The organism is Clostridium sp. AM33-3, from assembly GCF_003480315.1.
Classification (GTDB): domain Bacteria; phylum Bacillota; class Clostridia; order Lachnospirales; family Lachnospiraceae; genus Brotaphodocola.
In genome coordinates this window covers 1-57671 of the sequence record NZ_QUIV01000003.1, presented here as the reverse complement: position 1 = coordinate 57671, position 57671 = coordinate 1, and the positions used below count along the sequence as shown (strand labels likewise).

The window sequence follows — 57671 nt, the reverse complement described above, 5'->3', positions numbered from 1 at the left end:
CGGGAGCAGCCGGGCGTGACTTCCATATTTATCTATGCAGACATGAATGTCCGGATCGCGTGTCTTATGGAAAGACGCAGGATCACCCGGGATGAGGCCATTACGCTGATCAAAAAGACTGACAAGAGTCGTCGGAATTACTATGAATGTTATACCGGGAAACGCTGGGGTGCCGGTGCCAGCTATGATGTCACCTTAAACAGTGCGGAGCTTGGTCTGGACACCTGTGTGGATCTGATCTGCAGTCTTTATGAACGGAAACAGGAAGGAGCCGCAAAAGAGTGATGAAACAGACAACGAAACGGCTTCTGGTAAGCCTGGCCGCTCTCATCTTATCCGTTGGAGCGGTCTGCACCAGCTATGCGGCATCGGATAAGCGTAAGGTCGGTAAAATGGATCTTGTGTTTGATTCCAACCTGGGTATTGGTATAGAGGGCAGTTCCCTTTCCGTCACTGCGGAGGGAGCAAATACGGACCGCTACTATATCAGTGACACAGAGGTTGTAAACGAGGATTCGGATGATTTCAGCGACAGCAATCCGCCGGAGATTGAGGTGACTCTGGTGGTGGCAGATGAAGATCAGTGGTATTTTGCCAGCGCTTCTTCTGATGCGTTCCGCTTAAATCTGGCAGCTTCGTCAAAGAACCGCTACGACAAGGTTCAGTTTGTCAGCGCAAAGCGGTCGGAAAAAAACACAATGTTGACGTTACGGGTAAAGCTAATTTACGATAAGAAGTCAAAGCTTGATAACCGTTCCGCCATTTCTCTGGCGCAGAATGCGGCATCTTCGTCTGCCGGCTTCGGCTGGGACAGCGCTCATCCGGGCACCGCATCCTGGAATGCGGAGGAATCCGCACGCTATTACCAGATCCAGCTGGTCAGAAACGGCATTGATACCGGCATCATGCGTTCGGTATACAAAAACCATTATGATTTTTCATCCCAGATGACAGAGCCGGGGGAGTACTGCTTCCGTGTCCGTACCGTGCGCCAGAGCAGCCACAACAAGAGTGAGTGGGTGACCTCAGAGATATGGACAGTGGCCGCAGTGGAAAACGAGGAAAACAGATCGGATGTGGTCAATGCCGGGACAGAGTAAAACCAGATTGCAAATAGGATATTGAGTTTTGCGTGCGTTTCCTGTATGATGGATGTGCGCAGCGAAGAAAACAGACGGCTGTAGATGTGGCCGTCTGTTTTTTCGATGCAGAAGCAGGAAACGGAAAATATTTTGTCCATGGAACGCGGGAAGATGCGGCATGGACAGGATTTGATACGCTACAGGAGTGAATCATATGAATGAATTAACCATAGAAGAATTTGACGCCCTTTCCACGGACACCTATGTGCTTTATGATATCCGAAGCACGGATGAGATCAATCATGGTGCCATCAAGGGAGCTATCGCCAGTTCCGCGGAAGAACTGGAAGAAAATCCGCCGGAAGAGAAAGGCAAAAAAATCATCATCTGCTGCAGCCGCGGCCGCGTGAGCCGCGATGTGGCAGAGAATCTCTGCGAGCAGGGCTACGACGCAGTCAGCTTAAAGGGCGGCTACATTGCCTGGCTCATGGCCGAGATCAAAAAGCAGGAGGCAGACGAGATCTGCGATTCCGTGGAAAAAAGCCTGCGCAAGAAATTCCACAAGAACATTTTCAGCAAATTCGCGAAAGCCATCAATCAGTACGAACTGGTGAAGGAAGGCGACCGCATTGCGGTCTGCATCTCCGGCGGCAAAGATTCCATGCTGATGGCAAAGCTGTTTCAGGAGTTAAAGAAGCACAACAAATTCCCGTTTGAGGTGAAGTTCCTGGTTATGGATCCGGGCTACAGTCCGGAGAATCGCCAGGTCATCGAGGAGAATGCCAGAAAGTTAAAGATTCCGATTGAGATTTTCGAGTCGGATATCTTCGATGCAGTCTACACCATCGAAAAATCTCCGTGCTATCTGTGCGCTCGTATGCGCCGCGGACACCTTTATACCTTTGCAAAGCAGCTGGGCTGCAATAAGATCGCATTGGGACACCACTACGACGACGTTATTGAGACAATCCTTATGGGAATGCTTTACGGCGCCCAGGTTCAGACCATGATGCCGAAGCTCCACAGTACCAACTTCGAGGGCATGGAGCTCATCCGCCCGCTGTATCTGGTACGCGAGGATGATATCAAGGCGTGGAGAGATTATAACAACCTGCATTTCATCCAGTGTGCCTGCAAGTTCACCGACACCTGCACCACCTGCAATAATGAGGAAAACCAGTCCAAACGCGTGGAAGTCAAGGAATTGATCCGAACCTTAAAAGAGAAGAATCCGTTCGTGGAGAGCAATATCTTTAAAAGCGTGGAGAATGTCAATCTGGATACCGTGGTAGCGTACAAGCAGGGCGGCGTGCGCCATCATTTTCTGGATACCTATGAGCGGGAACCGGAGACTGCAAAACCGTGCTGCTCAGACGCTGCAGACGATTAAACGGTCCTCTTTACTTGCGGTATGACCTGTGTTATACTTGGGATAATTATGAGTGTGGGCAGGTTATTACAAAAGCATTGTGCAGGAAGGTAAAATAAAGAACGGGAGGCGTTTGCAAATGGATATCATGATTTTTCTTGGCTGTATTCTGCTGCTGGTATTGTTTGTTGTTGTAGCAGTGGTAACCAGTATGTTAGGCACCATCGGTGCCATTGTGGCAGAGGAAGATGACGAAGAATAAGCTGTACAGAGAAAAGAATCCGGACTATTTCGGATTCTTTTTTTCTGCCATGACCCAAAGTGATCCTGACAAACTGTCTATCAACGATGGAAGAATGACCGTGACATACGGACAAAAAGAGAAAACGACCGTATCACACGGAAAACATATAAGAAATGATTGGAAATTAAAATTCCCTCTTGCATTTACATAAACACATCGTTATAATGACCATAGCTTTAAGATTTTACTGAATTAATGTGGCAGATGATACAAAAAATTGTCAAACCGGATATTGCAAAAAATCAGGGACGTATTATCGGAGAAAGATTGGTCTCGGTATACGTCCCTTTTTTGTCACGGTGTCCGGACAGCGGTTTCGGCTGGGAAATCTGAAACTCATCATAGAATTCGGTATCACAAAAGAAGCATAAAGCGAAAACGAGGAAGGAAGGAAACAAACATGAAAAAGACACTGGCAGGAATTGTCCTGAGCTGTGTGCTTGCAGCGTCCCTCACTGCATGCGGCGGTTCCGGAAATTCTACAAGCACATCCGCAGCAGAGACTTCTGCAGCAGCTGGCGGCAGCACATCCGCAGCAGCAACCACTGAGAGCGGCGACAAGGTTATACGTGTCGCAGCAGTAGATCCGCAGGTAGCACTGGATCCACAGCAGTTTACCTACAGCATCGTAATGAAAATTACCGATAACATTACCGAGTCCCTGCTGACTACCACATCCGATGGACTGGTTCCGACTCTTCTGGCAGCTATGCCGACCATTTCCGATGACAACATGACCTACAGCTTCGAGCTGCTTCCGGATGTAAAATTCCATGATGGAACGACTCTGAAGGCTTCCGATGTTAAGTATTCTTACGAGCGTCTGATCAAAATGGCAAAGATGGCAACCCTGCTTGAGAATGTGGTTGGTTACGACGAGATGAGCGCAGGTACAGCAGATGAGCTGTCCGGTATCGAGGTTCAGGACGATACCCACTTCACCATTCAGTTAAAGAAACCGTACGCACCGTTCCTTTCCGTTCTGTCTACCGCATACTGCGCAATCTATCCGCAGGAGGCATGTGAGGCAGCTGGCAACAACTGGGGTATGACCACCCTGATCGGTACCGGCGCATTCAAGCTTGACAGCTATCAGACCGGTGTTGGCGCAACCCTTTCCCGTTTCGATGATTACCATGGCGGCGCAGTAGCGCTGTCCGGTCTGGACTACAAGTTCATCGAGGATGTTAACACTCAGGTTCTTGAGTATCAGAAGGGCAATGTAGACTATGTAGATGTTGACCCGTCCATCTACCCGGTATACTCTAGCAATCCGGATCTGAAAGATCAGATGCATGGCTTCCAGCCGACTGGCTGCTACAGCCTGAACGTAAACAGCAAGACCTATTCTGATCCGAAGGTAAGAGAGGCAATTGCTCTTTCCATCGACCGTAAGGCCATCTGCGAGAGCATCCTTCACGGTACCGCAACCGTTCCGAATTCCTATATCCCGGCTGGTATCATCGGTCATGATGACAGCCTTCCGGAGTTTGAGTATAATCCGGAGAAGGCAAAATCCCTTCTTGCTGAGGCAGGATATCCGAATGGCATTGACCTTCGCGTAACCGTAAATACCAAATATCAGGGCAACGTAGCAATCGCAACCGCATTCCAGCAGCAGGCAAAGGCAGCAGGCATCAACGTAGAGGTTGAGCAGGTTGACTCTGCGGCATGGTCCGATATGAAGAAGAACGGCGGCGTTGACTGCGGTATCTCCAACTGGTATGTAGATTACTCTGATCCGGAGAGCATGCTGTACCCGATGACCAAGACCGACACCAATTCCAGCTTCTGGCACAATGCCGAGTTCGATAAACTCATGGATGAGGGTATCGCAACCACCGATGAGGCAGAACGTCAGGAAATCTACAAAAAAGCAGAGCACATCATGACCAGAGAAGACTGGGCAACCACTCCTCTCTACAATGAGACCAAGTTCTATCTGTTAAATCCGCATATCACCGGATTTGAGATGGATGCGACCTTCCGTATGTTCTGGAAGAATGCTGATATTCAGTAATTATTGCGGCAACAATTAAAAATGTTTAGAGAAACAGGGGGGCTGCGCATTTTGGCAGTTCCTCTGTTCGCATGTAGGAGAAAATAAAATGCTTTCATACACAGGAAAACGTTTGCTCCAGACGATCTTTGTTCTTCTGGGCATCAGCTTGATCACGTTTGTTCTGCTTCAGGTAGTACCGGGTGACCCGGTTGCCCTGATGTTAGAGAAACGTGCAGATCCGGAGACTATCGCCAAAGTGCGTAAGGAGCTCGGTCTGGATCTGCCATACTATGTACAGTATCTGAATTTTATAAAAGGCGCCATCCATCTGGATTTCGGTACCTCCTATTTCACCAAGGAGGTTGTTACCGATGCGCTGTTCCGCTGCTTTAAGGTAACCGTAAAGCTGGCATGCATGTCCTTTATCTTCGCTTCTGTTATTGGTATTCCGTGCGGAATCTTTGCAGCAGTCAAGAGAGGAAAAGGCATCGATACCGTTGTTATGGTACTCTCTATCGTCGGTGTATCTGCACCGGCATTCTGGGTAGCGATCATTCTGCAGATCCTTTTCGGCTTAAAGCTGAACGTTCTGCCGATCTCAGGATTCGATACGCCGGCATCTTATATACTTCCGAGTCTTGCGCTGGGTGCGCGTTACGCAGGAAATATTGCGCGAATCACCAGAACCAGTATGCTGGAAGTACTGGGACAGGATTACATCCGTACCGCGAAGGCAAAGGGTGCCATGCGCTGGGCCGTTATCTTGAAGCACGCCCTGAAAAATGCCATGATCCCGATCGTAACTCTCGTAGGTACTGATTTTGGTTACATGCTGACAGGATCCATGCTGATCGAAAAGGTATTCTCCATTCCGGGAATCGGTAAGCTGGCAGTAGATGCCATGTCCAACCGTGATCTCCCGCTTCTGGAGGGCACCGTTATGTACATCGCATTTGTATTCGTTGTCGTAAACCTGATCGTTGATGTTTCCTATGCATTTCTGGATCCGCGAATCCGCTACGGGAAAGGAGCAGCATAAGAGATGGCTAAGAAATTACTTGGATTTTTTAATAAACAGAAACAGTTTGAGCAGGATGTTATGGAAAACGGCATGCAGTATTCCAGCTTCTACGGAGATAGCCTGCGCCGTTTAAAGAAGAACAAAATGGCAATGTTCTGCGCATGTGTACTGATCCTGCTGGCACTGATGGCAATCTTCGCTCCGCTCCTCGCACCGTATGATCCGACCTATCAGGATTACAGCGCTGTGCTTGGCGGACCGTGCAAGGCACATCCGTTCGGAACCGATGAATTCGGCCGTGACATCTTATCCCGTATCATCTACGGTTCCAGAGTATCCATCAGTATCGGTATCGTGGCACAGATCATCGCTTCTATCGTAGGCGTAACCTTAGGTTCCCTGGCCGGTTACTACGGCGGCTGGATCGACAGCCTGATCTCCCGTGTCATGGAGATCTTCCAGGCATTCCCGGATCTGATCTTCGCCATGGCGATCATGACCTTCATGGGTAAGGGTGTCCTGAACCTGTTTATCGCCCTGGGCCTTCTGACCTGGGTCCGCACCGCGCGTATGATCCGCGGTTCTGTCATGCAGTTAAAAGAAAAAGAATACGTAGAGGCAGCCCGCGCCTGCGGAGCATCTACCTACTGGATCATCATGAAGGAACTGGTTCCGAACTGCCTGTCCACCATTATCGTCCTGGTTACCCTTGGTATCCCGAACGCAATCATGTACGAGGCATCCTTAAGCTTTTTGGGCATCGGTATCCAGCCGCCGACTCCGTCATGGGGCAATATGATCAGTGCGGCACAGACCTTTATCAGCTACCGCCCGGTATACAGCATCATGCCTGGTGTGGCGATCATGATCACAGTTATCGCATTCAATATCTTCGGTGACGGTTTACGAGATGCACTGGATCCGAAGCTGAGAAGTTAGGAGGTATGAGAGATGGCAGAGAATATTTTACAGGTAAAAAATTTAAAAACCTACTTTCATACTGAGGCCGGACTTGTGAAAGCGGTTAACGATGTTTCCTTCAATGTGGAAAAGGGTAAGACCCTCGGCATTGTAGGTGAGTCCGGCTGCGGAAAAAGTATCACTTCCTTATCGATCATGGGTCTGGTAGAGCGTCCTGGTAAGATCGAGGGCGGTGAGATCCTGTTTGAGGGGGAAGACCTCTTAAAGATGACGGAGGCTCAGATGCGCAACATCCGCGGCAAGAAGATTGCCATGATCTTCCAGGAGCCGATGACATCCTTGAATCCGGTTTATACCATCGGACAGCAGCTGATCGAGGCCCTGCTCCTTCATGAGAAAATGACCAAGCAGGAAGCAAAAGCCCGCGCCATCGAGATGTTAAAGCTGGTTAAGATCCCGCTTGCGGAGCGCCGTTTCGACGAGTACCCGCATCAGCTTTCCGGCGGTATGCGTCAGCGTGTCATGATTGCCATGGCACTCTGCTGTAATCCGGCTATGCTGATCTGTGATGAGCCGACTACTGCGCTGGACGTAACCATTCAGGCGCAGATCCTGGACCTCATCAATGAGTTAAAAGAAAAGACCGGAACCTCCGTTATGATGATTACCCACGACCTGGGTGTCATCGCAGAGGTTGCGGATGATGTTATGGTTATGTACGCAGGCAAGGTCGTTGAGCACGCAAGCTGCGACCAGATCTTTGACAAGCCGATGCATCCGTATACGGACGGACTGATGAAGTGCATTCCGAAGCTGGATGATGACGACACCAAAGAGCTGAGCGTTATCAAGGGCATGGTGCCAAGCTTTGATGATATGCCGGCAGGCTGCGCGTTCTGCCCGAGATGTCCGCAGGCCCGCGAGATCTGCCGTCAGAAGATGCCGGAGTTAGTCGAAGCCGAGGGCCGCAAAGTGCGCTGCTTTAAATATACGAAGGAGTGGGAGGAGAACATCTGATGAGTGAAGTAAATGAAAAGACCCCGCTTCTGGAGGTCCGGAACCTGCGGAAACTGTTCGCGGGAAAATCTTCCTTCTTCCAGAAAGATAAGTCATGGATCAAGGCGGTGGACGATGTATCCTTTACCCTGAATCCGAAAGAAACCCTGGGTGTGGTTGGTGAGTCCGGCTGCGGTAAATCTACCATGGGCCGCTCTGTGCTTCGTCTGATCGAGCCGACCTCCGGCGAGATCTTCTACAAGGGAAAGGATTTCACCAAGGCAAGCGGCCAGGAGCTGCGGAAAATGCGCGCAGATATGCAGATCATTTTCCAGGATCCGTACGCATCCTTAAATCCGAGAATGACCATCGGCGAGATCATTGCCGAGCCGTTAAATATTCAGAAACGCTATAAGACCCAGGAGGAGACCCGGGCACAGGTGTTAAAGGTGATGGAGGTCGTAGGACTGAACACCAAATACTACAACCGCTATCCTCACGAGTTCTCTGGCGGACAGCGTCAGAGAATCGGTATTGCCCGCGCGATCGTGCTTAACCCGTCTCTGGTAGTCTGCGATGAGCCGGTATCCGCACTGGATGTTTCCATCCAGTCTCAGGTACTGAATCTGCTGCGCCAGCTGCAGGAATCCATGGGAATGGCATATATCTTCATTTCCCACAACTTAAGCGTTATCAAGCATATTTCAGACCGTGTCATGGTTATGTATCTGGGACATGTGGTAGAGCTGGCGGACAAGAAAGAGCTGTTTGCGAACCCGTCCCATCCGTACACCCAGGCGCTGCTGTCCGCAATTCCGGTACCGGAGCGCCATTCCAAGAGGAAGAAGATCATTCTCCAGGGCGATCTGCCGAGCCCGGCAAACCCGCCGTCCGGATGTATCTTCCACACCCGCTGCTTCATGGCTCAGGAAATCTGTTCCACACAGAAGCCGGAGCTTAGAGATATTGGAGGAGGTCATCTGTGCGCCTGTCATTTCTGCAATGGAGCCTGCGCGCAGAACGAAACGACAGAAGAAAAATAATTGGGGAGGTATAGAAGTATCATGAAAATTACCAACATTAAGACCTACAGAATGCAGGTGCCGCTGGTGCGCCCGTTCCGCATTGCACTGGGTCTCATCACTCACGCAGTCAGCTGCCTGGTTGAGGTTGAGACTGATGCCGGCATCACCGGTTATGGTGAGGGCTCTCCGGGACCGCTGATCACTGGGGAAAATCTGGATGGTACTATCGCAACGGTAGAGCGTCTGAAAGAAAAACTGATCGGCATGGATCCGCGTGACATGGAGGCAATCTATACCGTGATGAACCGTACCGTAGCGTATGCAGGTACTGCAAAGGCAGCCATCGACCTGGCATGCCATGACATCATCGGCAAGAGCACAAATCTTCCGCTGTATAAGGTTCTGGGCGGACTTTCCGGCGAGATCGAGACAGATATGACCGTTGGCATCGACGATCCGGCAGTCATGGCAGAGCATGCAAAGGCACATGTGCAGGCAGGCTTTAACGTGATCAAGACCAAGGTCGGCGTAGACTTTGCTTCCGATCTGGCAAGAGTCCGCGCAATCCGTGAGGCAGTCGGTGACCAGGTGAAGATCCGTCTGGACGCAAACCAGGGCTGGAAAGCCAAGGAGGCTGTTGAACTCATCAACCGCCTGAATGAGTACGATATCGAGCTGGTAGAGCAGCCGGTTCCGCGCTTCGATTTTGAGGGACTGAAATTCGTGACCGCCCACAGCTCTGTGCCGATCATGGCAGATGAAAGCTGCTGGGACTCCAAGGATGCCCTGCGGTTAGTATCCCAGCGAGCTGTAGATCTCATCAACATCAAGCTGATGAAGTGCGGCGGCCTGTATGAGGCAAAGAAGATCACTGCGATCGCAGAGGCAGCAGGCGTGGAGGTCATGCTGGGCTGTATGGCAGAGGAGAGCGGTATCGGTGTAACCGCGGCTGCTTCCCTGGGTGCTGCATTAAAGAACATTACACGTGCGGATCTGGACGCAACCTTCTCCTTAAAAGAGCTTCCGTACGAGGGCGGCTTTACCGTAAAAGATACCAGACATCTGATTCTTTCCTCTGATCCGGGCCTTGGCATCAAACGTCTGAAAAAGGAGATGCTGGCATGAACCGTATGACACAGGAGGGCAAGGCAAAGCTGGAAAAGCTGATTGCCCGCGTAATGAAGGATGGCCAGGCCCGCGGTATCGCGGTCGGCATCGTCAATGCAGCCGGAGAAATCCAGTACGAAAATTACTTCGGTTACCGTGATGCGGAGAACAAGCTCCCGATCACCAGAGACACCATCTTCGGTATGGCATCTGTAACCAAATCCTTTACGGCACTGTCCATCATGCAGATGCAGCAGGACGGCCTTTTAAAGGTAGATGATCCGGTTTCCAGATACATTCCGGAGTTCACCAACAAGAATCAGTCTGAGCCGGTTAAGCTGTGGCATTTGATGTGCCACAGCGGCGGCTATTTCCCGCTTCCGCGTATTGTAGTGGATAAGACCGCGCAGGAGATGGGGATTGAGGATTCCCTGGATGCAGAGCTCATTTACCGGGAAGACTTTGCAGAGGAAGGCATCCGCCGTGTGGCAGGCCGCCTGGATTCCCAGACCCGTTTCACCGGACGTCCGGGACAGCGCATGAGCTACTGCAACGACGGTTTTGGCCTGCTTTCTGATATTGTGCGCCGTCATTCCGGTTATGGCTCCTTTGCAGAGTATCTGGATAAGAAGATCCTGAAGCCGATCGGTATGGACCGCAGCAACATCAGCTTTATCCGCAATAGCCAGGACGAGAATGCGGCAATCCTGTATTCTCTGGAGAACGGAACCTGGAGAGCTGACCGCGACTACCAGAACGATGCATTCGTCCTGCACGGCGGCGGCGGTATGAAGTCCACTCTGGGTGATATGCTGAAGTATGCTGTTATGTATCTGAATGAAGGTGTGGCAGGAAACGGAAACCGCATCGTAGAGCGCTATGCTGTTCAGGAAATGGAAAAGCCGAGACAGTTCATGAAGCCGGGCATATACTATGGCTACGGTCTGGAGACGAAGCAGGTAGGTGATCGTGCTGTTTATGAGCACGGCGGAAGCCTTCCGGGCGTATCCTCCAACTTCTCCTTCTGTCCGCAGGAAGAGGTTGGTATTGTGGTGCTGTGCAATACCATGGATGTTTCCGTGGCAGCCATCGCAGACGCAGCCCTGAATGCCTACTGCGGTCTTGAGGTCGAGGAAGAACGGCAGATCCACGCAGAACGCAGCTGGAGCGCCGAAGAACTGGAAGAGTTAGCCGGAAGCTATGTATCCGGTGAGGGTGATGCATTTACGCTGACTGCAGAAAACGGAACTCTGAGCATGAAGGTAAACGGAAATCCGACCGCACTTCAGGCCGTATATCCGTGGCAGGGTATGGTAAGGAAAACCTATTCCGACATTTACCTGACTGCGATCCGTGATGAAGAAGGACACGTATTTGCGGCGCGCTATGGCAGCCGGATCTTCCCGAAGGAAGCATAATCATTTTGAAAAGAGATTCCTGCTTTTTTCAAAAAACAGGAATCTCTTTACTTTTTGAAAAATACGATTTATAATAAACAGTGTTTCCATAGAAAACGCAGGCGTAGTTCATTGGTAGAACATCAGCTTCCCAAGCTGAGGAGGCGGGTTCGATTCCCGTCGCCTGCTTCCTTAAAACCGCGTAGCTACGCGGTTTTTGTATTTTCAGGCATCCATCTCCGCATTCACGGCGTCCTCGCAGGAGCGCATTGCCTCGATGGTCTTTGCAAAGAGCTCATCCAGCTCCCATCCCAGGCGTTCGGCACCGGTGCGGATGATGTCGCGGGAGCAGCCTGCAGCAAATTTTTTATCCTTGAATTTTTTCTTTAAGCTGGAAACCTCCATATCCCTGGTGCTTTTGGATGGGCGCATGCGGGCTGCGGCTCCGATCAGACCGGTCAGCTCATCTGCGGCGAACAGCACCTTCTCCATCTCATGGACCGGCTCTACATCGCAGCAGATGCCGTAGCCATGGGAGCAGATGGCATGGATCATGTCATCGCCGACACCGCCGGCCTTTAACAGCTCCGGCGCTTTTGTGCAGTGCTGTTCCGGGTAAAGCTCAAAATCAATATCGTGGAGCAGTCCGCAGATTCCCCAGAAATCTTCCTCATCTCCATAACCAAGCTCCTTCGCGTACCAGCGCATGACGCCTTCTACGGTGAGACCGTGCAGAATGTGGAACGGCTCCTTGTTGTAGGTTTTCAGTAAGTTCAATGCTTCATCTCGTGTGATCTGACTTATCATTTTGTGTCTCCTCCTGCTGGAAATTTTTTCCATTATACTGCGTCTGATAAAAATTGTTAAGCATTTGTTTTTGAAAGATCAGTGTTGGATTTCGGCAAAAATTTCGCCTGCAAGCTTTCGCGGCAGTAAAATCAGACGGCCGCGCACCCGGAATAAAAAGAGCCGCCTTCGGAGGGAACGGCACACGCAGTGTACGGCTTCATCGGGAACAAAGCCCTGCCGGGCAAGCTTCTCCCGGCGTGCCGGTTCACTGGCGATCCAGATGATGCGGGCATCGGAGGCAGGGGGAATGTGGCTGAGCGGAAGTACCATGGAATCACCTGGTCATGTTTGCGGGGGCCATGTGACAGGCAGAGCGCCGGGTTCACACGGACCGGTGCGTAATTACCATAAGATATGCGCAAATTCCGGGAAAAGAGCTTGCCACCGCAGAATTTGTTAGGTAAAATAGTAGCATTCGCAAAATGCGGTATAGCCGCAGATTTCAACATTTTGCAGAGATTGTTTGTGTCTGAGAGGTTTTGAGAGGAGTTTTCATGAGTATTTTAAATGTAGAGCATTTAAGTCACGGATTTGGTGACCGGGCTATTTTCCAGGATGTTTCGTTCCGTCTGTTAAAGGGTGAGCATATCGGTCTGGTGGGCGCCAACGGCGAGGGTAAATCTACCTTCATGAGCATTATCACCGGAAAACTGCAGCCGGATGAGGGCAAGGTTGAGTGGGCAAAGCATGTGCGCGCCGGTTATCTGGACCAGCACACCGTATTGGAAAAGGGCATGACCATCCGCGATGTGTTAAAGAGCGCGTTCGCGTATCTGTTTGAGATGGAAGAGCAGATGAATGCCATCTGCGATAAGATGGGCGAGGCATCCGAGGACGAGATGAATGCCATGATGGAGGAGCTTGGCACGATTCAGGACCTTCTGATGGCCCATGACTTTTATATCATTGACAGCAAGGTAGAAGAGGTAGGCCGCGCGCTGGGCCTGCAGGAGATTGGCATGGATAAGGATGTTTCCGAACTTTCCGGTGGCCAGCGTACCAAGGTGCTTCTGGGAAAGCTGCTTCTGGAAAAGCCGGACATCCTGCTTTTGGATGAGCCGACCAATTATCTGGATGAGCAGCATATTGAATGGCTGAAGCGTTATCTGCAGGAGTATGAGAATGCCTTTATTCTGATCTCCCATGATATTCCCTTCTTAAACAGCGTCATCAACCTGATCTACCACATGGAGAACCAGAAGCTGGACCGTTATGTGGGCGATTACGATCATTTCCAGGAAGTTTACGCGGTGAAGAAAGCACAGCTTGAGGCCGCTTATAAGCGTCAGCAGCAGGAGATCGCAGAGCTTGAGGATTTTGTGGCCCGCAATAAGGCAAGAGTTTCCACCCGAAATATGGCCATGTCCCGCCAGAAAAAGCTGGATAAGATGGAGGTCATTGAGCTGGCGAAGGAGAAGCCGAAGCCGGAGTTTAATTTTATGGAAGCCCGTGCTGCCGGCAAAATGATCTTTGAGGCGAAGGACCTGGTGATCGGCTACGACGAGCCGCTGACCCGCCCGTTTGACATCAGCATGGAACGCGGTGAGAAGGTCGTCTTAAAGGGCTCCAACGGAATCGGAAAGACTACCCTGTTAAAGAGTATCCTGGGCCTGATCCCGGCACTTTCCGGCAGCGTGGAGTTAGGTGATTATCTGTATCTTGGCTATTTTGAGCAGGAGATGGCACCGGGAAATACCACCACCTGCATTGAGGAAATCTGGAAGGAATTTCCGTCCTACACCCAGTATCAGGTACGTTCTGCCCTGGCAAAATGCGGCCTGACGACCAAACACATCGAGAGCCAGGTACGTGTCTTGTCCGGCGGTGAGCAGGCAAAGGTAAGATTATGTAAACTGATCAACCGCGAGACCAATGTTCTTCTTCTGGATGAGCCGACTAACCATCTGGATGTGGACGCCAAGGAGGAGCTGGCCCGTGCCCTGAAGGCATACAAAGGCAGCATCCTTCTGATCTGCCATGAGCCGGAATTTTACGAGGGCTTTGCCACCCGCGTGGTAGACTGCAGCGAATTCTGCCTGCGCGGTTAAGAGCCGGCTTATGTCGTCTGGTGTCAGCTTTTGTCGATGAACTTTTCTTGTACTGGTATCGTTACTGTGCTATGATGATGGCACAGTAACGATTTATCTGAGATTCTGTTTTTCTGTTATCTTAGTGTTTTATTTTCACATTTCATTTATTTTCACTTTTATATTTATGTTTCTATGTTCCTGTTGGGCTTTATGGCAATGTTTTGCCGCTTCAGCTTGAAACAGGGCAGTTTTTTATTTTTCAGTTTTATCATCAGGCTGTCTGTTACGTGCAGCTCAGGCGCAGTTCGCGCATTTTCACATAGGATCAGAATACAAAAAACAGGATCGCAAAAAGGGAGAGGGGGAATGCGATGCATTCAGAACGAGGACGCAAAGGTCTGCTTCTGATCGTCTGCGCATGGACGATTCTGACAGCGGGACCGGGACTGACGGTTTATGGAGCCGGAACCGGGACGGAGACTCAGATCCGGCACTGGAATATCGGGGATACTGTTATACGGAGTATCGGGGGAACAGCATACCGTTTCCGCTGCATTGATCAGAATTATGCAGACCATATGGATTACCACAGAAAGGGAGCCTTATTTTTGTGTGATGAGGTAATACCGGCCAACACCGGTTCCCATTATCAGTTTGAGACGCCGGAGGACGCTTCTCATGGTTATGTGTATGCTTCGGGACCGATCGTACGCTTTGGAGAAACCGCGGATTATAAATATTCCGCGATACGTGCATGGCTTTCCGGCTCTGCAGAACAATTTTCAGATGCGGAAATGGTGAATATCGGCGTGGAACGAGCTTATCAGGGGCAGACGGGAAGAGAATTGTGGGAGCAGTTTTCCGGAGATGAGCTGACTGCCAGATATCTGGGCAGCCAGAAGCTGGTAGATCAGCTGTTTATTCTTTCAGTGGACGAGGCATATCGCTACCGGAACTGGCTGTGGCGGTTTGGCCCGGTCAGAAAGCGGAATCCGGAGACGCAGATCAGTGAATTCTGTAAAGGATACTGGCTCCGCACACCATGCAAAAGCGCAGAGGGCACTCAGGTCTATATCGTGGATCTGGTGCAGGGCAATATCCGGCCGGAAAAGGTACGGACTGATGTGCAGACGGCAGGAAGCGGTATGCGGACTGACATGCAGGAGGCAGGAAGAAATGTGCGGACAACAGCAGATCAGAAACCGGAAGCGGATGAGGAATTGCGTGTAACAGGAACAACAGGGGTGCGGCCGGCTTTTGTGCTGCCGCAGATGTAGGATAAGGGGGATGTATGAGAACCAGCAAAAAGAAATTTTACAGGAAACGTCAGACAGCGTCTGCGATGGCAGTATTGCTTACCGTGCTTTCACCGGGAGTTTTTCCGGCCGGGATTGCCATGGCGGAAAATGCCGGCGGATGGATTCCGGAAGGAAGAGCCGGTCATGCAAGAGTAACCGAGAGTAATGGGAGTGTAGATTCTTCCGAAATATTGGAGGAAGTGTGGGATGAGGAAGAGCCGGAAGAGGATCTGGCAACAGCCTCTGACGCGATCCTGTGGAGAGAGCCTGCAACGCCATCCGATGCGGTACAGTGGATAGAGCCTGCAACGCCATCCAATCTTTTGCTGCTGGCGGCACAGATTCCGGTAACCGGAGATCTGTGGGAGGACTGGAACGGCAATGTGAATTTTCCGGGAGAAGGAACAAGAGAGTCTCCCTATCAGCTTGAGACGCTTTCTCATCTGATGGGGCTGGCCGAGTCCGTTGCGGCCGGGAATGATTATAAGGGCTGTTATTTCGAACTGACGCAAAGCCTGGATCTTGGAGGAATTGCCATCAACCGCGGGGACTGGAATCCGATCGGCTGGTATCGCAGCCGCGCGGAAATGAGCGGAGAGGTTCCAACGCCATTTCGCGGGTATTTTGACGGATGCGGAAATACCATAACTGGATTGAAAATTGCCGGAGAGCTTGACGGTAAAACAAATCTGGGATTATTTGGCGTGATCGATGGAGGCAGCGTAGAAAATCTGGAAATTCAGTGTGACCAGGTGCGGGGGCTGGATCAGGTCGGAATTCTGGCAGGAGCTGTGAAGAACGGCGCTGTGATCCGGAATGTGAGAGTATCCGGTTATGTGTATTCCAGACACAATGCGGGAGGTATTGCGGCAATGCTCTGCGGAAGCGGAAAAGGCACTTTGGCGGGAACGCAGCTTCAGGAGTCGGATGGATCGGTCATTGTGGAGAATTGCCGGGCAGAGGGGATTTCCATGAATGGCGCAGAGAAGGATGGTGCTGTGGGAGGTATTGCAGGATGTGCAAAGAAGGCTTACCTGATCGATAATGCAGTGATCACCCAGAACGGGGTGTCGGACCGGATCCAGGGGAAAGGATATGTAGGCGGGATCGCAGGAGTCATGACTTTAAGCGGTATTTATAATTCCTACGTGAACGGTACGATCGGTGGAAACGGAAGCCGTGCCGTGGGAGGTATTGTCGGAAAATATGAGAGCGGGAATCTGATACTGGCCCGCATGGCAGGAGCTGTTTCCAGAACCAACAACGGCAGTGCATCCCGGGAGGGAACCTTTGTGGGAACCCGTGACAGCAGCGCACGGTTTACTTACGGAACAGAGCGTGACAGCCGAGTTTCTTATCTGTTTACCAATACACTGGCGAAGGCAAAGCAGGTGTTTGGCAGTACCATTGACGGGGATAACCGGTTTGCGGAGGATGCGCACATCGGTTACTGGTCTGATCTGGAACGCAAGTATAAAACAGTGACGGGACAGATTGAATATGACTGTGGGGACCGATTCTTCTATGAAGAACTGGAAGATGGCATCCGCTATATTGTTACTCAGAAGCTGGGGCGTGAATTTACCATGGAAGGTTATAAAAAGGATCTGCCGTTTACCATGGATCATTTTGCACCGGGCTTTATGGGGGAGCCGACCAGAGGCTATCTGGTCTATATTCCGCGAATTGATGCCAGAAATGCAAACGGTACCTACGATACCGATGTGGCAGTGCTGTCTGCGATCTCATCTACAGGCAGCTCATACTACCGGGATATTGATAAAGATCACCCGTCTGCGATCAGGGCAGGGGGTGTGGTGACAGTGGCTACCGCACCGAAGAATACGGCAGAGGACCGTTACCAGATGGTGGTGGATCTCAATGAGACAGGAGGCGTAAAACCGCCAACTTATCTGGATGAGGACGAACAGGAACGGCCGATGCAGTATGTGAGCGGAGGTGCTTATTCGTTTATCATGCCGGAGTGTGATACAGAGCTTCGCGCGGAATATGAAAAGGTGACGACAAGGCTGACGGCAGATCCGGCCGAAACGCGGATTTCGGTTGTGCAGACTCGCAGCGGAGACCGCAAAAGCCCACAGATCGTGACAGAGGTAAAAAATGCGGAAGGAATCCTGATCGCCCGCTATGTGGACGGAAAACAGGATCACAGCGTAGAAGTGCAGCCGGTCCTGATCCATTCGGAGCATAACGGAAACGGGCAGACGGCGGACCGGACAGTGCGCTGGCTGGTCGATGATACCGATCTTCTGGAAAATCGTTCTGAGGCCGGTTATACCATGAAAGACGGACTGGTCATGCCCAATATGAATTCTGCTTTTATTACGAACATTGTAAACCGTGAAGTGAAGGCACAGGCGCAAAACCAGTACCGGGAGCCAATCCGCGATACGGTGTATACACGATATGGAGTGGTTTCCGCGGTGACCAATCCGGAAACATCGGTGAATCACCAGGCACTTTACGCAAACTGCCGTGTGACTGTAGAGTTTCAGATTGTAGATCTGACAACCGTACGTGTGGAAACTCTGAGCTTAAATCAGGATGAGGTACAGTTCACAGTCACCAGACGGCTGACCGGAAGCTGTTATCAGCCGACAGAATCAATCACGGTTTCAGAGCCGGTGGTGCTGACAGCCGGTCTGGAGCCGGAGCATCCGTTTTATGAGCAGGTAAGCTGGAAGGATACGGAGAGCGGAAAGAACCTTCTTTTAGAACCGTCCGGGGCGAACCGGCAAAACTGCAGGCTTACCCCGGTGTGGGATCCGCAGGGACAGACCAATCCGGCCTGGATCCAGAATCTGATCAACCGGGACCGTACTCTGAAAAAGGAAAAACCGCTGGAAAAGGTAAGTGGAACTGGCATTCTGGAAGAACTTGTTACGGCGGTCAGTGAAGACCAGACACATGGTCATATTCAGGCCATGTGCCGCGTAAAGATCGTATTTGTTACGGTAGATGAGACTGTGCCGAGAGTCAGCACAGGCGGGTCTGGGGGCGGAGGCGGCTCATCCAAAGGCTCCGGGGGCGGTGGAGGCGGTTCTTCCACAGGGATTACTTTCGGCGGGGTAACCAGAGCCGCCAGTCCGTCAATGCCGTCCTATGTTGTGACAGGAACCTGGATGCAGAATGCGGCCGGACAGTGGATGTTTGCGGACAAAGAGCGCACTTACGCGAAGGAATGGGCAGCAGTGCATAATCCGTATGCCAGCACAGCAGACGGGCAGAGTGCGTATGACTGGTTCCGGTTTGATGAAAATGGTTTCCTGGTAACAGGATGGTATCAGGATACCGACGGCAACCGCTATTACCTGAATCCGTCCCCGGACGGAACTCAGGGGCGCATGCTGACGGGATGGAACTGGATCGATGGACAGTGCCTGTATTTTGAGGAGGAATCGAATGGAACACGCGGCGCGCTTCGGTGCAATACAGTTTTGCCGGATGGAAAGCAGACCAATGAACATGGCGCATGGATTGTGAATGGCATCGTGCAGAGACAGGAAACAGGAGTATGAAAAAAGAATGAATCAAAAGAGAAAAACCGTGAGACAGACTGCGGCGTGGATTCTGGCGGTCATTATGATCAGTGGAAAACTGCTTCCAGCCATAACGATGCTGCCGTGGAAGGCGGAAGCGGCCCAGAAAGGAGATACCATCACGGCCTACGGGGCTGGTTTCCATCATTACTGTATTGACGGAGCCGGAGCAAACCGGGCGTTGATCGATGGAGACGAGTATGAGTATATTCTTCCTTCGGAGACATTAAGCCGGGAGGAAACAGCGCTGATATTCTGGGGGATGCTGACGCTGCAGGCCAGTTTTGGTAATGTGCCGCAGATCAATGCAGTAATCCGGAATATCAATGCGGGAGCTGCCGCGCAAGGCGTTCCGGCGATTACCGGCTTTGTTACAGAAGCGGATCTGAAATTGCTGATTCATTCGTCGGCAGTACGCGGAAAATATCCCTGGCTGAAAGCAGTGCTTGCCCGGGAGGAGACGTATCTGCAGATGGCTGGGCTGCTTGGAAGCGGAAATGCTGCATTGGGAGGAGATGTGCCTGCTGTGCTACAGGGGCATACCAATACCGGCAGTCCGGCACTCCTGGCTCCTTCCCAGAGCGTGGAGCGGCCGGGGGAATATATCCTGTCATTTGATCCTTCCGGCGCGGACTCAGAATTTATTCGTAGTGTTCCGCTGAAATTTTCCGCTACCGGTGAAGAAGGGTCATTCAGTGAGCAGATTCCGGGCGGCTGGATTTGCCAGAAGACGGATACGGATATCCGTCTGACCAGCACCGGAGCTGGCGGACTTTTATATCTGATGTTTGATGTGCGGGGCACCAGGTATGGGACCGGGGGCGGAACCTTTGCTTCTCCGGAAGAGGTGTATGAGCAGTGCCTGCAGATTTGGAGGTGCAGCCGCTGCGCGGGGACTCACCGCCAGATGTACAATGGCGCGGCACCGCTGGCGGCTCATCAGAGGCTGGTCTTTGTGGAGGTACAGGCACCGCAGCTTTGCTATTATGCAGGCGTTGGAGGAAGTACGCCAGCCGGGGAAGATGGCAGCATGGCATTTGAAATTTACCGCCATGAAGAGGATTGGACTTCTTCCTATAACGTCCGCCTGAAAAAGCAGGACCATGAAACTGGCGCGCCTCTGGAGAGTGCTGTATTTTCCTTATATGAAAGATTTGATGACAAGGATGAGATTCATACGGACCGGGATGGAGCTGCTTATATTTATGCCGGTGGAGCACCTTATCAGAGTTATCACCGGGATAATCCGGTGCTATGGGATGATTTCCAGTTTGTATCAGCTATGGTGACGGATACGAATGGAGAAGCAGAGAAAACAATAGAACATGGATATCATTATGATAAGACGTTCTGTGACGGGCACCCGGCACCGGTTTTTGTTCCGGTACCGGAGGAGGAAGAGGATGAGGAAACCGGAGAGATTGAGAATCAGGCGGAAATTGATGCGGCAAAAGAAGAAAACCGCCGTCTGGCAGCACTTTGGCTGAACACTTGCGCTTCCTGTGAAACCTGGGCTTCGGGAGAGTTTTCCGGTGTTCATTTTCACTGGTACATGCCGGAAACAGATCCAGGGGAAATCAGGAGCATCGCATCTTCCGGCGGAGAAGAAGGAGAGACGCCTTCGGCGGGCACCACGGTTTCTGCTGAAGCAGACCGGGCGTTTCGCGATTCTGGATGTGGTGAGGATACACAGGAAACGTATGATCATTTTATTGCGCTGCAATACAGCTATGCTATAGCGGAGGATACGGCCAGGGAAGGTTACACCCTTCATGGAAACCACCGGGATGATCTGCCGGTAGAAGTCATTACGACAGACGCTTCCGAGAATGGGGCAAATGCGCATTTTGCCGGGCTGTACAGTCATGAGATCCGGATCAGCGACCAGTTTTTTGCAGAGCCGGCACAAACAGTACGGGAAGCAAGGAAGCAGGGCAGCAGCGGAAGGCTGGTTTCAGAAACTGAAGTGCCCAGTGTGCGAAAAGAGAGGCGTTCTATCTGGCAGAAAATCCGTTCCATTTTTTTTCCGGTGCAGACGGATGAGGAACTGCTGATAGATGATCGAAGCACAGAAGCCGGTCAGGAAGCTTTAACAGAGTGGGCCAGTATGTCGAATGCGCAGGCAACAATGTCGAATGCAGCCCTGGCGAAGCAGGACTATATGGCTGTGTCAGGTCAGCAAGAAGAACACCGGAAGCATACGGCGACAGAATCGGATGCGGAAGAGGAAGGCAGATCTCCGGTACCGTGGATTTTGAGACTGGATTTTTCACGTGGTGGGGAGAAAGATTCCGGAGAGAAGACAGCAAAATCGTTTCATGGAGATTTTAAATCAGACATGAGAAACAGGGACGTGGGCAGTGCGGATCTTTTCACGGATGCCTATCAAGGTGCCTTACATGCGCCAGGAAGCGGTCAGAAGATTACGGCTGGTCCGGCGGACCGCTATAGTCATTGCAGTGACCGGGACGGGGAAGATGACTGGTGGCGGATCTACGATCACAGGACAGAAGGAGAGATCCATATCAATAAACGGGATATGGATCTGAAATCAGGTGAGAATGACCGGTATGATTCCTATGGAGATGCGCAGGGCGATGCAGTTCTGGAGGGTGCGGTTTACGGTTTGTTTGCAGAGGAGAATCTGGTGCACCCGGATGGAAAAACCGGCGTGGTATACCAGAAAAATGATTTGGTGGCAGTGACATCCACCGACAAAAACGGAGATGCTTCGTTTCTGGCCTGTACAGAGGCACCGGGAAGGTTTTATAACTATGAAACCGGACAGATCGAAAACAGACCGGGCGGATGGAACCAGATGGCGCCGTCCAATCTTTATGCGCGGAATCAGAGTTTTGATGATTATACAGAAGACGGGCAGTACATAAGAAGCTATCCGGATTACCGTTTGAAAAATGGAAACTGCTGGATCGGCAGACCGCTTTTTATGGGAAGCTACTATGTAAAAGAACTGAGCAGGTCGGAAGGGTATGAACTGTCTGTAGGAAACAGAAAGGCTCCGTTTACCAATGCAGGACAGGAACTGGAAGCATCGGCAGGAACAGAACGGGAAGGTTATGCGGTGATCACGAAAGGCCTTTATGCGGAGCAGCAGGTGCAGTCTGGTGCCAGCGGCGCTTATGGAGATCCGGCATTTCAGGAACTGTTTTTTCAGGTTTCCAGTGAAAAAAGCGGCGGATTTGATCTGGTATTTTCCGAAATACCGGAGGAAAGCAGGCTGTACCGGCTGGATACTCAGGTGAGGACAGAACCGGCCCAGGTTGGAACAGGGCGTTTTACCGAGTCTGCGGAGACAGATCTGTTTGGCAGGCCGGTTTACGCTGTGACCGAATTTCAAGGCCAGTATCCGCGTTATGATGCGGATGGAACATTGCTCACCAGAGAACGTCCGGTCAGCCGGTCGGTGACGGACGCAGAGTGTGCGGCAGAAAAAGAACTGGACACTTCCCGCTGTGAAGCACTGATGAAGCGGCCCGAAGAGAATTTGAATGAAGATACGGTGCTGGAAATTTTAAGGAAGCCATTTCAGATGGAACAGCAGAACTTTGTCAAACAGAAACTGGAACTGATTCTGCGGGGCAATGGGAAGGGAACACCGAAACTGAGCGGCACTTCAGGTACCGGTACCCGTTATACAACACTGGAACATCCGGTTTATGACACTGGATATCAAAGTGGAAAGGAGGTAAGCTTTGGATCTCCGGTTGTGACGCTTCAGATTCCGCGTGTCCGGGAGAACGGAGAGAAAGTAACAGCAGGAGAATTGCTGGCATCCTTGCTGGATTATTATCAGAATCATGCGTATTACTCTTATGGAGGCCTGGATGGGATCCGGGAATTGGAAGATGCGTGGGAGATTTCAGTTTATGCAGGCCGCATAGGAAATCCGGAATGTTTTTATGTACCGGAGAATGAGAAAAGGAGCGCAGCGTTTTATCTGAGAGTTCCATATGTGCCGGAGGAGACTTCTGAAACACCCAGATATTGCTATGCCGTATATACGGGGGAAGAAGAACCGGAAAGTTTTGGCATTTACACCGGTTTTCGGGCCGGAAATGAGGCGGGTGAAGGATTGGAACGAGTCTCTGCCGTACTGGTTCCGGATGCGCAGGCTGATTCGGATGGAAGTCTGGTGACCCGCTGTATTTCGGAAACTGTTTACTATGAACCGGGAGAAATTCCGCTGGATGCGAATGGAAAGCGTATTCCGAAAATCTGCTATATGGAAGAAACCGTACCCGGTGAGACACAGAAATTGTATGGAAACTGGACTGAAATTCCGATAAACGGCCAGGCCGGAATCTGGCATGTGGAAAGCAGTTATACGGACTTCTATGGATCTTTGCATAATGATGAGCAAGGACAGGAATATCGCTTTAAGCTGGTATTACCGGGGCCGGAACAGGTGGTTCTGACAGCAGAAGAGGCGGCTATGCTTTCCGGAAACTGGGCTGCGGGGGATGTTATGGGCTGTGCTTCGTATTATCAGGCCGTGAAACAGGCGTCAGTGCGTGCGTGCCTGGATTATAAAGATGGAGCCACAGGAGAAGAAAACAGCTTTATAAAACATACTGTTCTGGTATATCCGGGACAGGAGGCGGTATGGCAGGATGGTTCTGGAAAACCGGGAAGCGGAACTCAGGCGGTTCCGGTGGCAGTAGAAGAGCGGAGTATCCGACAGAGAATCCGGGTGAGCAAGACCATTGAGAAAACGTCATACCGGAATACCAGTTCTTATGCGGATGTACACGAAGACTGGTGGACCAGGCAGTATAACGGAAAAACGGCAGTAGAAAACTTCCGCTTTAAGGTATACTTAAAATCCAATCTTCAAAATCTGTACCGGAATGAGCAGGGAAATGTAATCTGGCAAGACCGAAAGGGAACGGAACGCACTTTTGAAGAACAGAAAAAGGCTAATGATGCATTTCCGGAACGGGTAAACCAGATCTATACCAGGGTTTTGCACCGCACCGACCCATTGTACAAAAATGCGGAGGATGCAATAGTCTGCAATACACAGCTTTATGCTTATCAGGATGGCCGGATTCAGGAACAGCAGGAATCTGGTGACACGGCACTGCTGGAAATGACGGAAGCGCTTGTGGAAGATGGAAAGACGGTAAGAACCACAATGCGTCCAAATTATAAAAAATTTTTTGACGCCATAGATACGGCAAATCACGACAAGTGGGATGACGCGGCGCCGACCTACACCAGCTGGCGGCCAGTGGGCAATGCAGTTAACCGCAGCGAGGATACGATCTGGAATACCCGGGCTTCAGATCGGGTACGGCAATTTGCCATTACCTGGTATCTGGATGATGTGGCAGCAAAGTTCATACAGGCAGATGGAAACAGTATCTCTGGTGAGACTGCGTTTTCAGATGAGATTCTGGACCGTGCGATGCGGGAAGCCATTGAGAAAGCGCAGAATTATTTAAAACCGTTTTTTGCCTATGATCTGGACGCGCTGTATGCCATTGCCTGGGATGAAGCACCGGGCGGCGGAGCAGACGGGGATCCGGCTACATTATCGGTGGATGTACCGGATCCGTCTGATGAAGAGATTTCTGAATATTATGGGATCTCAGCAATGCTTCCATACGGAACGTATGTGGTGGTGGAGCAGCAGCCAAAGGATGCCGGGCTTCAGGACTTTAAAAACAGACATTATGAAACAGACCAGCCAAAGGAAATCGAACTTCCAGCAGTTTATGCGGATGAGGCGGGCGCGCAGGCGTCCCCTGGAATTCTGGATCCGTTTTATCGATACCAGGCTTCTTTTAAAGCGTCGGAACTGGAACGGCGCTACCAGATCCGTTTTCTGGAAGAGTCCCGCGTACTTCAGGCTCATGGCAGCCGCGGGGACTTTGAAATTTATCCATATGGTCTGGAGATTGACCGGTTCCGGAATGGCGAGCCGGAAACTCTGGCGGCGGGCGATTTCGCGTCCCTGACCCAGTCGGCGTACCGCCCATTCCAGAACTACTATAATGAGGCGGACGATCGTACGGCGGTAGCTGTTTCGTATTATCTGAGTGAAGGACAGGACGGTCGGAAAGCTGTTTCGGAGGTATATCGTTACAGTTCGGTTTCTGAGCAGGCCTGCACGGCTGACAATGTCAGCTATCCGGGAGGCGAGATGACAGAGGATAATATCCCGGGAGCCTGGTATCGGGACCGGGTGCCGGCCATGCAGGGTTCGCAGACAGCCTATGACGGCAGGTATGCACCGATGCTGGTTCCGCATTCTGTGGTCATGGATGCAGAGAATACTTCCGAAGCTTCAGGATGTGGCAATGTCCGTTTCCGCAACCGGCTTTACACCGCCAGACTGCGCCTGGAAAAACTGGATTCTGAGACTCATGAAAATATCCTGCATGATGGAGCGGTGTTTCGTATTTACGCAGCAAAGCGAGATGATGGATCAGATGGAGAAGGAAGAGTCCTTTTCTATGAAGAGGACACCCAGATCTGCGGTTCAAAAGAATTTCTGACAGCAATGGGAGCAGCAGATATCCGGCCTGTCTTGAGAGATGGCGGTATCTGGAACTGGCTGGCCGGATTTTGGAGCGCGGGAGCAGGACGGATGGACGAAACAGAATCTGTGGCAGCAGCTGTTAACGGAGCGGAAGCGTGTTATACAGGCGTGGTACCGGCCGGAACTCCAGTATGCGATGAGTCGGAGCAGATTCTTCTGGGGGACCGGTTTGGTCTGCAGACGGGAGTTATGAAAGCATTTGCGACCGTATGGGATGGACAGCCGGCAGATGCTTCGGAGCATCAGCTGCAGACAGTTGGATATCTGTATACTCCACAGCCGCTTTCAGCCGGAACCTATGTCCTGTGTGAGACAAAAGCACCGGCAGGTTATGCCCGGTCAAAACCAGTGGCGCTGGAGATTTATTCGGATCAGATTACCTATTATCAGAATGGAGAACGGGACAGCCGGGTGATTTCTGCAATTTATGAAGATGCAGCTGATGAACAGACCACCTATGGGACCAAACCGCAGGATCTGATTGATACAGCGCGCGTTTATCTGGAAAATGAGCCAATCCGTCTGCAGGTAGAAAAGCGCGCCATGCAGACAGAAGCCGGGGAGACTTTTTTGGAACGGGATGCCGGTGAAAAAGATGCCTCTGAATATGCGTCCGGTGCGCTGATGACGCTGTTTGACGCAATGTCTATCACGCCGTCCGGTGACTCGCAGGATTTTGCATATGAGGGACTGGTGATTTGCCGGGATGATGCGGGCCATGTGGAACGCATGTATGTAAAGGAAGGATACGGAGGAACGAAAACAGAATTTCTCCCGGAGCAGGATGAAAACGGACGGCTTTATACGGTATCCTGGCCGGCCGGTGTTGACCGTTATGGCGAGATCATTCAGGCAGATGGAAATGTCTGGGATTCTGTCACGGTCATGCGCCCGGATACGGATATTTTGTACTATGATTTGAGTGATTTGAGCGTGAAAATTACACCTCAAACCGATGGAAAAGATGGACGATATCAGGCTTTTGCCTGGAAAGGAGCCTCAAAATTCCTGGAATTTGATGGTGGGGACCTGACGAAGATTACATATGATGAAAAAGATAAAATACTGACTCTGGATAAGGGAACACACGTGTATCATCTTGGAAGGGATGGAGCCAGGGATGCCCTGGTGGATCCCTATACCGGCATGGCCTATGTGGTCCGGGATTTTGACGGAACCAATGGAAGCTGGGACCAGATCTGCGGCCGGGATGGAACCGGAGCCGGAAAGAAACAGGTGATGGTATGGCCGGTGAACATCCGCCGGGATGAGTATGGAAATGTGATTGCCAGAGATAAGATTACGACCTCTCGCATGGCAATAGTGGGCAGCGGAGAAACTGCGTATCTTACCGGCAGCTGGAAGTCAGATCCCGGAGAGGAAAGTCATCGGAAATCTTCTCTATCCAGAAATATGTACGGACAGAATCTGAATGATGAGATCCTTCTGGATGCTAATAATGGAAGTTTTGAAAAAACGATGAATCCGGTCTATGACCGGCATGGCCTGACAGACTATTATCAGAAAAGTGAAGAGCGCTATGATAAGGCAACAGAACTGTATGACCGCAATGGAGAGTTTGTGCGTTCCCAGCTTTCGGATAATCTGGAAGCGGACAATCATGATGCGTATGCAGTGCAGGAACACAGTATGCTGATTGATGAGGAGCAAACACTTTTTCATCGGAAGGGCGAGGCATATGTGGTGGAAAATACCTGGATTTCATCGGAACAGTATCCCAATGATCCGTTTACATCCGTAAAGACAGGAGGACAGGGGGATATTCTGGAACGGGTACCAGCCGGCTGCTATATCATGGAAGAACTGAGGGCACCGGAGGGCTTTGTCAAGGCACTTCCCATGGGAATTTCTGTGGAGGAAACAGCTGAGACGCAAACAATAACGATGATAGATGAACCCGTCAGAACTGAATTTACCAAGATAAGTGGGGGAAACTCAGCGTTTGATTGTGGATATGTTGAGAATGCGCTGCTTGGATTGTGGAAAGCGGAAGCCGAAAACGGAAAGGGGATGGAAACATCCGATCCGGTGATGGTCTGGACAACGGATGGAACACCGCATTGTATCACGCATCTTCCCGTCGGAACATACATCTGGAAAGAAATTCAGGTTCCATCCGGTTTTGTTTCTCATGATTCGGTTTTGGTATCGGTGAAGGAGTGTTCAGAAATTCAGCAATACGAGATGAAGGAGGATCACACAAAAATAGAGGTAGAGAAATACTGCCTGGAAAATGGGAAAGACCGTGCAGACGGAGAAATGGCAGTAGGCGGTGCCGGATTTACTTTGTACCCGGCAAAGCTGGATGATACAGGCAGTGTTTGCTATGAGGAAGGGCGGCCGCTGTACGAGGAATCTTTGCCGGTGGCGCATTGGATAACGGATGATGGTACTACCTGCCAGGCCTTCCCAGACGCTTTTGAAACCATGTATCTGGAACATGGGGCAAAACCGGGAAGCAGTGTGATGTGGGATGCCGGGGATGTTCTGTATCGGGCAGAATTTATGGCAGAATACCAGAAAGAGCAGATTCATCCAGCGGATCCAAAGCAGACGGTGCTTGTATACCGGATGGAAACAGGAGCTGTGATCCGGATTGGAGTCACAAAGGAAACTGATTTGCAGGCGGATCATCCGTATCGGTTTGAGTATCAGTTCAACTGGCAGGAGCTTTCGAATGTAAATGCCTATGCCTGCAGTTATCTGACAGTGGAAAACAGGCAGAGGCTGGATTATCTGCCCGCAGGCAGCAGCTATGTGCTCGTGGAAACAGAGGTACCGGCCGGTTTTGTGCGGGCACAGGATATGCTGATCACAGTAACGGATACGGGAGAAATTCAGTTGTACCGGGTGGAAAATGAAGAAGGCAGTCTGCTTATCTCAAAGGTGTATGAAAATGGGACAAAAGAACTGGCGGGAGCCAGACTGGCGCTGTATCGCGCAGATGAAACAGGCGGATTGACCAGGAACAGCCGTTATCTGTTTGATTCCTGGGTGAGTGGCAGCGACGGACGGTACACAGAGCTGGATGCTATCAACCGCAGGATCCCGCAGGGATATGCAGAAGGGGACTTAAAGCCTCACCGGATCCGGCATCTGCCGGATGGAATTTACTGGCTGGCAGAACAGCAGAGCCCGGCATATTACACCACCTTCGAGCCGGTGCAGATCCTGTATGAATGGCAGCCGGAAATCCGTATCGTGCGGGTGAATGACAGGCCGGTGACCGGAACACTGAAACTGGAAAAAACAGATTCATCCGGTCGTCCTTTGGAAGGAGCGGTTTTTGAGCTGGAAGCCTACACACAGGCAGCAGGAATCCGGGAAGATACGGCAGAACCGGTTTTTCGGATGTGTTTCAGCGCGCCGGCTGAGCAGACAGGCCTGCCTGTTGGTGAGGTTATGCAAAACGGCAGAATCCAGCCGTATTGGTATGAATTGCGGGAAACAGAGCCGCCTGCAGGCTATGCTTTAAACCCGGAAGTAAAGCGCTGGCAGTTTGAACCGGATATGGGAGCGGGGTCGTATGCGTGGAGGGAACAGGCAAAACATCAGGTTACGGTTGTGGACCGGAAAGAACCGGACACCCCCAAACCGGAACCAGAAAAGCCGGAGACGCCCAATCCAGATAAACCGAGACCAGAAGAACCGGATAAGCCGGAAGAAAAACCAGGAAAGCCGGGCGGACCGGAGCATGAGAATCCCCGGACACCGGAGCTTCAGCCGGTGCTGCGGATCGGCAGGATTCTTGCCTGCTACAGGCCATCTTCGCCGGACGGGGCGGCGTGGCTGTATCTGGGGCCGGACGGCCGGTGGAGGATCCGACTGCCGGCTATGGGGGATGAGCGGAAAACGCTGGTCTGGTGCGCGCTCTTTGTGATGTCGACGGCGTTTTTGGGTGCTTTATGCGGCAGGAAAAAGACGACAGAAGGCAAGAATACAGAAAACAGAACGAAATAAAAAACAAAATAAAAAACAAAATCAAAGGGCGAAAAGGTTTGGCAGTCCTTTTCGCCCTTTGATTTTGGGAATGGTAGGTATACAAAATAAAAGAAAATGTTTTAGGGGGGCCGGGCAGTTTCGGGCTGCCCGGTATGAGTATGAAAAAGCTTTGTAATTTCAAGTATGCACTTGAAACAAAGGTTCCATTACCCTTTCGGATAATGTACTTAGAGTATAAAAAAGAATTGTGACTAAACTGTGTCGCCATCATAAAAAAAATATAAACATAATAAAAAATAAAAAAACCCTTTCAAAAACCTTCTGGATTGTATATAATAAGAGAGATTAGAACGAAAAATGCGCTCTTTGCGCATATTCATAGATAGAAATCAATGGGAAACAGGGCGGCTGTGAGAAAACAGAACAGCTGCGAAACGAGAAATCTCAGGAGGAAATTTATGTTAGTATCCAACGATATCGGAATCGATTTAGGTACGGCGAGCATTTTGGTATACATCAAAGGCAAGGGCGTTGTGCTGAAGGAGCCTTCCGTAGTAGCAATCGACCGTGATTCCAACAAGATAATGGCAATCGGTGAGGAAGCACGTCTGATGATCGGAAGAACACCGGGCAACATCATTGCGGTCAGACCACTGCGCCAGGGCGTTATTTCTGATTACACGGTTACTGAAAAGATGTTAAAGTATTTCATCAATAAGGCAGTAGGCAAAAGAACCCTTCGCAAGCCGCGTATTGCAGTCTGCATTCCGAGCGGTGCGACTGAGGTCGAGAAGAAGGCCGTTGAGGACGCTACCTATCAGGCAGGTGCCCGCGAGGTTTCCATCATTGAGGAGCCGGTAGCAGCTGCCATCGGTGCCGGAATTGATATTTCCAAGGCCTGCGGAAACATGATCGTTGATATCGGTGGTGGTACTGCAGATATCGCAGTCATCTCTCTTGGCGGAACCGTAGTAAGCACTTCCATCAAGATTGCAGGTGATGACTTTGATGAGGCTCTGGTCCGTTACATGAGAAAGAAGCACAACCTGCTGATCGGTGAGAGAACCGCAGAGGAGATCAAGATCAACATCGGTTCTGCATACCGCAGACCGGAAGTACTGACCATGGAAGTGCGCGGCCGTAATCTGGTGACAGGACTTCCGAAGACCATTGTGGTCACTTCTGAGGAAACCCTGGAAGCGCTGCGTGAGCCGGCTATGCAGATCGTGGACGCTGTTCACAATGTACTGGAGAGAACACCTCCGGAACTGGCAGCAGACATCTTCGACCGCGGCATCGTGATGACCGGCGGCGGTTCTCTGTTGAATGGTCTCGACCAGCTGATCGAAGAAAAGACCGGTATCACCACCATGGTAGCGGAGGATCCGCTGACCGCAGTGGCAATCGGAACCGGTAAGTTTATCGAGTTCCAGCACGGAGACAAAAAAGAGCAGGAATTTAATTAAGACAAACGATTTTTACGGATATAACGAATGACGAGCAAACAGAAGGGGTCTCGTGTCCATCGCGGACGCGGGACCTTTCTATTCGCAGGAGATACAAGAACATGGCGACAGTAAGCGGATATGTAGAGAAAATCAAATATCGCAACGAGGAAAATGGCTACTCGATCTTAAGTGTCAATTCGGATGGACTGGACTATGTACTGGTGGGAACCTTTCCGTATATCAGTGAGGGGGATTTTATTGAGGCGTCCGGACGTGATGTGGAGCATCCCATTTACGGAGACCAGATCCAGGTGGAATCGTATGAGCTGAAAGCTCCGGAAGATACGGCATCCATGGAGCGCTATCTGGGATCCGGCGCGATCCGTGGTGTTGGTACAGCACTGGCTGCCCGCATTGTGCAGCGGTTCAAGGCAGATACCTTCCGCATCATTGAGGAAGAACCGGAGCGTCTGGCAGAGGTAAAGGGAATCAGCGAAAAAATGGCCCAGGCTATTTCGGAGCAGATGGAGTCCAAGAAGGAGATGCGCCAGGCCATGATGTTTTTGCAGGAATACGGCATCTCCATGAGTCTGGCCCTCAAAATCTACAACGAATACGGTTCCCGGATGTACAGCATTATCAAGGAAAATCCCTACCGCCTGGCGGATGACATCCAGGGTGTCGGATTTAAAATGGCAGATGAGATCGCTCAGAAAGTGGGAATATTCACGGATTCGGATTTCCGGATTCGCAGCGGCATTTATTATACGCTGCTGCAGTCCGTGGCAAACGGACATACCTACCTGCCGCAGGAGGAGCTGCTGGCATCCGCGTCTGAGCTTTTGCATGTAGATCCGGCAGTGATGGAGAAACATCTGACAGACCTTCAGATGGAGAAGAAGATCGTGGTAAAGGTGAATGAGGAGAAGCTGTTGAAGCCGGAAGAGGATGACAGTACCCCTGCCTCCCGCCATGTTTACGCTTCCCAGTATTATTATACAGAGCTTAACACGGCCCGTATGCTCCATGATCTGAACCTGCGGGGGGCTGAGCCGGAAACGGAGATCCGCAAAAAGCTGGAGAAGATCTGTGAAGAAGAACGCATTGAGCCGGATGAGCTGCAGATCCGCGCGGTCGTCGAGGCGGTCAACAGCGGCCTGCTCATTATCACCGGAGGACCCGGTACCGGTAAGACAACTACCATCAACACCATCATCCGTTACTTTGAACAGGAAGAGATGGAGATTCTTCTGGCGGCGCCGACCGGCCGTGCAGCGAAGCGCATGACGGAGGCAACCGGCTATGAGGCGCGAACGATCCACCGTCTGCTGGAGCTGACGGGAGTCCCCTCTGATGATAAAGACACATCAGGTATGCATTTTGAGCGCAATGAGGAGAATCCGCTGGATGCAGATGCCATCATCATTGATGAGATGTCCATGGTGGATATTTATCTGATGCATGCACTTCTTCGGGCAGTGAACCCCGGAACCCGCCTGATCCTGGTGGGGGATACCAACCAGCTTCCGAGTGTTGGCCCTGGCAATGTGCTGCGTGACCTGATCGCCTCCGGGGCCTTTGATGTAGTGCAGCTGACCCGGATCTTCCGTCAGGCAGCCGAGAGTGACATTATCGTCAATGCCCACAGGATCAACGATGGTGAACGGATTCCGCTTGGCAAGCGCAGCAAAGACTTTTTGTTTATCCGCAGAGAACAGCCGGATGCCATTATCAGCGCCATGCTGACGCTGGTGCGGGAAAAGCTTCCGAATTACGTTCACGCGGATATGTTCGACATCCAGATCATGACTCCGATGCGAAAGGGTGCCCTGGGCGTGGAACGCCTGAATACGATCCTGCAGAGCTTCTTAAACCCGAAGGATCCGTCTAAACCGGAAAAAGAGGTGGGCGGAACCATCTATCGCGTCGGAGATAAGGTCATGCAGATCAAAAATAATTATCAGATTGAGTGGGAGACCCGCAATCGCTATGGAATCCCGGTGGATTCCGGTGCCGGAGTTTTCAACGGAGACATCGGCATCATCCGCGAGATCAATACCTTTGCGGAAGAGCTGACCGTAGAATTTGACGAGGGCAAAATGGTGGATTACAGCTTTAAGCAGCTGGAGGAGCTGGAGCTGGCCTATGCCATTACCATTCATAAATCCCAGGGAAGCGAGTATCCGGCGGTGGTGATCCCGGTCTATTCCGGCCCCCGCATGCTGATGACAAGAAACTTGATTTACACGGCGGTCACCCGCGCCCGCGCCTGTGTGTGTCTGGTCGGCATCCCGGAGATGCTTCAGGCCATGGTAGACAATGAGGTCGAGCAGCGCCGCTACACCGGACTGAAGATCCGGATCCAGGAGGTTATGAAATCAGAATTATAAATTTGCTGTTCCCACGCCGCTGTCCGGTCTGCGGGCAGATCGTACTGCCGGAGGGCGCACTGATCTGTCCGGGCTGTATGGCAAAGCTTCATTTTATCCGGCAGCCATCCTGCAAAAAATGCGGGACAGAGCTCATTGCTGACCGCGCGGAATACTGCCCGGACTGCCTGCGAAGACAGCGCAGCTTTGAGTACGGAATCGCGCTGATCCGCTACGATGCTGTGGCTCAGAAGTCCATGGCAGCAGTCAAGTACAAAAACCGGCGGGAATATCTGGATTTTTACGCGGAAGCCATCGCGCGGCGGTACGGCTATTTCTTTGAACTCCATAAAGAAGCGGTGCTGGTGCCGGTACCCGTCCATCCGGCAAGACTGCGCTCCCGCGGTTTTAACCAGGCAGGAGAGCTGGCGGTGCGTCTCGGACGTCTGACAGGACTTTCCGTGAACGAAGCACTGCTGGTCCGTACCCGGAAGACAGCGCCGCAAAAGGATCTCGGTCCGGATGAGCGTCTGCGGAATCTGCGCCACGCATTTGCGGTGACAGCTCAGAGTGGAACATTAGCTGGCAATTGGACTCAGAGGACCGTTCAAGGAGTTGTCTTGTGTATCCCAGATACTGTTGTTCTGGTCGACGATATCTATACTACTGGAAGTACCATTGAATCCTGCACGCGGATTCTCAAAGAAGTTGGCGTGCGAGAGGTCTATTTTGTTTCTATTTGTATTGGGGGTAGTGTTTGAGTCTTTAATGATGAGAAAGAAAAATTAGGATTAATGCAGGGGCTAAATGGCCTCTGTATTTTTTAGCAAAGAATTAAGAAAAATAGTTATTGTAATTAGAGAATAAAATCAGTCTAAAATTAGTTGCAAAATCAGCTATAACAAACTATAAAATATAAAATCTGTCCAAAATTAAAACGGAAGAGTCTGAGTTTCTTCACAGATAAGATTTTCTGTGAAAGAATAGATATAATTCAGATAACGCGGATGGAAAAGAAAATGGTGAAAATTTATGTACGAAAAGACAAAAAAAGAAATCTATAATTTAATTAAATTAAATACAGAATCAATAGATTGGAAAACACCTGAAATAGTCACGACAGGAGAAATAAGCAGACAGTTAAACATTAGCAGAAATTTGTGTAGCCACTATTTAAATGATATGGTAAAAGAGGGGGAGCTTATTAAAATCAGTACAAGACCAGTATCTTTTTTGCATCGAAAAACGGTTGAACGCTTATACGGAACTCATTTGAAAGAAAATGAATTTTTGAGTTTTTGTGATTTAAGAATATGTTTGGGCATTTCCAACAAGGATGTATTTGATAGTTATATTGGAGCATATTCAGGGCTAAGTTATCAGATTAATAAATGTAAAGTTTCAGTAGGATATCCAGATAAGGGAATTCCTATTTTGATTTATGGAAAAAAAGGGACGGGAAAACATAAGCTGGCAGAACTGGTGGGAGAATATGCACTAGATAAGGGATATTCAGATGAAAAAACGCAATTCATGGATGCTGGAATTCTTGGTAATCAAGATGAAATATTTGAATTGACGGATTGCTTGGAAGGTAAAAAAAAGAAGATTATATGTATTGAAAATGTGGAAAAAATTTCCAACATTCAGTTAATGAGAATTTTAGAAAAAAAACGAATGTAAGATAATATTAACAGCTAATATCAGACATGATGCTAGTGAAGTGGAACAGTTAGTAAAACAGATCCCCATTTCAATAGAAATCCCGTCATTGTCAGAACGATCTGATGAGGACAAAAAAGAATTATTGTTGCATTTTATGAAACAGGAGGCTTTGAAAATCAAAAGTGATATTTGTTTTTTGATTCTTTGAGTGTCAGTGCTTCATTAAACTATGAAAAACAAATGGATATGGGCTGTGCGTTCAGTTTAGCTCCAATTTTACAGAAATTGTATAAAAACAAAGAAGATTTGTCAGAAGCGCTGAAACGTCACACAGAATTTTACAATGTAACACCGATGTTTAATCCAACCCTTCTAGGGGTATTGACGGCGATGGAAGAAAGAAATGCAAAGGATGAAGATTTCCCGAAAGAGTCGATTAATGCGACAAAAGCCAGTCTTATGGGACCAATGTCAGGAATTGGTGACACAATTGACAAGGGAACATTAAAAACAATCGCAACAGGAGTTGGATGCACATTCGCTTTACAGGGAAGCTTTCTTGGCCCGATTTTATTCATGTTGATATATGGTGTCAGTAATTTACTGATTCGATATTTCGGAGTATTTTATGGTTATAAATTTGGAGTCTCCTTATTCCAAAATTCATCAGAGATTATAAAGAAGATATTTAGCGCAGTAACGGTTATTGGTTTAATGGTAGTTGGTGGTATGACTGCAAGTATTGTATCTATAAATTTGCAGCTTGCAATAGGTGTAGGAGAAGGCATCGTTAATATTATGGATATTCTGAACGCTATCATGCCGGATATCCTGTCACTTGGAATTTTTGCTCTGGTTTACTGGTTACTTAAAAAAGGAACAAAAGCTACAACTATACTTTTTGGAATCATAGTAGTAAGTATTGTTGGTTCTGCTGCGGGGATTTTTTAGGGGGAGAGTTTACATATGGTAAAAAATAAGCCGCTTTTAAGAAGCACACCAATTAAAGAAAAAGTTTCTGCGAAATTAATTCTAAAGATGTTGGAAGAAGCGGAAGAAAAGAACATCATGCTGAACAGTATTATGATAATCAGAGATGGAAAAGTCATAACAGAAGGATACTATAAACCTTATTCAGAGTGTATTGAACGTTCTATGCATTCTGCAACAAAGAGTTTTACTGCAACAGCTATTGGACTTTTAATTGACGAGGGGAGACTAAAATTAGAAGATACGGTAATGTCTTTTTTTCCGGAATATGCGCCAGAAAATCCTTGTGATAATTTAAAGAAAATGAATGTATGGCATTTGCTGACAATGACATGTGGGCATGATTCTGTACCGCCAAGGAAAGGAACAGATAACTATGTAAAGCAGTTTTTAAATCATCCGGTACCTTATGTTCCTGGAACGCATTTTCAATATAGTTCCATGGCAAGCTATATGCTGACAGCAATTATCAGAAAAGTGACAGGACAAAATATGACACGTTATTTAAGAACTCGCATATTTGAGCCATTGGGGATTTATGATGCATATTGTGATACCTGTCCCATGGGAATTGAGTATGGAGGAGGTGGACTGTTCCTTCGTACAGAAGATTTGGCAAAACTGGCTGTTCTGTATTTAAATAACGGAATATGGAATGGTGTAAGGCTTTTATCGGAAAGCTGGGTTAAAGAATTTACAAAAATGCAATTTAGGGATTCTTGGTCTCATAGCAACCCGACATTAAAGCCAGATTGGTATTGCGGATATGGTTTCCAGAATTGGAGATGCACACAAAAAAATGCGTATCGCTTTGATGGGAGTTTTGGACAGTTAGCGGTGGTTTTAGAAGACTATAATGCAGTGCTAGTTACCACAGCATCGGAAGCCAGACCAGAAAGAATTTTAGAACTGTTTTGGAAATATTTGATTCCTGCTTTTGATAGAGAGTCAACAGATACTGAATGGGTTGCATTAAAGAAGAAGTTAAAGAATCTTAAGCTACCATGGCCAGAGAAGAGGCCTGTTTCTTCAAAAGCCAGAGAAGTGTCCGGACGGGAAATTATAATGGATTCAAACAGAGAATCTATGGTAACAACAAAGCGACAGAGTTTGGCATTTGCAGATGCTCGTATTGAACTGAATAGGACAGGGATCGAAAAAATAAGTTTATCGTTTGAAAATGATGATCAATGTAGGATGCGATATACAGAAGATCATCAGGAAAATGAAATTGTGCTAGGGCTCAAAGATAAAATGGAACCAGGAATTTTAAAAAGCATTTGGGGTGACTATCCGGTTTTATCGACAGGAAGATGGCTGAATTCGGAAAAATTTGAGGTCAGGATTTTAACAATAACCGCAGATTATTGTACAATAGTGACATTTGATTTTTTGGATCCAGAGATTAAAATTCAGTTCGAAGAGACGCCTTATGATCCTGTAAAACAGATTCCGAAAGGCAGGCATTATAATGCCAAATTTATGATAAAAACTGAATAGCTAACGGGAAACAGCTTAGATTTAGACGGTACGGGTTTAATTTAAGCTGTTTCATTTTAGATGTATACTTCTATAATTCGCTAAAAAATAAAGAAAAAGATTGACGCATGGACATCGTTATGCTATAGTGGTATGGCGAATGGAAGAGCTTAGGTCTTTTTTTTATGCTCAAAATTAGCCTGTGGGCTGATCCGGCAGAAAAAAAGACTGAAAAACAACGAAAAAATCAAGTGGAGGTGGAAGTCGTGCGCACAAAGATTACACTGGCATGTACAGAATGTAAACAGCGGAACTACAACATGACGAAGGATAAAAAGACACATCCGGATCGCATGGAGACCAAAAAATATTGTAGATTCTGCAAAACTCATACTTTACACAAAGAAACCAAGTAAGGAGTGTGAACTATGGGAGAAACTACAGGCACTGAGAAGGCTCCGAAGAAGAGCTTTTTCAAGGGTTTAAAAGCTGAGTTCAACAAAATCGTATGGCCTGACCAGGAAACCGTTGGCAAGCAGACTGTTGCTGTAGTAGCGGTTACCGCTGCGCTGGGAATTATCATCGCAATCCTGGATTTCATTATCAAATGGGGCCTCAGCTTCATTATTTAATTAAGGCGAGGGTGATAAGATGTCAGAAGCAAAGTGGTATGTAGTTCATACCTATTCAGGCTACGAGAACAAAGTTAAAGTTGACATTGAGAAAACCATTGAGAACCGTAACCTTCAGGATCAGATCCTCGAAGTTTCCGTTCCGATGCTCGAAGTCGCAGAACTCAAGAACGGCGTGGAGAAGCTTGCGGACAAAAAAATGTTCCCGGGCTATGTACTCATCCATATGATCATGAACGATGATACCTGGTATGTAGTACGCAACACCCGCGGCGTAACCGGCTTTGTCGGACCGGGCTCCAAGCCTGTTCCGTTAAGCGATGAGGAGATGGAGAGCCTCGGATTCGGAAAGACTGAAGTTGCTCTGGACTATGCAGTTGGCGATACCATTGTGGTAACTGCCGGTGCATGGAAGGACACGATCGGTGCCGTTAAGTCTATCAATGAAAGTAAGCACACTCTTACGATCAATGTCGAGATGTTCGGCCGTGAAACACCGGTTGAACTCAATTTCACAGAAGTGAAGCACATGTAACAACGAAAAAGGACCGGTGATGCCGGTTCGTGGGAGGGACACCCCCGACAATACCACATTATTAGGAGGTCATTATCATGGCAAAGAAAGTAACTGGTTACATCAAATTACAGATTCCGGCAGGCAAGGCTACCCCGGCTCCGCCGGTTGGTCCGGCACTGGGTCAGCACGGTGTTAATATTGTACAGTTCACCAAGGAGTTTAACGCAAGAACCGCAGATCAGGGCGATCTGATCATCCCGGTTGTTATTACCGTATATGCAGACAGAAGCTTCAGCTTCGTTACCAAGACTCCGCCGGCAGCTGTTCTGTTAAAGAAAGCCTGCAAGATCAAATCCGGTTCCGCAACCCCGAACAAGACCAAAGTTGCTACCATCTCTAAGGCAGATCTTCAGAAGATCGCTGAGACCAAGATGCCTGACTTAAACGCAGCAAGTCTGGAAGCAGCTATGAGCATGATTGCAGGTACTGCAAGAAGCATGGGTATCACTGTTGAGGAGTAATTCTTCATACAGGACTGAGATGAAACTTTAAATACGTGGGAGGGACATCCCCGACAATACCACTAGGAGGTTATTTTATTATGAAACATGGAAAGAGATACGTAGAAGCGGCTAAAGCAGTAGACCGCGCTACTCTTTATGATGCAGCAGACGCTATCGCACTTGTTAAGAAGACTGCTGTAGCTAAATTTGATGAAACCATTGAGGCTCATATCAGAACCGGTTGTGACGGACGTCACGCTGACCAGCAGATCCGTGGTGCAGTTGTTCTGCCGCACGGTACTGGTAAAGTTACCAGAATCCTTGTTTTCGCTAAGGGTGCAAAGGCTGACGAGGCTCAGGCTGCAGGCGCAGATTTCGTAGGCGCTGAGGAGCTGATCCCGAAGATCCAGAACGAGGGATGGTTAGATTTTGATGTAGTTGTAGCTACCCCGGATATGATGGGCGTTGTTGGTCGTCTGGGCCGTGTACTTGGACCGAAGGGCTTAATGCCAAACCCGAAGGCTGGTACCGTAACCATGGACGTAACCAAAGCTATCAACGATATCAAAGCTGGTAAGATCGAGTACAGACTTGATAAAACCAACATTATCCACGTGCCAGTGGGTAAAGCTTCTTTCACTGAGGAGCAGTTAGCGGACAACTTCCAGACGCTTATGGATGCAATCAATAAAGCAAAACCGGCTACCTTAAAGGGTGCTTACATCAAGAGCGCAACCCTGACCTCTACCATGGGCCCGGGCGTTAAGCTGAACGTAGTTAAGCTGATGGCTTAATCAGATTTTGCAAAAAACTGATTGACAATCCAAATATAGTATGTTATCATACACAAGTATTGACTGCCGAAGACAGTAGGTGCCGTAAGGCGTAAGGTTACAGCCGCCTACCGAGGAACGTACAATTTTGTATTAAACGACGAATTTGTAGAGCCCCTCTGTCTTGCACAGTGGGGCTTTTCCTTGCAGTCTCCAGTTATATAATAAAACAGGAGGAAGACATTCATGGCTAAAGTTGAGTTAAAACAGCCTATCGTAGCTGAGATCTCCGAGCTGTTAAACGGCGCTGCATCCGCAGTAGTAGTAGACTATCGTGGTCTTACTGTTGCTCAGGATACCGAGCTTCGTAAGCAGTTAAGAGAAGCTGGTGTTGCTTACAAAGTATATAAGAACACCATGATCAAGCGTGCAGCTGAGGGTACCGATTTTGCAGCTCTGGATCCGGATTTAGAAGGACCGACCGCAATCGCAGTATCTAAGGACGACGCTACAGCTCCGGCAAGAATCCTGGCTGAGTTTGCTAAGAAAGCAGACAAGCTTGAGATCAAAGCTGGTGTTGTTGAAGGTACTTACTATGATCAGAAGGGTATGCAGGTTATTGCAACTATCCCGTCCAGAGAAGTACTTCTCGGAAAGTTACTGGGAAGCATCCAGTCTCCGATCACCAACTTCGCTCGTGTGCTTAACCAGATCGCTGAGCAGCAGGGCGCAGAGGCTTAATTTACTGACCGGTCCGCGGCGTGCCGCATAACCATCAGTATGAAGCAATTCGATACCGTATCGAACTATCATTGATTCAGAAATATCATTATTTAATGGAGGAAATTAAAATGGCAAAGTTAACCACTGCAGAGTTTATCGAAGCTATCAAAGAGTTATCCGTATTAGAGCTGAACGAGCTGGTAAAGGCTTGTGAGGAAGAGTTTGGCGTATCCGCAGCAGCAGGCGTTGTAGTTGCAGCAGCAGCTGGCGCAGGCGAGGCAGCTGAGGAGAAGACCGAGTTCGACGTAGAGCTGACCGAGGTTGGCCCGAACAAGGTTAAAGTTATCAAGGTTGTACGTGAAGCTACCGGTCTTGGTCTGAAAGAGGCTAAGGACGTAGTTGACGGTGCTCCGAAGGTCCTGAAAGAGGGCGCTTCTAAGGAAGAGGCTGAGGACATCAAGGCTAAACTTGAGGCTGAGGGCGCAAAAGTTACCCTGAAGTAATTAAAACTCAACAAAGAGCTGTGAACCCTGGGAATCCGCAAGGATCTCCGGGGTTTTTCTGTATATGAAACAATTCGAAATAAAAAAATGCGCAAAAAAATACCCGAAAGCCCATAGGACTTTCGGGTATTGTGCTTTCAGGTGGTAGATTAAGCTACAACGTGAACGTTAACAGCCTGCAGACCACGGTTGCCCTCTGCGGTATCGAAGGTAACTTTCTGGCCATCCTCTAAGGTCTTGTAGCCATCAGCTACGATACCGGAGAAATGTACGAAAACTTCCTCACCAGTCTCGTCGTTGGTGATGAAGCCATAACCCTTAGTAGCGTTGAACCATTTAACTGTACCGTTATTCATTGTGGTACCTCCTATAAAAAATAAAATTTGTGTATTTTCGTATGAAACAAAAATCACATATTTTTGTAAATCTGGAATGTACTTCTTGACTTACAAAAATATGTGAATCAAAAGCTCATATCAAAATACACTGTGAGTTTACCACCCAACCCCTGTTCTGTCAAGCAATTTCGGCATTTCTTTAGATACTGAAGCGGTAGGTGATAGAAGGCGGTTTTGGCAGTGCTTTACGGCCTGCGGAGGTGAAAACAGGCGGATTTCAGTGTATGGACGGTAATGGTGTGATGGGTGCGTGGCCGGGGAAAGTGACCGGCCACGCACACTATGCCAAAACAAATAAGGGAAAAGTTGTCAAAGGAAAAAGACTGGATCTTCGCTGTCTGCGAGCCAGGCTTTCATGGCTTCGGTAAGCCATTTATTCCGGTGGCAGAGAACCTGGAGCCAGAAGGGGCTTGCGGAAGGCTCATAATCCAGCCGGACCAGCTTTTGAGCGGCCGGATGGATCCGGACAATAAGATCCGGGACCAGAATGACGGGGGCTGATCCGGCTGCTCTGCTGCTGTCAGCAGCGATGGAAAGTGCCAGAGCAGTATCAGAAATCTGGATCTGCCCGGAACCGGGTGCATGCAGTTTATGGTCAAGACCGGCTTCAAAATGACCGGTGCAGATGAGCGGATAATGAGAAAGTTCTTCTCCGGATAAGTCGGTTTGTCCGGCCAGCGGATGCCCCTTTGCGGCAAAAGCATGGAGGGGAGCCGGCAGATCTTTCGCTGCGTGGATCAGGTCTGTATCGGTGCGGAGCAGATCCAGCGTCAGGGCAAGATCGATATCATTGTGGCGCAGCCGGAACAGAAGCTCCTCCGGCTCTGCAATGACCTGCACGTTTACATCAACCTGAGGATAGTCCTGCAGGTAGTGGGCAATGCGGCTGCTCAGTCTTTCGCAGGAAAGCTGGCCGGATATGCCCAGACGGAGCGAACCGGTGATGGCAGATGTGTCCTGCTTTCCGACCTTCAGGGCATCTTCGGACATGCGGACAATGGCTGCCGCATAGGACAGAAATTCCTGCCCGGTCTGGGTGATGCGGATCTGTTTGCCTACGCGCTCGTAAAGCTGTGCTCCAAGCTCCTGCTCCAGCTGCTGCATCTGCATGGTAACGGTGGACTGGGCATACCCCAGAAGCTTTGCGGCTTTGGAAAGACTCTGGGTCTCAGCTACTTTGGTAAATGTGATCAGGTTTCTAATTTCCATGAAGTACTTTCTTTATATCGAAATTGATGAAGTATAATAAAAATACTTCAAAATAATTGACATTGATATTGTAGCGCACATGAGGGAAAAACGCAAGCATATCTGGATAGATTTTTTGAATATAAATAATGGGAGATAACAGGATCTCGCGGGAGGAAAGTACCATGGTCGTGGGCAAATGGAAATTTTCTGCAATGTGTCTTCTGCTGTTTCTGGCGCTTCTTGCGGATGGCGCTCTTGCAGGTGCGGCGTTTGCCGTTGCAAATCGGCAGCCATCTGTGATGCAATCCTCTGCCGTTGCAAACCGGCAGCCATCAGCGATGCAATCCTCTGCTGTTGCAAGCCAGCAGCCATCAGCGATGCAATCCTCTGCTGTCGCAAACCGGCCACTCCAGGTTGCCCTCACCTTTGATGATGGCCCCCACCAGACCTGTACGCCAGCACTTTTAAACGGCCTGAAGCAGCGTGAGGTAAAAGCAACCTTCTTTCTCATGGGAGAAAATATTGCAGGGAAAGAACCGCTGGTACAGCGCATGCAGGCAGAGGGCCATCTGATCGGAAATCATGGCTACCGCCATATCCAGATGACAAAAGAGGAGGCGGAACAGGCCTGCGCGGACATCGAACAGACGGAAAAACTCATCCAGTCCATCACCGGGAAACGGCCGGAGTATCTGCGCCCTCCATACGGTGACTGGAATGAGCAGCTGGAATGCCGGGTAAACCTGACCACGGTGCTGTGGAATGTGGACTCGCTGGACTGGAAATTTCAGAACACGGACCGGATCGTACGCCGGGTGGAGAAAGATGTGAAAGATGGGGATATCATTCTGATGCACGATATTTTTCCAACCTCTGTAGAGGCGGCGCTCCGGATCGTGGATGATCTGCAGAAACGGGGATATGAATTCGTGACGGTCGAGGAGCTTCTGGTGGACTAAAGCCGATACAGCTCTTTGCGAAACCCGGTTGACTCTGAAATCCCTGCGGATTATACTGGGAGCATACAGGCAGGAGGAGAACGATACATGGATTTGTTTGATTATATGAGAGCGAGTACCCAGGAGCAGGAGTCTCCCCTGGCGTCCCGCATGCGCCCTACCACGCTGGACAAAGTGGTGGGGCAGAAGCACATTATCGGAAAGGACAAGCTGCTTTACCGGGCAATCAGGGCAGACCAGCTTGGTTCCATCATTTTTTACGGTCCGCCGGGGACCGGAAAGACAACGCTGGCCAAGGTGATCGCAAACACCACCAGCGCGAGCTTTCGCCAGATCAACGCTACGGTTGCCGGGAAAAAAGATATGGAGGATGTAGTAAAAGAGGCGAAGGATGCTCTCGGCATGTACGGCAAAAAGACGATTTTATTTGTAGACGAGATCCACCGCTTTAATAAGAGCCAGCAGGATTACCTGCTTCCGTATGTGGAGGACGGAACCCTGATCCTCATTGGGGCAACTACGGAAAATCCCTACTTCGAAGTGAACGGGGCGCTTCTTTCCCGCTCCCGCATTTTTGAGCTGAAGGCCCTGGAAAAGGATGACGTGAAGGAGCTGGTCCTGCGGGCAGTGCGGGATGAGAAAAAAGGAATGGGCAGCTATCATGCTGTGATCGATGATGAGGCGGCAGATTTTCTTGCGGATGTATCCGGCGGAGATGCACGTGCGGCTTTGAATGCCGTAGAGCTGGGCGTTCTCACAACGGAGAGGGATCCGGCTGACGGCCTGATCCACATTACACTGGATGTGGCGCAGGAGTGTATCCAGAAGCGGGCGGTCCGCTACGACAAGGACGGAGACAACCATTACGACACGATCTCCGCCTTTATCAAGAGCATGCGCGGTTCGGACCCCGATGCGGCAGTTTATTATCTGGCCCGGATGCTTTACGCGGGGGAAGATATTAAGTTTATTGCCCGCCGGATCATGATCTGTGCGGCGGAAGATGTGGGCAATGCAGACCCGCAGGCCCTTACGGTGGCAGTCAGTGCGGCCCAGGCTGTGGAGCGCATCGGCATGCCGGAGGCCCAGATCATTTTGTCTCAGGCAGTACTTTATGTGGCAACGGCTCCAAAATCCAATTCCGCATGCAATGCGGTATTTGAGGCGATGGATGCAGTGAAAAACCAGCGTTCCATGCCGGTTCCGGTACATCTGCAGGATTCTCATTACGGCGGTTCCGCAAAACTGGGACATGGAATCGGTTATCGGTATGCTCACGATTATCCGAATCATTATGTAAAGCAGCAGTATCTTCCGGATGGAATGGAGGGCCGGTGCTTCTATCATCCTTCGGAAAATGGATATGAGTCGAAAATTGCAAAACACATGCGTTTCTTGCGAGAGTCTGTTCAGGAATAAGAAAAATCCGGATAAAATAACCTTTTCTTTTTCGGAAAAATTCATTATAATGTGGTTATGCGCGGAGGCAGTGTCTGGCTGCTTCCGCATTTCATGAATCCATTATTCATATTGAGTCCCTCGGGATATCTATCCATTGATATAAACCCCATTTATCAGAATATAAGTTCAGATTGGAGAAAATATGCGAGAAAAATTACAGACCTTACCCGTATCCGTACTAAAGGAAATGGCGAAAGAACAGGGCATCAAGGGAGCCACCGCGCTGCGAAAAGCGGAGCTGATCGAGGAGCTTTGCCGTGCGGCAGGAGAAAACGAGGAAAGCCGTACCCCAAACAGCCGGCCGGCTGCAGTCAGAAGAACGAATTTTAATCAGGCAGATCAGGCCGGGCAGAACCGCAGCAGCGAGCAGCAGACTGGCCAGCCTGCCCGGGAGGATGGAGCAGACCGGCTTCAGGAGGAGATGGACAGCGGCGTCCCGGCCAGCGGAATTCTGGAAGTTATGCCGGATGGCTTTGGCTTCATCCGATGCGAGAACTTTCTTCCGGGTGAGAACGACGTTTATGTCTCTCCGACCCAGATCCGCCGCTTTAACCTGAAAACCGGAGATATCATCAGCGGAAACCGCCGCGTGAAAACCTCGAATGAGAAATTTGCGGCTCTGTTGTACATTAAAAATGTGAATGGCTATCCGCTCAGCGCTCTGGAGCGCCGCCCGAACTTTGAAGAGCTGACTCCGGTATTCCCGAACAGCCGCCTTCACATGGAGACCCAGGGCAAGAGCAGTACGGCCATGCGTGTACTGGATCTTCTGGCACCGATCGGCAAAGGGCAGCGCGGCATGATCGTATCCCCGCCAAAAGCCGGAAAAACAACTCTTTTAAAGCAGGTGGCGCAGGCTGTTACCACCAACCACCCGGATATGCATATGATCATCCTTCTGATCGATGAGCGCCCGGAGGAGGTAACGGACATCAAAGAATCCGTGGTCGGCAAAAATGTAGAGGTTATTTATTCCACCTTTGATGAACTTCCTGACCGGCATAAACGGGTTTCGGAAATGGTCATCGAGCGAGCAAAGCGTCTGGTTGAGCATGGCCGGGATGTCATCATTCTGCTGGACAGCATCACCCGTCTGGCCCGGGCCTACAACCTGGTGGTTCCGCCGAGTGGCCGTACTCTTTCCGGTGGCCTTGATCCGGCAGCCCTGCACATGCCGAAACGCTTTTTCGGTGCGGCCCGCAACATGCGAGAGGGCGGCAGCTTGACCATACTGGCAACTGCGCTGGTAGACACCGGAAGCCGTATGGATGATGTCATCTATGAGGAATTCAAGGGAACCGGCAACATGGAGCTGGTATTAGACCGAAAGCTTTCTGAGAAGCGTATCTTCCCGGCTATCGACATCTTAAAGTCCGGCACCCGCCGCGATGATCTGCTCCTGAGCCGCGATGAGGCCGAGGCAGTGGATATTGTCCGCAAGGCCACCAACAGCCTGAAGCCGGAAGATTCCGTGGAGCGGATCCTGGATTTGTTTGCCCAGACCCGGACCAACCGGGAGTTCGTGGAGGTGGCGAAAAAACGCCGTATGTTCTAACAAAAAATCTTTGAAAACCTTAGAAATATGCTTGCCAAGGCTATATTTATATGATACAATTATGGAGCTGTTTATAGATGTGGCGTGATTTTAACGGTACGAGTGAGACCGTTAGACGATCACAGTACTATATAATTGAGAAAGTGAAGAGGTGAAAATCATGAGAGAAGGAATCCATCCGGCTTATTATCAGGCTAAGGTTACCTGCAACTGCGGCAACGAGTTCGTTACCGGTTCCACCAAGGAAGAAATCCACGTAGAGGTTTGCTCTAAGTGCCATTCTTTCTACACCGGTCAGCAGAAAGCTGCTTCTGCACGCGGTCGTATCGATAAGTTCAACAAGAAATACGGCGTTAAGGCGTAAGCATAACGAGAGCGAGGTAAGGTTGAGACTCAAGTGGAGACACTTTGGCTCAACCTTATTTTTCTTTATAAGGAGATAGTAGTTTTATGAAATATTCCGGTATCGGCGGCCAGGCCGTCATTGAAGGAATTATGATGAAAAACAAAGATCAGTATGCCACGGCAGTGCGCAGGCCGGACGGCGGCATTGAGGTCAAAAAAGATACCTATGTCAGCATGACAGAGAAGGTGCCGTTTTGCGGACTTCCTTTTGTGCGCGGTGTCTTCAGCTTTGCGGATTCCATGATCCTTGGCATGCGGACACTGAGCTATTCAGCCAGCTTCTTTGAGGATGATGAGGATTCTGAACCGGGTAAGCTGGAACTCTGGATGGACAAAGTCTTCGGAGAAAAGGTAGAGCAGGTTCTGATGGCAATTGTTATGGTATTTTCCGTTATCATGGCCATCGGCATTTTCATGATCCTGCCGCTGCTCATCGCAAACGCCTGCAAGCAGGTTATCCATTCCGACACCATCATGGCAATTCTGGAGGGCGCTATCCGCATTGCTATTTTTATTGCGTATATCAAACTGATTTCCCGGATGGAAGACATCCGCCGCACCTTTATGTACCACGGCGCGGAGCATAAGTGCATCAACTGTATTGAGCATGGCATGACCCTCACGGTCGATCACGTGCGGGAAAGCTCCAAGCAGCACAAACGCTGCGGCACCAGCTTTCTCATCATTGTTATGCTCATCAGCATTCTGTTCTTTATGGTGGTGCGGGTAGACAACGTACTGCTTCGTATGGCAAGCCGCATCATTCTGGTGCCGGTCATTGCCGGTGTGTCTTACGAGTTTCTGCGCCTGGCAGGCCGCAGTGACAACCCGATTGTCAATTTACTCAGCAAGCCGGGGCTGTGGATGCAGAACCTGACTACCAGTGAGCCGGATGATTCCATGATCGAGGTAGCCATTGCAGCTGTGGAAGCGGTATTTGACTGGAAAGCATACTTAAGGGAAAATTTCCCGGATACGGAGATTCCGGAGGACCGTGCGGATGCCGCAGTTTCCGGTCCGGCACAGGACCAGGCCATCAGCCGGGAGGAAGCCAGATGACACTCTACGACCTTCTGAATGAGGGAAGCGCCACCCTGCAGCAGGCAGGGGATACCGATGGCGAAAACGATGCAAAGCTGCTTCTTTTTGAAGCCTTTCATCTGGATCTGGTCCATTTTCTGATGGACCGCCTGCGTCCTCTTTCAGAACAGGATGCTAAGGTGCAGGAACAGATCCGGACTTATCGGGGAATGATTGAAAAGCGTGCGTCCCGCATTCCGCTGCAGCAGATTTTGGGCAGTCAGGAATTCATGGGACTGGAATTTTTTGTAAACGAGCATGTGCTGATCCCGCGCCAGGACACCGAAACCCTGGTGGAGCTGGTGCTTCAGGAGCAGCAGGACCCGGAAAAGAAGCTTCTGGACCTCTGTACCGGATCCGGCTGCATTGCCATCAGCCTGGCGGTGAAGGGCGGTTACAGGTCTGTAACAGCCACAGATCTGTCGGAAGAGGCGCTGAAGGTGGCAGAGCGGAACGCAAAGATGCATGGATTTGCAGTGGTTTCATACACGGAAACACAGGATGCGCCTGAACAGGCCGGGCATCCGTTCATCTTCCGCCAGGGCGACCTGTTCACAGCCATGCCCCAGAGTGAAGCCGGAACCTTCGATATCATCACATCCAACCCGCCCTACATTCCCACAGCGGTCATTGCCACCCTGGAGCCGGAGGTGCGGGAGCACGAGCCCATGATGGCTCTGGACGGTACCGCGGACGGTCTGAAGTTTTACCGCCGGATCGCAAAGGAAGCAGGAGCCTGGTTAAAGCCGGGGGGAGCTGTTTACCTGGAAATTGGCTATGACCAGGGAAAGGCTGTCAGTGAGCTTTTGAGTGAGGCGGGCTTTGATAAAGTAAGAGTCGTAAAGGACCTTCCGGGCAAGGACCGCGTGGTATGCGGTATCTGGCCCGGGCTGACGGACACAGAAAATCAGTCGTGATTGCAGCGGCGTGAAGCCACCGCAGACAGAATACGGAAACAACATAGATACGAACATATATAATAGGAGGAATCGCATGTTTGACAGATTAGATGACATCCTCATCCATTACGAGGAGATCATGCAGGAATTAGGCGAGCCGAACGTAACCGAAAACCAGGACCGTTTCCGCAAGCTCATGAAGGAGCAGGCTGACCTGGCGCCGCTGGTAGAGGCATACAAGGCCTACAAGCAGGCAAAGCAGGACATCGAAGACAGCCTGGCACTTCTGGAAGAGGAGAGCGACGAGGAGATGCGCGAGCTTGCCAAAGAGGAGCTTTCCGATGCCAAGAAGCGCGTGGAGGAGCTGGAGCAGGAACTGAAGATCCTGTTGCTGCCGAAAGACCCGAACGATGACAAGAATATCATCCTGGAGATCCGCGCAGGTGCAGGCGGCGATGAGGCAGCCCTGTTCGCGGCAGAGCTTTACCGTATGTATGTAAACTACGCAGAGAGCCAGCACTGGAAGGTAGAGATCATCTCTTTAAGTGAGAACGGCATCGGAGGTTTCAAAGAGGTACAGGCCATGATCACCGGTAAGGGCGCATACTCCAAGATGAAGTACGAGTCCGGCGTACACCGCGTACAGCGTGTACCGGAGACCGAGTCCGGCGGCCGTATCCACACCTCCACCGCAACTGTAGCAGTGATGCCGGAGGCAGAAGAGGTCGATGTTCAGATCGACATGAACGACTGCCGTATCGATGTTATGCGTGCGTCCGGTAACGGCGGACAGTGTGTCAACACCACCGACTCCGCAGTACGTCTGACCCATATCCCGACGGGTATCGTCATCTACAGCCAGACCGAGAAATCCCAGCTGCAGAACAAAGAAAAGGCATTCCGCCTCCTGCGTTCCAAGCTGTATGATCTGGAGCTGGAGAAGAAGCAGAACGCGGAGGCAGCAGAGCGCCGCAGCCAGATCGGTACCGGCGACCGCTCCGAGAAGATCCGTACCTACAACTTCCCGCAGGGCCGTGTGACAGACCATCGCATCAACCTGACCCTTTACAAATTAGATAAGATCATGAATGGTGATATCCAGGAAATCCTGGATGCCTGCATTGCAGCCGATCAGGCAGCAAAGCTGGCAAAGATGAACGAAGTGTAGGAATCATCAGGACGATTGAAAAAAGCTGGATTTAATCAAAGGTATTAAATCTGGCTTTTTGCAAAATGGAGGATTTTATGATGGAACACGAGAATAAAAACAGAAATTCAAACGGTCTTCTCAGACGCATTGTTATTGCTGTCCTTCTGGTCATCATGATCGGCAGCGCTCTCAGCCTGGTAAAGGACTGGAGGGACGCCGCCGCGCAGCGCCGGCTGGAGGAGAGCCTGGCTGAGGCGGCAAAGCAAACGGAGACCGAACCGCCGGAAACAGAGAAAGAGACGGAAGCCGAGACCGAGGCGCCATATGTCTCACCCATTGATTTTACATCGCTTCTGGAAACGAACCCGGACACCATCGGCTGGATCCGTGTGCCGGACACCAAGATCGACTATCCGATCGTCCAGTCCCCGGATAACCAGTATTACCTCCACAAAGATTTTGAAGGGAACGACAGCGTATATGGGGCCATCTATCTGGATGCCGACAGCAAGTCGGACTTCAGCGGCTGGAACAACCCAATTTACGGCCACCACATGAAGGACGGCTCCATGTTCAAGGATGTGGTAAAGTTCAAGGACCAGGAGTTTTTTGAAAACCACAGGTACTTTGAAATCTACACCCCGGAGCGCACCATCCATTTAAAGACATTAGGCTGCTACTACAGTGACTCCAACGGCATTGTCCGCAAGACCACCTTCAAGTCCCAGGCATCCTTTGACAAATGGGTCAGTGAGCGCCTGGCACCATGCAGCTTCGCAGAAGCTCCAACGCAGCCCTTTGATTCCATGTTTGTCCTGATCACCTGCAGCTATGAAAAAAATGATGCCCGTACCCTGCTGTTTGCGGCAGAGGTGGATGAAGACGGCAACTTCCTCCCGGCCACCGGAAGAAATGTGCCGGATGGAAGTGCTGCCGGAACAGAAACATCTGCGGCCGATCCTGCAGAAACTCTCACAAATTAAAAAGGACCCCAGATTGCAATATTGGTGCATCTGTGGTATAGTACAAACTAGCTAAAACTGTCCGTATATATCGAAAAATCCGGGTGGTATTTTATGTATTCAAAAGGAGAAAGCTATGAAAGGTATCATTTTGGCAGGCGGCTCAGGCACCCGCCTGTATCCGCTGACAAAGGTAACATCCAAGCAGTTGCTTCCGATTTATGATAAGCCTATGATCTACTATCCGTTGTCCGTTCTTATGAACGCCGGCATCCGGGAGATCCTGATCATTTCTACTCCGGTAGACACGCCGCGATTTGAGGCGCTTCTGGGAGACGGCCATCAGTTTGGCGTGGAGCTGTCCTATGCGGTACAGCCGAGCCCGGACGGACTGGCACAGGCCTTTATCATCGGCGAGGAGTTCATCGGCGGAGAGCCGGTTGCCATGGTACTGGGAGACAACATCTTCCACGGCCAGGGCTTAAAGAAGCGCCTGCGCGCGGCAGCAGCCAAGGAAAAGGGCGCAACCGTATTTGGCTATTACGTAGACGATCCGGAGCGCTTCGGTATCGTAGAATTCGACGATCAGGGCAAGGCCGTTTCCATCGAGGAAAAGCCGGAGCATCCGAAGTCCAACTACTGCGTGACCGGCCTGTACTTCTACGATAACCGCGTAGTTGAGTATGCCAAGAGCTTAAAACCGTCTGCCCGCGGTGAACTGGAAATTACGGATTTAAACCGTATTTACCTGGAGAACGGCGAGCTGGATGTAACACTTCTGGGACAGGGCTTTACCTGGCTTGATACCGGAACCCATGAGTCCCTGGTGGAGGCTACCAATTTTGTAAAGACCGTCGAGACCCATCAGCACCGCAAGATCGCATGTCTGGAGGAAATTGCCTACTTAAACGGCTGGATCACGAAGGAGCAGGTTCTGGAGACCTACGAGGAGTTAAAGAAGAACCAGTATGGCCGCTACTTAAAAGATGTTCTGGACGGCAAATATATCGACAAGCTGCACGGCAACGATATGAAGTAAAAAGAAAAGAGGAACAGACCATGACTATCATCGTAACAGGCGGCGCCGGCTTTATCGGCTCCAACTTCGTTTACCATATGTTAAACAAGTATCCGGATTACCGGATCGTGTGCGTGGACTGCCTGACCTACGCAGGCAACTTATCCACCCTGGAAGAGGCATTAAAAAATCCGAACTTCCGTTTCTGCAAGATCAACATCTGCGACCGCGAAGCCATTTACAAGCTCTTTGAGGAGGAGCACCCGGATATCGTGGTGAACTTCGCGGCAGAGAGCCATGTAGACCGCTCCATTGAGAATCCGGAGATCTTCCTGGATACCAACATCAAGGGTACCGCAGTGATGATGGATGCCTGCCGCAAGTACGGCATCAAACGTTACCATCAGGTATCCACCGATGAAGTATACGGAGACCTTCCGTTAGACCGCCCGGACCTCTTCTTTACCGAGGAGACCCCGATCCATACCAGCAGCCCGTACAGCTCCTCCAAGGCAGGCGCTGACCTCCTGGTGCAGGCATACCACAGAACCTACGGTCTGCCGGTCACCATCAGCCGCTGCTCCAACAACTACGGTCCGTACCACTTCCCGGAGAAGCTGATCCCGCTTATGATCGCAAACGCGCTGGCAGACAAGCCGCTTCCGGTGTACGGCGAGGGCTTAAATGTCCGCGACTGGCTGTATGTAGAGGATCACTGCAAGGCCATCGACCTGATCATCCACAAGGGCCGTGTCGGTGAGGTTTACAACATCGGCGGCCACAACGAGATGAAGAATATCGATATCGTCAAGCTCATCTGTAAGGAGCTGGGCAAGCCGGAAAGCCTGATCACTCACGTTACTGACCGCAAGGGCCACGACATGCGTTATGCTATCGACCCGACCAAGATCCACAACGAGCTGGGCTGGCTGCCAGAAACCAAATTCGCAGACGGTATCAAGAAGACCATCAAGTGGTATCTGGAGAACCGTGAGTGGTGGGAGACCATCATCTCCGGCGAGTATCAGAATTATTATGAGAAAATGTACGGCAACCGCGAGGAAGTATAATCCTGCGGCAGTCATATTCAGAAAGAGGAAACAGCATGAAGGTTCTGGTAACAGGAGCAAAAGGCCAGCTTGGAACTGACCTGATGAACGAACTGGCAAAGCGCGGCATTGAAGGTATTGGCGTAGATGTCCAGGAGATGGATATCACCGACGCGGAAGCCTGCAGACGTGTGATCAAAAATTCCGGCGCAGACGCAGTTATCCACTGTGCCGCATATACTGCAGTAGATGCCGCAGAAGATAACGCAGACCTCTGCCGCCGTATCAACGGCGAGGGCACGCGCAACGTGGCACAGGCCTGCAAAGAGGCAGATACGAAGCTTATGTACATCAGCACAGACTATGTGTTTGACGGCCAGGGCACCCGCCCGTGGGAGCCGGACGACGAGCGTCATCCGTTAAATGTATACGGTCAGACCAAGTACGAGGGAGAGCTGGCAGTAGAAGAGCTGTCCGACAAATACTTTATCGTACGAATTGCCTGGGTATTCGGCGTGGCAGGAAAGAACTTTATTAAGACTATGCTGCGTCTCGGCAAAGAGCGCGGGGCAGTCAGCGTGGTAGATGACCAGATTGGTTCCCCGACCTACACCTATGATCTGGCAAGACTTCTGGTCGACATGATCCAGACCGACAAGTACGGCCGCTATCACGCCACCAACGAGGGTCTGTGCAGCTGGTACGAGTTCGCCAAAGAGATTTTTCGCCAGGCAGGCATGGATGTGCCGGTTACTCCGGTCAGCAGCGACCAGTTCCCGGCAAAGGCAGCACGTCCGTCCAACAGCCGTCTGAGCAAAGAGAAACTCAGCGAGAATGGATTCGAGCGTCTTCCGGCATGGCAGGACGCGCTGGGCCGCTTCTTAAAAGAAATCGAATATTAAAATACAAAAGGTTCCCGGCGGCGCAGGTGTGCCTGCCGGGAATTTCAGGTTTCAATCTGAAAAGAGGAGAGCAGAGCAATGGGAAAATATTTTGGAACTGACGGTTTCCGCGGGGAAGCAAATGTCAATTTAACGGTAGAGCATGCCTACAAGGTAGGCCGTTTCCTGGGCTGGTATTATGGACAGCGCGCGAAAAAGACCGCAGACAATCCGGAGGGCCGCTGCCGCGTAGCCATCGGAAAGGATACCAGACGAAGCAGCTACATGTTTGAGTACTCCCTGGTAGCAGGTCTCACCGCTTCTGGCGCGGATGTTTATCTGCTTCATGTCACCACCACCCCGAGTGTATCCTATGTGGTGCGCACGGAAGAGTTCGACTGCGGCATCATGATCTCTGCCAGCCACAACCCATACTATGACAACGGCATCAAGGTCATCAACGGCAAGGGCGAGAAGCTGGAAGAGGACGTTATCGTAGAAATCGAGCGCTACTTAGACGGGGAGATGGAAGAGATTCCGTTTGCCTTAAAGGATGCCATCGGCCGCACCACCGATTATGCAGCCGGCCGAAACCGCTACATCGGTTACCTGATCTCCATTGCCACCCGTTCCTTCAAGGGCAAAAAAGTGGCTCTGGACTGCGCAAACGGCAGCGCATCTGCCATTGCGAAGAACGTGTTCGATGCTCTGGGAGCAGAGACCCATGTCATCAACAACCATCCGAACGGTTTAAACATCAACACCGACTGTGGCTCCACCCACATCCATGTCCTGCAGGAGTATGTAAAGGAATCCGGCTGTGACGTAGGCTTTGCTTACGACGGTGACGCAGACCGCTGCATCGCGGTAGATGAGAACGGCAGCGTGGTAGACGGTGATCTGATCCTCTACATCTGCGGCAAGTACATGAAGGAGATTGGCACCCTGCGCAACAATACCGTAGTTACCACCATCATGTCCAACTTCGGTCTTTACAAGGCATTTGACCGGGAAGGCATCTCCTATGAGAAGACCGCAGTCGGTGACAAATACGTGTACGAGAACATGTCCCAGTACGGCAACTGTCTGGGAGGTGAGCAGTCCGGCCACATCATCTTCAGCAAGCACGCCACCACCGGAGACGGCATCCTGACCTCCTTAAAGGTGATGGAGGTTATGCTGGAGAAGAAGGAAACTCTGGGCAAGCTGGCCTCTGAGGTGGAGATTTTGCCGCAGGTACTGAAAAATGTCCGCGTCAAAGACAAAAAGGCAGCGCAGAATGACCCGGCAGTCCAGGCAGAAGTGGCAAAGGTCACTGAGACTCTGGGCGCAGACGGCCGTATCCTGCTCCGTCAGTCCGGCACGGAGCCGGTTGTGCGTGTCATGGTAGAAGCGCCGACTACCGGGCAGTGCGAGATGCTGGTAGACCAGGTGATCGAGGTTATGAAGGCACAGGGACACGTGCTGTAAAAAGCGAGAGTTGCGAGAGAAGAACGCGTGGAATTCATAAACAATGTTTGATGAATTTCATGCGTTTTTGTTTAAATTGATTTGAATCAAATTGATTTGAATAAAGTTTCGGCTGTACATGGGTTCTTGTCACATCTGGAAAAATATGCTATTATATGGATTAACGTATCAAATTTTTCAAGAAAAGGAATGATGAAAGATGGGGCTGAATCGATAGGATCAGTATTGTTCATTGTCCGCTTTTACGGCGTGATCGAGCGACTGCCCGTCATGGGCTGAGCACGAAATCACCGTAATACGAAAATATCGCAGCATATAACAGGACAACGGACAAATTGGAGGAAATGAATTATGTTAAACATCGCTAAGTACAAAAGAAACCCGGTCGTACACTACTCGGAGCGCGAGTGGCCAGACAAGGAAATCGAAAAAGCGCCGATCTGGTGCAGCGTCGACTTACGTGACGGCAACCAGGCACTGGTAGAGCCTATGGTAGTAGAAGAGAAGATCGAGTTCTTCAATATGTTAGTCAAGCTGGGCTTCAAGGAGATCGAGATCGGTTTCCCGGCAGCATCCCAGATCGAATATGACTTTTTAAGACAGCTGGTAGAGCGCCGTCTCATTCCGGATGATGTCCGCGTGCAGGTTCTGGTACAGTGCCGCGAGCATCTTATCAAGAGAACCTTCGAGGCTATCCAGGGTATCAAAAAGGTAGTGGTACATATCTACAATTCCACCTCTACCCTGCAGCGGGATGTTGTTTTCCACAAGAATATGGAAGAGATCAAGCAGATCGCTATCGAAGGTACCGAGCTAGTCAAAAAATATGCCAAGGATTATGACGGCGACTTAATGTTAGAGTACTCCCCGGAGAGCTTTACCGGCACCGAGCTTGAGTACGCAATGGAAGTCTGCACCGCAGTCCAGGATACCTGGGGCGAGGCAACTCCGGAGAAGCCGATCATCTTTAACCTGCCATCTACCGTGGAGATGAACACTCCGAACGTATACGCAGACCAGATCGAGTGGATGCACAAGCACTTCAAGAACCGCGAGAGCGTGATCTTAAGTGTACATCCGCACAATGACCGCGGCACCGGCGTGGCAGCAACCGAGCTGGCACTTCTTGCAGGCGCAGACCGTGTCGAGGGAACTTTGTTCGGCAACGGTGAGCGTACCGGTAACGTGGATATCTTAAACATTGCTTACAATATGTTCTCCCAGGGCATCGATCCGAAGCTGGACATTGAGAACGTCCGTGAGATCGCAGAGGTGTACGAGCGCTGCACCAAGATGACCATCGATCCGCGTCATCCGTATGCAGGAAAACTGGTATTTACTGCATTCTCCGGCTCCCATCAGGATGCCATCAACAAAGGCTTACAGGCTCTCCATGAGAGAAACAGCCAGTACTGGGAGGTTCCGTACCTTCCGATCGATCCGTCCGATATTGGCAGACAGTACGAGCCGATCGTCCGCATCAACAGCCAGTCCGGAAAGGGCGGCGTAGCCTTCGTTATGGATACCTTCTACGGCTTCAAGCTGCCGAAGGGCATGCACAAAGAATTCGCGGATGTCATCCAGAAGATTTCCGAGCAGCAGGGTGAGGTTGCTCCGGAGCAGATCATGGAAGAGTTCCGCAAGAATTACCTGGACAAGAAAGAGCCGATCCACTTCCGCAAGTGCCAGATCACCGATACCGAGTCTGCAGACGGCGAGTTTGCAACCCTTGCCAAGGTTACCTATACCGATCACGGCATGGAGAAAACCTTCGAGGGCGTCGGCAACGGCCCGATCGATGCGGTACAGCGCGGCCTGGAAGAAGCACTCGGCGTCCAGATCAAGGTACTGGACTACAACGAGCACGCTCTGAACTCCGGCTCCAACGCACAGGCAGCATCCTACATCCACTTAATGGACAAGGACAGCGGCAAGGTGACCTACGGTGTCGGCGTAAGCTCCAACATCACCCGGTCTTCCATCCGCGGTATCTTCAGTGCCGTGAACAGACTGTTCTTCTCATAACTGAACTGAAAACAAAAATGGGGCTGTCGCACTAGCAAATATTTTTTGCTGGGCGGCAGCCCTGCTTTATGCCCAAA

At 50.3% G+C, this 57671-nt stretch carries 44 protein-coding genes, 1 tRNA gene and 1 other annotated feature (1 of these 46 running past the window's edge); of the genes, 42 read left to right on the top strand and 3 right to left on the bottom strand.

Translation table 11 applies throughout. The features are described 5' to 3' along the window. The 12 genes from DW819_RS02625 to DW819_RS02570 form a co-directional block, all read left to right on the top strand. Positions 1–285, top strand: the 3' portion of a protein-coding gene (locus tag DW819_RS02625; protein ID WP_118731946.1) for a cytidylate kinase-like family protein. 342 nt of this gene lie to the left of the window's left edge; the window shows 285 of its 627 coding nt (coding positions 343–627); its start codon lies beyond the left edge, outside the window; the stop codon is at positions 283–285. Beyond that, on the top strand, positions 282–1100 hold the full coding sequence (locus DW819_RS02620) for a hypothetical protein (RefSeq protein ID WP_147353156.1): 819 nt from the start codon (positions 282–284) through the stop codon (positions 1098–1100). The genes DW819_RS02625 and DW819_RS02620 overlap by 4 nt, the downstream gene beginning before the upstream one ends. A 196-nt stretch (positions 1101–1296) precedes the next feature. Beyond that, entirely contained in the window at positions 1297–2472 is a 1176-nt protein-coding gene (locus tag DW819_RS02615; protein WP_118731944.1) for an ATP-binding protein, read from the top strand. Positions 2473–2590: 118 nt separating this feature from the next. Continuing rightward, positions 2591–2713, top strand: coding sequence for a hypothetical protein (locus DW819_RS16050; RefSeq protein ID WP_279220306.1), 123 nt, complete (start codon positions 2591–2593; stop codon positions 2711–2713). Positions 2714–3155: 442 nt separating this feature from the next. Further along, positions 3156–4775, top strand: a complete 1620-nt coding sequence (locus tag DW819_RS02605; protein ID WP_118731942.1) for an ABC transporter substrate-binding protein — start codon at positions 3156–3158, stop codon at positions 4773–4775. Between the two features lie 88 nt (positions 4776–4863). Continuing rightward, positions 4864–5796 carry an ABC transporter permease gene (locus tag DW819_RS02600; RefSeq protein WP_118531229.1) on the top strand — a complete coding sequence of 311 codons (933 nt, stop codon included), beginning with the start codon at positions 4864–4866 and terminating at the stop codon, positions 5794–5796. A 3-nt stretch (positions 5797–5799) separates the two neighbouring features. Further along, the gene (locus tag DW819_RS02595; RefSeq protein WP_118731941.1) at positions 5800–6717 is read left to right on the top strand and encodes an ABC transporter permease; all 918 of its coding nucleotides are present in this window, start codon (positions 5800–5802) and stop codon (positions 6715–6717) included. A gap of 12 nt (positions 6718–6729) precedes the next feature. After that, a complete protein-coding gene (locus tag DW819_RS02590) occupies positions 6730–7716 on the top strand; it encodes an ABC transporter ATP-binding protein (protein ID WP_118731940.1) in 987 nt (328 codons plus the stop codon). Beyond that, complete coding sequence (locus tag DW819_RS02585; RefSeq protein WP_118731939.1) at positions 7716–8738, top strand: dipeptide ABC transporter ATP-binding protein; 1023 nt, start codon at positions 7716–7718, stop codon at positions 8736–8738. Before DW819_RS02590 ends, DW819_RS02585 begins: the two co-directional genes overlap by 1 nt. A gap of 21 nt (positions 8739–8759) precedes the next feature. Continuing rightward, the gene (locus DW819_RS02580) at positions 8760–9845 is read left to right on the top strand and encodes a dipeptide epimerase (protein ID WP_118731938.1); all 1086 of its coding nucleotides are present in this window, start codon (positions 8760–8762) and stop codon (positions 9843–9845) included. Beyond that, on the top strand, positions 9842–11245 hold the full coding sequence (locus tag DW819_RS02575; RefSeq protein ID WP_118731937.1) for a serine hydrolase domain-containing protein: 1404 nt from the start codon (positions 9842–9844) through the stop codon (positions 11243–11245). Before DW819_RS02580 ends, DW819_RS02575 begins: the two co-directional genes overlap by 4 nt. 97 nt (positions 11246–11342) lie before the next feature. Next, a tRNA-Gly gene (locus tag DW819_RS02570) sits at positions 11343–11413 on the top strand. A 36-nt stretch (positions 11414–11449) separates the two neighbouring features. Here the strand turns inward: DW819_RS02570 and DW819_RS02565 are convergent. Next, positions 11450–12031 carry a hydrolase gene (locus tag DW819_RS02565; protein ID WP_118731936.1) on the bottom strand — a complete coding sequence of 194 codons (582 nt, stop codon included), beginning with the start codon at positions 12029–12031 and terminating at the stop codon, positions 11450–11452. A 536-nt stretch (positions 12032–12567) separates the two neighbouring features. Between DW819_RS02565 and DW819_RS02555 the strand changes: the two genes are divergently transcribed. The 17 genes from DW819_RS02555 to rplL all read left to right on the top strand — a co-directional run bounded on the left by DW819_RS02555 (position 12568) and on the right by rplL (position 41091). Continuing rightward, on the top strand, positions 12568–14121 hold the full coding sequence (locus DW819_RS02555; RefSeq protein WP_118731934.1) for an ABC-F family ATP-binding cassette domain-containing protein: 1554 nt from the start codon (positions 12568–12570) through the stop codon (positions 14119–14121). A 353-nt stretch (positions 14122–14474) separates the two neighbouring features. Further along, positions 14475–15380, top strand: coding sequence for a DUF6273 domain-containing protein (locus DW819_RS02550; protein WP_118731933.1), 906 nt, complete (start codon positions 14475–14477; stop codon positions 15378–15380). Positions 15381–15394: 14 nt separating this feature from the next. Further along, positions 15395–18940 (top strand): hypothetical protein, encoded by a 3546-nt coding sequence (locus DW819_RS02545; protein ID WP_118731932.1) that lies wholly within the window; start codon positions 15395–15397, stop codon positions 18938–18940. A 7-nt stretch (positions 18941–18947) separates the two neighbouring features. Beyond that, positions 18948–29507, top strand: coding sequence for a prealbumin-like fold domain-containing protein (locus DW819_RS02540; RefSeq protein WP_118731931.1), 10560 nt, complete (start codon positions 18948–18950; stop codon positions 29505–29507). Between the two features lie 440 nt (positions 29508–29947). Continuing rightward, entirely contained in the window at positions 29948–30955 is a 1008-nt protein-coding gene (gene mreB, locus DW819_RS02535) for a rod shape-determining protein MreB (protein ID WP_118731930.1), read from the top strand. A gap of 101 nt (positions 30956–31056) precedes the next feature. Further along, a complete protein-coding gene (locus DW819_RS02530; protein ID WP_118731929.1) occupies positions 31057–33327 on the top strand; it encodes an ATP-dependent RecD-like DNA helicase in 2271 nt (756 codons plus the stop codon). Positions 33328–33329: 2 nt separating this feature from the next. Then, positions 33330–34067, top strand: a complete 738-nt coding sequence (locus DW819_RS02525; RefSeq protein ID WP_347560150.1) for a ComF family protein — start codon at positions 33330–33332, stop codon at positions 34065–34067. 271 nt (positions 34068–34338) lie between these two features. After that, positions 34339–34989, top strand: coding sequence for a hypothetical protein (locus DW819_RS02520; RefSeq protein ID WP_118731928.1), 651 nt, complete (start codon positions 34339–34341; stop codon positions 34987–34989). Between the two features lie 171 nt (positions 34990–35160). Then, positions 35161–35922 carry a PTS system mannose/fructose/sorbose family transporter subunit IID gene (locus DW819_RS02515; RefSeq protein WP_118731927.1) on the top strand — a complete coding sequence of 254 codons (762 nt, stop codon included), beginning with the start codon at positions 35161–35163 and terminating at the stop codon, positions 35920–35922. A 15-nt stretch (positions 35923–35937) separates the two neighbouring features. Next, the gene (locus DW819_RS02510) at positions 35938–37461 is read left to right on the top strand and encodes a serine hydrolase (protein ID WP_118731926.1); all 1524 of its coding nucleotides are present in this window, start codon (positions 35938–35940) and stop codon (positions 37459–37461) included. 245 nt (positions 37462–37706) lie between these two features. Further along, complete coding sequence (gene rpmG, locus DW819_RS02505) at positions 37707–37856, top strand: 50S ribosomal protein L33 (RefSeq protein ID WP_080552267.1); 150 nt, start codon at positions 37707–37709, stop codon at positions 37854–37856. A gap of 12 nt (positions 37857–37868) precedes the next feature. Further along, positions 37869–38072 (top strand): preprotein translocase subunit SecE, encoded by a 204-nt coding sequence (gene secE, locus DW819_RS02500; protein ID WP_118531256.1) that lies wholly within the window; start codon positions 37869–37871, stop codon positions 38070–38072. A gap of 19 nt (positions 38073–38091) precedes the next feature. Continuing rightward, positions 38092–38607 carry a transcription termination/antitermination protein NusG gene (gene nusG, locus DW819_RS02495; RefSeq protein ID WP_118531258.1) on the top strand — a complete coding sequence of 172 codons (516 nt, stop codon included), beginning with the start codon at positions 38092–38094 and terminating at the stop codon, positions 38605–38607. A gap of 77 nt (positions 38608–38684) precedes the next feature. Continuing rightward, the gene (gene rplK, locus DW819_RS02490; protein ID WP_118531260.1) at positions 38685–39110 is read left to right on the top strand and encodes a 50S ribosomal protein L11; all 426 of its coding nucleotides are present in this window, start codon (positions 38685–38687) and stop codon (positions 39108–39110) included. A gap of 80 nt (positions 39111–39190) precedes the next feature. Then, entirely contained in the window at positions 39191–39886 is a 696-nt protein-coding gene (rplA, locus tag DW819_RS02485) for a 50S ribosomal protein L1 (protein ID WP_118731925.1), read from the top strand. Between the two features lie 48 nt (positions 39887–39934). Further along, positions 39935–40078, top strand: a sequence feature (ribosomal protein L10 leader region). Positions 40079–40111: 33 nt separating this feature from the next. Further along, on the top strand, positions 40112–40606 hold the full coding sequence (rplJ, locus tag DW819_RS02480) for a 50S ribosomal protein L10 (protein ID WP_118719912.1): 495 nt from the start codon (positions 40112–40114) through the stop codon (positions 40604–40606). Between the two features lie 110 nt (positions 40607–40716). After that, positions 40717–41091: a 50S ribosomal protein L7/L12 gene (rplL, locus tag DW819_RS02475; protein ID WP_118542223.1), complete on the top strand. Its 375-nt coding sequence runs from the start codon at positions 40717–40719 to the stop codon at positions 41089–41091. A gap of 149 nt (positions 41092–41240) precedes the next feature. On the opposite strand, the gene DW819_RS02470 is transcribed toward rplL, so the two are convergent. Both DW819_RS02470 and DW819_RS02465 read right to left on the bottom strand, forming a co-directional pair. After that, on the bottom strand, positions 41241–41447 hold the full coding sequence (locus tag DW819_RS02470; RefSeq protein ID WP_118531268.1) for a cold-shock protein: 207 nt from the start codon (positions 41445–41447) through the stop codon (positions 41241–41243). A 351-nt stretch (positions 41448–41798) separates the two neighbouring features. After that, positions 41799–42698, bottom strand: coding sequence for a LysR family transcriptional regulator (locus DW819_RS02465; RefSeq protein WP_118731924.1), 900 nt, complete (start codon positions 42696–42698; stop codon positions 41799–41801). Between the two features lie 164 nt (positions 42699–42862). On the opposite strand from DW819_RS02465, the gene DW819_RS02460 reads away from it, so the two are divergent. From DW819_RS02460 to leuA, 13 genes are all read left to right on the top strand, one after another. Then, positions 42863–43639, top strand: coding sequence for a polysaccharide deacetylase family protein (locus DW819_RS02460; protein WP_243025516.1), 777 nt, complete (start codon positions 42863–42865; stop codon positions 43637–43639). An 87-nt stretch (positions 43640–43726) separates the two neighbouring features. After that, positions 43727–45058: a replication-associated recombination protein A gene (locus tag DW819_RS02455; RefSeq protein WP_118731923.1), complete on the top strand. Its 1332-nt coding sequence runs from the start codon at positions 43727–43729 to the stop codon at positions 45056–45058. Positions 45059–45242: 184 nt separating this feature from the next. Further along, positions 45243–46655 carry a transcription termination factor Rho gene (rho, locus tag DW819_RS02450; RefSeq protein WP_118731922.1) on the top strand — a complete coding sequence of 471 codons (1413 nt, stop codon included), beginning with the start codon at positions 45243–45245 and terminating at the stop codon, positions 46653–46655. Between the two features lie 160 nt (positions 46656–46815). After that, positions 46816–47019: a 50S ribosomal protein L31 gene (gene rpmE, locus DW819_RS02445; RefSeq protein WP_118531274.1), complete on the top strand. Its 204-nt coding sequence runs from the start codon at positions 46816–46818 to the stop codon at positions 47017–47019. 86 nt (positions 47020–47105) lie between these two features. Then, a complete protein-coding gene (locus tag DW819_RS02440; protein ID WP_118731921.1) occupies positions 47106–48119 on the top strand; it encodes a DUF1385 domain-containing protein in 1014 nt (337 codons plus the stop codon). Further along, positions 48116–49057 (top strand): peptide chain release factor N(5)-glutamine methyltransferase, encoded by a 942-nt coding sequence (gene prmC / locus DW819_RS02435; RefSeq protein WP_118731920.1) that lies wholly within the window; start codon positions 48116–48118, stop codon positions 49055–49057. The genes DW819_RS02440 and prmC overlap by 4 nt, the downstream gene beginning before the upstream one ends. A 76-nt stretch (positions 49058–49133) precedes the next feature. Then, the gene (prfA, locus tag DW819_RS02430) at positions 49134–50207 is read left to right on the top strand and encodes a peptide chain release factor 1 (protein WP_118531280.1); all 1074 of its coding nucleotides are present in this window, start codon (positions 49134–49136) and stop codon (positions 50205–50207) included. Positions 50208–50284: 77 nt separating this feature from the next. Continuing rightward, entirely contained in the window at positions 50285–51172 is an 888-nt protein-coding gene (srtB, locus tag DW819_RS02425; protein ID WP_243025514.1) for a class B sortase, read from the top strand. A 115-nt stretch (positions 51173–51287) separates the two neighbouring features. Then, on the top strand, positions 51288–52190 hold the full coding sequence (gene rfbA / locus DW819_RS02420) for a glucose-1-phosphate thymidylyltransferase RfbA (RefSeq protein WP_118531284.1): 903 nt from the start codon (positions 51288–51290) through the stop codon (positions 52188–52190). A 20-nt stretch (positions 52191–52210) separates the two neighbouring features. Further along, positions 52211–53239 (top strand): dTDP-glucose 4,6-dehydratase, encoded by a 1029-nt coding sequence (gene rfbB, locus DW819_RS02415; protein WP_118531286.1) that lies wholly within the window; start codon positions 52211–52213, stop codon positions 53237–53239. A 35-nt stretch (positions 53240–53274) separates the two neighbouring features. Further along, the gene (gene rfbD / locus DW819_RS02410) at positions 53275–54120 is read left to right on the top strand and encodes a dTDP-4-dehydrorhamnose reductase (protein ID WP_118731918.1); all 846 of its coding nucleotides are present in this window, start codon (positions 53275–53277) and stop codon (positions 54118–54120) included. A 78-nt stretch (positions 54121–54198) separates the two neighbouring features. Beyond that, positions 54199–55569: a phosphoglucosamine mutase gene (glmM, locus tag DW819_RS02405; protein WP_118731917.1), complete on the top strand. Its 1371-nt coding sequence runs from the start codon at positions 54199–54201 to the stop codon at positions 55567–55569. A 351-nt stretch (positions 55570–55920) separates the two neighbouring features. Beyond that, positions 55921–57594 (top strand): 2-isopropylmalate synthase, encoded by a 1674-nt coding sequence (leuA, locus tag DW819_RS02400; protein ID WP_118731916.1) that lies wholly within the window; start codon positions 55921–55923, stop codon positions 57592–57594. The last annotated feature ends 77 nt before the right edge of the window (positions 57595–57671 follow it).

Bases quoted from the DNA above. Each gene is read 5' to 3' on its own strand.
- DW819_RS02615 (WP_118731944.1), top strand. From the start codon at position 1,297: ATGAATGAATTAACCATAGAAGAATTTGACGCCCTTTCCACGGACACC.
- DW819_RS16050 (WP_279220306.1), top strand. From the start codon at position 2,591: ATGGATATCATGATTTTTCTTGGCTGTATTCTGCTGCTGGTATTGTTT.
- DW819_RS02605 (WP_118731942.1), top strand. From the start codon at position 3,156: ATGAAAAAGACACTGGCAGGAATTGTCCTGAGCTGTGTGCTTGCAGCG.
- DW819_RS02600 (WP_118531229.1), top strand. From the start codon at position 4,864: ATGCTTTCATACACAGGAAAACGTTTGCTCCAGACGATCTTTGTTCTT.
- DW819_RS02595 (WP_118731941.1), top strand. From the start codon at position 5,800: ATGGCTAAGAAATTACTTGGATTTTTTAATAAACAGAAACAGTTTGAG.
- DW819_RS02590 (WP_118731940.1), top strand. From the start codon at position 6,730: ATGGCAGAGAATATTTTACAGGTAAAAAATTTAAAAACCTACTTTCAT.
- DW819_RS02585 (WP_118731939.1), top strand. From the start codon at position 7,716: ATGAGTGAAGTAAATGAAAAGACCCCGCTTCTGGAGGTCCGGAACCTG.
- DW819_RS02580 (WP_118731938.1), top strand. From the start codon at position 8,760: ATGAAAATTACCAACATTAAGACCTACAGAATGCAGGTGCCGCTGGTG.
- DW819_RS02575 (WP_118731937.1), top strand. From the start codon at position 9,842: ATGAACCGTATGACACAGGAGGGCAAGGCAAAGCTGGAAAAGCTGATT.
- DW819_RS02565 (WP_118731936.1), bottom strand. From the start codon at position 12,031: ATGATAAGTCAGATCACACGAGATGAAGCATTGAACTTACTGAAAACC.
- DW819_RS02555 (WP_118731934.1), top strand. From the start codon at position 12,568: ATGAGTATTTTAAATGTAGAGCATTTAAGTCACGGATTTGGTGACCGG.
- DW819_RS02550 (WP_118731933.1), top strand. From the start codon at position 14,475: ATGCATTCAGAACGAGGACGCAAAGGTCTGCTTCTGATCGTCTGCGCA.
- DW819_RS02545 (WP_118731932.1), top strand. From the start codon at position 15,395: ATGAGAACCAGCAAAAAGAAATTTTACAGGAAACGTCAGACAGCGTCT.
- DW819_RS02540 (WP_118731931.1), top strand. From the start codon at position 18,948: ATGAATCAAAAGAGAAAAACCGTGAGACAGACTGCGGCGTGGATTCTG.
- mreB (WP_118731930.1), top strand. From the start codon at position 29,948: ATGTTAGTATCCAACGATATCGGAATCGATTTAGGTACGGCGAGCATT.
- DW819_RS02530 (WP_118731929.1), top strand. From the start codon at position 31,057: ATGGCGACAGTAAGCGGATATGTAGAGAAAATCAAATATCGCAACGAG.
- DW819_RS02520 (WP_118731928.1), top strand. From the start codon at position 34,339: ATGTACGAAAAGACAAAAAAAGAAATCTATAATTTAATTAAATTAAAT.
- DW819_RS02510 (WP_118731926.1), top strand. From the start codon at position 35,938: ATGGTAAAAAATAAGCCGCTTTTAAGAAGCACACCAATTAAAGAAAAA.
- secE (WP_118531256.1), top strand. From the start codon at position 37,869: ATGGGAGAAACTACAGGCACTGAGAAGGCTCCGAAGAAGAGCTTTTTC.
- nusG (WP_118531258.1), top strand. From the start codon at position 38,092: ATGTCAGAAGCAAAGTGGTATGTAGTTCATACCTATTCAGGCTACGAG.
- rplK (WP_118531260.1), top strand. From the start codon at position 38,685: ATGGCAAAGAAAGTAACTGGTTACATCAAATTACAGATTCCGGCAGGC.
- rplA (WP_118731925.1), top strand. From the start codon at position 39,191: ATGAAACATGGAAAGAGATACGTAGAAGCGGCTAAAGCAGTAGACCGC.
- rplJ (WP_118719912.1), top strand. From the start codon at position 40,112: ATGGCTAAAGTTGAGTTAAAACAGCCTATCGTAGCTGAGATCTCCGAG.
- rplL (WP_118542223.1), top strand. From the start codon at position 40,717: ATGGCAAAGTTAACCACTGCAGAGTTTATCGAAGCTATCAAAGAGTTA.
- DW819_RS02470 (WP_118531268.1), bottom strand. From the start codon at position 41,447: ATGAATAACGGTACAGTTAAATGGTTCAACGCTACTAAGGGTTATGGC.
- DW819_RS02465 (WP_118731924.1), bottom strand. From the start codon at position 42,698: ATGGAAATTAGAAACCTGATCACATTTACCAAAGTAGCTGAGACCCAG.
- DW819_RS02460 (WP_243025516.1), top strand. From the start codon at position 42,863: ATGGTCGTGGGCAAATGGAAATTTTCTGCAATGTGTCTTCTGCTGTTT.
- DW819_RS02455 (WP_118731923.1), top strand. From the start codon at position 43,727: ATGGATTTGTTTGATTATATGAGAGCGAGTACCCAGGAGCAGGAGTCT.
- rho (WP_118731922.1), top strand. From the start codon at position 45,243: ATGCGAGAAAAATTACAGACCTTACCCGTATCCGTACTAAAGGAAATG.
- rpmE (WP_118531274.1), top strand. From the start codon at position 46,816: ATGAGAGAAGGAATCCATCCGGCTTATTATCAGGCTAAGGTTACCTGC.
- DW819_RS02440 (WP_118731921.1), top strand. From the start codon at position 47,106: ATGAAATATTCCGGTATCGGCGGCCAGGCCGTCATTGAAGGAATTATG.
- prmC (WP_118731920.1), top strand. From the start codon at position 48,116: ATGACACTCTACGACCTTCTGAATGAGGGAAGCGCCACCCTGCAGCAG.
- prfA (WP_118531280.1), top strand. From the start codon at position 49,134: ATGTTTGACAGATTAGATGACATCCTCATCCATTACGAGGAGATCATG.
- srtB (WP_243025514.1), top strand. From the start codon at position 50,285: ATGATGGAACACGAGAATAAAAACAGAAATTCAAACGGTCTTCTCAGA.
- rfbA (WP_118531284.1), top strand. From the start codon at position 51,288: ATGAAAGGTATCATTTTGGCAGGCGGCTCAGGCACCCGCCTGTATCCG.
- rfbB (WP_118531286.1), top strand. From the start codon at position 52,211: ATGACTATCATCGTAACAGGCGGCGCCGGCTTTATCGGCTCCAACTTC.
- rfbD (WP_118731918.1), top strand. From the start codon at position 53,275: ATGAAGGTTCTGGTAACAGGAGCAAAAGGCCAGCTTGGAACTGACCTG.
- glmM (WP_118731917.1), top strand. From the start codon at position 54,199: ATGGGAAAATATTTTGGAACTGACGGTTTCCGCGGGGAAGCAAATGTC.
- leuA (WP_118731916.1), top strand. From the start codon at position 55,921: ATGTTAAACATCGCTAAGTACAAAAGAAACCCGGTCGTACACTACTCG.